General features: G+C 66.2%; 53 protein-coding genes (2 of these 53 running past the window's edge). 28 read left to right on the forward strand and 25 right to left on the reverse strand.

The genetic code is table 11. The features are described from left to right. Positions 1–131: the 3' portion of a hypothetical protein gene (locus tag ACXJ16_RS00050; RefSeq protein ID WP_454797663.1), read on the forward strand. The gene continues 106 nt to the left of window position 1, outside the view; 131 of the gene's 237 nt are visible here — the last part of the coding sequence; its start codon lies beyond the left edge, outside the window; the stop codon is at positions 129–131. A gap of 122 nt (positions 132–253) precedes the next feature. Here the strand turns inward: ACXJ16_RS00050 and ftsH are convergent, their stop codons facing one another. The 4 genes from ftsH to ACXJ16_RS00070 all read right to left on the reverse strand — a co-directional run bounded on the left by ftsH (position 254) and on the right by ACXJ16_RS00070 (position 7,530). Beyond that, positions 254–2,185 carry an ATP-dependent zinc metalloprotease FtsH gene (ftsH, locus tag ACXJ16_RS00055; protein WP_054439141.1) on the reverse strand — a complete coding sequence of 644 codons (1,932 nt, stop codon included), beginning with the start codon at positions 2,183–2,185 and terminating at the stop codon, positions 254–256. 157 nt (positions 2,186–2,342) lie between these two features. Continuing rightward, on the reverse strand, positions 2,343–3,416 hold the full coding sequence (locus ACXJ16_RS00060; RefSeq protein ID WP_054439142.1) for a sensor histidine kinase: 1,074 nt from the start codon (positions 3,414–3,416) through the stop codon (positions 2,343–2,345). 157 nt (positions 3,417–3,573) lie between these two features. Then, positions 3,574–5,652: a hydantoinase/oxoprolinase family protein gene (locus ACXJ16_RS00065; protein WP_324696646.1), complete on the reverse strand. Its 2,079-nt coding sequence runs from the start codon at positions 5,650–5,652 to the stop codon at positions 3,574–3,576. A gap of 57 nt (positions 5,653–5,709) precedes the next feature. Next, complete coding sequence (locus ACXJ16_RS00070) at positions 5,710–7,530, reverse strand: hydantoinase B/oxoprolinase family protein (protein WP_324696643.1); 1,821 nt, start codon at positions 7,528–7,530, stop codon at positions 5,710–5,712. A 149-nt stretch (positions 7,531–7,679) separates the two neighbouring features. Here ACXJ16_RS00070 and ACXJ16_RS00075 point away from each other — a divergent pair, with 149 nt between their 5' ends. Together ACXJ16_RS00075 and ACXJ16_RS00080 are read left to right on the forward strand one after the other, a co-directional pair. Further along, positions 7,680–8,852, forward strand: coding sequence for an aminotransferase (locus ACXJ16_RS00075; RefSeq protein WP_324696642.1), 1,173 nt, complete (start codon positions 7,680–7,682; stop codon positions 8,850–8,852). An 89-nt stretch (positions 8,853–8,941) separates the two neighbouring features. Then, entirely contained in the window at positions 8,942–10,450 is a 1,509-nt protein-coding gene (locus ACXJ16_RS00080; protein WP_324696640.1) for an NCS1 family nucleobase:cation symporter-1, read from the forward strand. Positions 10,451–10,481: 31 nt separating this feature from the next. Here ACXJ16_RS00080 and ACXJ16_RS00085 read toward each other — a convergent pair whose 3' ends face one another. Beyond that, positions 10,482–11,222 (reverse strand): SDR family NAD(P)-dependent oxidoreductase, encoded by a 741-nt coding sequence (locus tag ACXJ16_RS00085; protein ID WP_463920950.1) that lies wholly within the window; start codon positions 11,220–11,222, stop codon positions 10,482–10,484. Positions 11,223–11,253: 31 nt separating this feature from the next. Then, positions 11,254–12,765: a replicative DNA helicase gene (locus ACXJ16_RS00090; protein ID WP_054439148.1), complete on the reverse strand. Its 1,512-nt coding sequence runs from the start codon at positions 12,763–12,765 to the stop codon at positions 11,254–11,256. Between the two features lie 132 nt (positions 12,766–12,897). On the opposite strand from ACXJ16_RS00090, the gene ACXJ16_RS00095 reads away from it, so the two are divergent. From ACXJ16_RS00095 to ACXJ16_RS00110, 4 genes are all read left to right on the forward strand, one after another. Then, on the forward strand, positions 12,898–13,380 hold the full coding sequence (locus tag ACXJ16_RS00095) for a UPF0262 family protein (RefSeq protein ID WP_054439149.1): 483 nt from the start codon (positions 12,898–12,900) through the stop codon (positions 13,378–13,380). A 10-nt stretch (positions 13,381–13,390) separates the two neighbouring features. Further along, entirely contained in the window at positions 13,391–14,110 is a 720-nt protein-coding gene (locus ACXJ16_RS00100) for a glycoside hydrolase family 25 protein (RefSeq protein WP_463920951.1), read from the forward strand. Further along, entirely contained in the window at positions 14,107–14,574 is a 468-nt protein-coding gene (locus ACXJ16_RS00105; protein ID WP_132469253.1) for a cytidine deaminase, read from the forward strand. The genes ACXJ16_RS00100 and ACXJ16_RS00105 overlap by 4 nt, the downstream gene beginning before the upstream one ends. A gap of 181 nt (positions 14,575–14,755) precedes the next feature. Next, on the forward strand, positions 14,756–15,388 hold the full coding sequence (locus tag ACXJ16_RS00110; protein ID WP_324696636.1) for an RBBP9/YdeN family alpha/beta hydrolase: 633 nt from the start codon (positions 14,756–14,758) through the stop codon (positions 15,386–15,388). A gap of 73 nt (positions 15,389–15,461) precedes the next feature. Here ACXJ16_RS00110 and ACXJ16_RS00115 read toward each other — a convergent pair whose 3' ends face one another. From ACXJ16_RS00115 to ACXJ16_RS00125, 3 genes are all read right to left on the reverse strand, one after another. Then, complete coding sequence (locus ACXJ16_RS00115; RefSeq protein ID WP_132469254.1) at positions 15,462–16,619, reverse strand: M14 family metallopeptidase; 1,158 nt, start codon at positions 16,617–16,619, stop codon at positions 15,462–15,464. Continuing rightward, complete coding sequence (locus tag ACXJ16_RS00120) at positions 16,616–17,230, reverse strand: DUF4136 domain-containing protein (RefSeq protein WP_463920952.1); 615 nt, start codon at positions 17,228–17,230, stop codon at positions 16,616–16,618. Before ACXJ16_RS00120 ends, ACXJ16_RS00115 begins: the two co-directional genes overlap by 4 nt. Before the next feature lie 71 nt (positions 17,231–17,301). Then, positions 17,302–18,048, reverse strand: coding sequence for a DUF4136 domain-containing protein (locus tag ACXJ16_RS00125; RefSeq protein WP_054439161.1), 747 nt, complete (start codon positions 18,046–18,048; stop codon positions 17,302–17,304). Positions 18,049–18,281: 233 nt separating this feature from the next. Here ACXJ16_RS00125 and ykgO point away from each other — a divergent pair, with 233 nt between their 5' ends. The 6 genes from ykgO to ACXJ16_RS00155 all read left to right on the forward strand — a co-directional run bounded on the left by ykgO (position 18,282) and on the right by ACXJ16_RS00155 (position 23,476). After that, positions 18,282–18,407, forward strand: coding sequence for a type B 50S ribosomal protein L36 (gene ykgO, locus ACXJ16_RS00130; RefSeq protein WP_004210176.1), 126 nt, complete (start codon positions 18,282–18,284; stop codon positions 18,405–18,407). A 96-nt stretch (positions 18,408–18,503) separates the two neighbouring features. Next, positions 18,504–19,148 (forward strand): HAD-IA family hydrolase, encoded by a 645-nt coding sequence (locus ACXJ16_RS00135; protein ID WP_463920953.1) that lies wholly within the window; start codon positions 18,504–18,506, stop codon positions 19,146–19,148. Positions 19,149–19,365: 217 nt separating this feature from the next. After that, positions 19,366–20,802 (forward strand): circularly permuted type 2 ATP-grasp protein, encoded by a 1,437-nt coding sequence (locus tag ACXJ16_RS00140; protein WP_132469255.1) that lies wholly within the window; start codon positions 19,366–19,368, stop codon positions 20,800–20,802. 28 nt (positions 20,803–20,830) lie between these two features. After that, entirely contained in the window at positions 20,831–21,778 is a 948-nt protein-coding gene (locus ACXJ16_RS00145) for an alpha-E domain-containing protein (RefSeq protein WP_185996775.1), read from the forward strand. A gap of 14 nt (positions 21,779–21,792) precedes the next feature. Further along, positions 21,793–22,656, forward strand: a complete 864-nt coding sequence (locus ACXJ16_RS00150; protein WP_185996776.1) for a transglutaminase family protein — start codon at positions 21,793–21,795, stop codon at positions 22,654–22,656. Between the two features lie 58 nt (positions 22,657–22,714). Then, on the forward strand, positions 22,715–23,476 hold the full coding sequence (locus tag ACXJ16_RS00155) for a proteasome-type protease (RefSeq protein WP_054439171.1): 762 nt from the start codon (positions 22,715–22,717) through the stop codon (positions 23,474–23,476). 311 nt (positions 23,477–23,787) lie between these two features. On the opposite strand, the gene ACXJ16_RS00160 is transcribed toward ACXJ16_RS00155, so the two are convergent. From ACXJ16_RS00160 to ACXJ16_RS00180, 5 genes are read right to left on the reverse strand one after another with little or no spacing between them, the layout of a single operon-like run. Then, a complete protein-coding gene (locus tag ACXJ16_RS00160) occupies positions 23,788–25,179 on the reverse strand; it encodes a mannitol dehydrogenase family protein (RefSeq protein ID WP_463920954.1) in 1,392 nt (463 codons plus the stop codon). Beyond that, positions 25,176–26,591 carry a glucuronate isomerase gene (uxaC, locus tag ACXJ16_RS00165; protein ID WP_054439175.1) on the reverse strand — a complete coding sequence of 472 codons (1,416 nt, stop codon included), beginning with the start codon at positions 26,589–26,591 and terminating at the stop codon, positions 25,176–25,178. Before uxaC ends, ACXJ16_RS00160 begins: the two co-directional genes overlap by 4 nt. After that, on the reverse strand, positions 26,591–28,234 hold the full coding sequence (locus ACXJ16_RS00170; RefSeq protein ID WP_324696603.1) for a family 43 glycosylhydrolase: 1,644 nt from the start codon (positions 28,232–28,234) through the stop codon (positions 26,591–26,593). Before ACXJ16_RS00170 ends, uxaC begins: the two co-directional genes overlap by 1 nt. A gap of 12 nt (positions 28,235–28,246) precedes the next feature. After that, positions 28,247–29,260, reverse strand: a complete 1,014-nt coding sequence (locus ACXJ16_RS00175) for an alpha/beta hydrolase (RefSeq protein ID WP_463920955.1) — start codon at positions 29,258–29,260, stop codon at positions 28,247–28,249. 59 nt (positions 29,261–29,319) lie between these two features. Further along, positions 29,320–32,202: a TonB-dependent receptor gene (locus ACXJ16_RS00180; RefSeq protein ID WP_463920956.1), complete on the reverse strand. Its 2,883-nt coding sequence runs from the start codon at positions 32,200–32,202 to the stop codon at positions 29,320–29,322. 309 nt (positions 32,203–32,511) lie between these two features. Between ACXJ16_RS00180 and ACXJ16_RS00185 the strand changes: the two genes are divergently transcribed. Further along, the gene (locus tag ACXJ16_RS00185; protein ID WP_054439181.1) at positions 32,512–33,855 is read left to right on the forward strand and encodes a pectate lyase family protein; all 1,344 of its coding nucleotides are present in this window, start codon (positions 32,512–32,514) and stop codon (positions 33,853–33,855) included. Between the two features lie 17 nt (positions 33,856–33,872). Further along, a complete protein-coding gene (locus tag ACXJ16_RS00190; RefSeq protein ID WP_221937061.1) occupies positions 33,873–34,265 on the forward strand; it encodes a cupin domain-containing protein in 393 nt (130 codons plus the stop codon). A gap of 49 nt (positions 34,266–34,314) precedes the next feature. Here the strand turns inward: ACXJ16_RS00190 and ACXJ16_RS00195 are convergent, their stop codons facing one another. The 5 genes from ACXJ16_RS00195 to ACXJ16_RS00215 all read right to left on the reverse strand — a co-directional run bounded on the left by ACXJ16_RS00195 (position 34,315) and on the right by ACXJ16_RS00215 (position 39,906). Then, a complete protein-coding gene (locus tag ACXJ16_RS00195; protein ID WP_463920957.1) occupies positions 34,315–35,877 on the reverse strand; it encodes a carboxylesterase/lipase family protein in 1,563 nt (520 codons plus the stop codon). 68 nt (positions 35,878–35,945) lie between these two features. Further along, positions 35,946–36,956: a sugar kinase gene (locus ACXJ16_RS00200; protein ID WP_463920958.1), complete on the reverse strand. Its 1,011-nt coding sequence runs from the start codon at positions 36,954–36,956 to the stop codon at positions 35,946–35,948. Between the two features lie 14 nt (positions 36,957–36,970). Continuing rightward, positions 36,971–37,741 carry a 2-dehydro-3-deoxy-D-gluconate 5-dehydrogenase KduD gene (gene kduD, locus ACXJ16_RS00205; RefSeq protein WP_054439183.1) on the reverse strand — a complete coding sequence of 257 codons (771 nt, stop codon included), beginning with the start codon at positions 37,739–37,741 and terminating at the stop codon, positions 36,971–36,973. A 155-nt stretch (positions 37,742–37,896) separates the two neighbouring features. Then, positions 37,897–38,733: a 5-dehydro-4-deoxy-D-glucuronate isomerase gene (gene kduI, locus ACXJ16_RS00210; RefSeq protein WP_054439186.1), complete on the reverse strand. Its 837-nt coding sequence runs from the start codon at positions 38,731–38,733 to the stop codon at positions 37,897–37,899. 138 nt (positions 38,734–38,871) lie between these two features. Beyond that, positions 38,872–39,906, reverse strand: coding sequence for a LacI family DNA-binding transcriptional regulator (locus ACXJ16_RS00215; protein WP_463920959.1), 1,035 nt, complete (start codon positions 39,904–39,906; stop codon positions 38,872–38,874). Between the two features lie 138 nt (positions 39,907–40,044). Between ACXJ16_RS00215 and ACXJ16_RS00220 the strand changes: the two genes are divergently transcribed. The 3 genes from ACXJ16_RS00220 to ACXJ16_RS00230 all read left to right on the forward strand — a co-directional run bounded on the left by ACXJ16_RS00220 (position 40,045) and on the right by ACXJ16_RS00230 (position 43,810). Then, on the forward strand, positions 40,045–41,547 hold the full coding sequence (locus ACXJ16_RS00220; protein WP_463920960.1) for a UxaA family hydrolase: 1,503 nt from the start codon (positions 40,045–40,047) through the stop codon (positions 41,545–41,547). 92 nt (positions 41,548–41,639) lie between these two features. Next, a complete protein-coding gene (locus tag ACXJ16_RS00225) occupies positions 41,640–42,458 on the forward strand; it encodes a 2-keto-4-pentenoate hydratase (protein ID WP_463920961.1) in 819 nt (272 codons plus the stop codon). 56 nt (positions 42,459–42,514) lie between these two features. Then, the gene (locus tag ACXJ16_RS00230; protein ID WP_054439196.1) at positions 42,515–43,810 is read left to right on the forward strand and encodes an MFS transporter; all 1,296 of its coding nucleotides are present in this window, start codon (positions 42,515–42,517) and stop codon (positions 43,808–43,810) included. 72 nt (positions 43,811–43,882) lie between these two features. Here the strand turns inward: ACXJ16_RS00230 and ACXJ16_RS00235 are convergent, their stop codons facing one another. From ACXJ16_RS00235 to ccmA, 5 genes are all read right to left on the reverse strand, one after another. Beyond that, the gene (locus ACXJ16_RS00235; protein ID WP_054439199.1) at positions 43,883–44,329 is read right to left on the reverse strand and encodes a hypothetical protein; all 447 of its coding nucleotides are present in this window, start codon (positions 44,327–44,329) and stop codon (positions 43,883–43,885) included. A 435-nt stretch (positions 44,330–44,764) separates the two neighbouring features. Then, complete coding sequence (locus ACXJ16_RS00240; RefSeq protein WP_463920962.1) at positions 44,765–45,388, reverse strand: carboxymuconolactone decarboxylase family protein; 624 nt, start codon at positions 45,386–45,388, stop codon at positions 44,765–44,767. Between the two features lie 50 nt (positions 45,389–45,438). Next, the gene (locus ACXJ16_RS00245; protein ID WP_463920963.1) at positions 45,439–46,605 is read right to left on the reverse strand and encodes a sulfotransferase family protein; all 1,167 of its coding nucleotides are present in this window, start codon (positions 46,603–46,605) and stop codon (positions 45,439–45,441) included. A gap of 114 nt (positions 46,606–46,719) precedes the next feature. Further along, the gene (locus tag ACXJ16_RS00250) at positions 46,720–47,379 is read right to left on the reverse strand and encodes a heme exporter protein CcmB (RefSeq protein ID WP_054439205.1); all 660 of its coding nucleotides are present in this window, start codon (positions 47,377–47,379) and stop codon (positions 46,720–46,722) included. Further along, positions 47,376–47,984, reverse strand: coding sequence for a heme ABC exporter ATP-binding protein CcmA (gene ccmA, locus ACXJ16_RS00255; protein WP_463920964.1), 609 nt, complete (start codon positions 47,982–47,984; stop codon positions 47,376–47,378). The genes ACXJ16_RS00250 and ccmA overlap by 4 nt, the downstream gene beginning before the upstream one ends. 89 nt (positions 47,985–48,073) lie before the next feature. Here ccmA and ACXJ16_RS00260 point away from each other — a divergent pair, with 89 nt between their 5' ends. Then, positions 48,074–48,373, forward strand: a complete 300-nt coding sequence (locus tag ACXJ16_RS00260) for a 4a-hydroxytetrahydrobiopterin dehydratase (protein WP_454797642.1) — start codon at positions 48,074–48,076, stop codon at positions 48,371–48,373. A gap of 22 nt (positions 48,374–48,395) precedes the next feature. Beyond that, a complete protein-coding gene (locus tag ACXJ16_RS00265) occupies positions 48,396–49,502 on the forward strand; it encodes an acyltransferase family protein (protein ID WP_463920965.1) in 1,107 nt (368 codons plus the stop codon). A 9-nt stretch (positions 49,503–49,511) separates the two neighbouring features. On the opposite strand, the gene ACXJ16_RS00270 is transcribed toward ACXJ16_RS00265, so the two are convergent. Further along, positions 49,512–50,129, reverse strand: a complete 618-nt coding sequence (locus ACXJ16_RS00270) for a DNA-3-methyladenine glycosylase family protein (protein WP_054439210.1) — start codon at positions 50,127–50,129, stop codon at positions 49,512–49,514. A gap of 106 nt (positions 50,130–50,235) precedes the next feature. Between ACXJ16_RS00270 and ACXJ16_RS00275 the strand changes: the two genes are divergently transcribed. From ACXJ16_RS00275 to ACXJ16_RS00310, 8 genes are all read left to right on the forward strand, one after another. After that, positions 50,236–50,553 carry a 2Fe-2S iron-sulfur cluster-binding protein gene (locus tag ACXJ16_RS00275; RefSeq protein ID WP_054439213.1) on the forward strand — a complete coding sequence of 106 codons (318 nt, stop codon included), beginning with the start codon at positions 50,236–50,238 and terminating at the stop codon, positions 50,551–50,553. A 187-nt stretch (positions 50,554–50,740) separates the two neighbouring features. Continuing rightward, complete coding sequence (locus ACXJ16_RS00280) at positions 50,741–51,751, forward strand: cysteine synthase A (protein ID WP_463920966.1); 1,011 nt, start codon at positions 50,741–50,743, stop codon at positions 51,749–51,751. A gap of 40 nt (positions 51,752–51,791) precedes the next feature. Continuing rightward, a complete protein-coding gene (locus ACXJ16_RS00285; protein WP_324696574.1) occupies positions 51,792–52,127 on the forward strand; it encodes a hypothetical protein in 336 nt (111 codons plus the stop codon). Continuing rightward, entirely contained in the window at positions 52,084–52,926 is an 843-nt protein-coding gene (locus ACXJ16_RS00290) for a Gldg family protein (protein ID WP_463920967.1), read from the forward strand. The genes ACXJ16_RS00285 and ACXJ16_RS00290 overlap by 44 nt, the downstream gene beginning before the upstream one ends. A 326-nt stretch (positions 52,927–53,252) precedes the next feature. Next, positions 53,253–53,750: a division/cell wall cluster transcriptional repressor MraZ gene (locus tag ACXJ16_RS00295; protein ID WP_324696570.1), complete on the forward strand. Its 498-nt coding sequence runs from the start codon at positions 53,253–53,255 to the stop codon at positions 53,748–53,750. After that, complete coding sequence (gene rsmH, locus ACXJ16_RS00300; RefSeq protein ID WP_132469263.1) at positions 53,747–54,766, forward strand: 16S rRNA (cytosine(1402)-N(4))-methyltransferase RsmH; 1,020 nt, start codon at positions 53,747–53,749, stop codon at positions 54,764–54,766. Before ACXJ16_RS00295 ends, rsmH begins: the two co-directional genes overlap by 4 nt. Next, positions 54,763–55,329, forward strand: a complete 567-nt coding sequence (locus ACXJ16_RS00305) for a hypothetical protein (RefSeq protein ID WP_324696567.1) — start codon at positions 54,763–54,765, stop codon at positions 55,327–55,329. Before rsmH ends, ACXJ16_RS00305 begins: the two co-directional genes overlap by 4 nt. Beyond that, positions 55,326–55,807, forward strand: the 5' end (the start) of a protein-coding gene (locus tag ACXJ16_RS00310; protein ID WP_185996795.1) for a peptidoglycan D,D-transpeptidase FtsI family protein. The gene runs 1,294 nt beyond the window's last position; 482 of the gene's 1,776 nt are visible here — the first part of the coding sequence; its start codon is at positions 55,326–55,328; its stop codon lies off the right edge, out of view. Before ACXJ16_RS00305 ends, ACXJ16_RS00310 begins: the two co-directional genes overlap by 4 nt.

Consider the following 55,807-nt stretch of genomic DNA (forward strand, 5'->3'; position numbering starts at 1 on the left):
TAGGGATCGATCTGCCGGAAATCCGCAAATGTCGTGCGATGGGCGTGCAGCGGCTCGACCTTGCGATCCTTGTCAGCTTGTCCAGAGATGCCGTCGATTTTCGCGAAGGTGGTTCTTCGTACGCCGATTGAACCTCGTGGAGCGCCGGCGCTCTCACATCGGATGGCCGGAAACGCAAAAGGGGCGCAAGACCTTGAATCCTGCGCCCCCTCCTGCATTCTCCCTCGGGAGAACTTTCTAGCCTTCGAAGCCGTCAGGCACCTTGCGGCGTGGCGCTGCCGGGGAGGCGGCGGCCGGCCTTGGGGATCGAGGAACCGGTCAGCGGGCGCGGAGCACCGGGGCCTCGCGGTTCGCTGGGGCGGTCGAGCTTGCCGGTTTCAAGGAGCTGGTTGATCTCTTCGCCCGAGAGAGTCTCGTATTCCAGCAGGGCTTGCGCCAGCGCTTCAAGCTGTTCGCTGTACTCGTTGAGGAGCTGCGTTGCGCGGGCGTGGGCATTGTCGACCAGGCCGCGGATCTCGCTGTCGATCACCTTGTTGGTCTCATCCGAGGCCATGGTGCGGTGCGAACCGCCCATGCCGAGGTAGCCTTCCTGGCTTTCCTCGTATTGGAGCGGGCCCAGCTTGTCGGACATGCCCCACTTGGTGACCATGTTGCGGGCCAGGCTCGTGGCGTACTGGATGTCCGACGAGGCGCCCGAGGAGACCTTGTCGTAGCCGAAGATCAGTTCCTCGGCGACACGGCCGCCCATCGCGACCGAGAGGTTCGCGAGCATCTTGTCACGGTGATACGAGTAGCTGTCCCGTTCCGGCAGACGCATCACCATGCCCAGCGCACGGCCGCGCGGGATGATGGTGGCCTTGTGGATCGGGTCCGAGGCGGCCTCGTGCAGCGAGACGATGGCATGGCCGGCCTCGTGGTAGGCGGTCATCTTCTTCTCGTCGTCGGTCATGACCATGGAGCGGCGTTCCGCGCCCATCATGACCTTGTCCTTGGCGTCCTCGAACTCCTGCATGGCGACGAGACGCTTGTTGCGGCGCGCGGCGAGCAGGGCGGCCTCGTTCACGAGGTTGGCGAGGTCGGCGCCGGAGAAGCCCGGCGTGCCGCGTGCGATCACGCGGGGGTTCACGTCAGGCGCCAGCGGCACCTTCTTCATATGCACGGCGAGGATCTTCTCGCGGCCTTCGATATCCGGCACGGGCACCACGACCTGACGGTCGAAGCGGCCCGGGCGCAGCAGCGCGGGGTCGAGCACATCGGGGCGGTTGGTGGCCGCGATGATGATGATGCCTTCGTTCGCCTCGAAGCCGTCCATCTCCACGAGGAGCTGGTTCAGCGTCTGCTCGCGCTCGTCGTTCGAATTGCCGAGGCCATGGCCGCGATGGCGGCCGACCGCGTCGATTTCGTCGATGAAGACGATGCAGGGGGCGTTCTTCTTCGCCTGCTCGAACATGTCACGCACGCGGCTTGCGCCGACGCCCACGAACATTTCGACAAAGTCGGAGCCCGAGATCGTGAAGAAAGGCACGCCTGCCTCACCGGCGATGGCGCGGGCGAGCAGGGTCTTGCCGGTACCCGGCGAGCCGACCAACAGCGCGCCCTTCGGAATCTGGCCGCCGAGCTTGGAGAAGCGGGTGGGATCGCGAAGGAATTCGACGATCTCTTCCAGTTCCTCACGCGCTTCGTCGATACCCGCGACATCGTCGAAAGTGACGCGGCCCGAGCGTTCGGTCAGCATCTTGGCCTTCGATTTGCCGAAGCCCATCGCGCCCGAACCGCCGCCCTTCTGGACCTGCCGCAGCGCGAAGAACGCGATGCCGACGATCAGCAGGAAGGGGAGGGTCTGCGCGAGGATGTAGACCAGCAGGCTGCCTTCCTCGGGCGTCTTGCCGGCATACTGCACGCCGCTCTGCTGAAGCAGCGGGGTCAGCGTGGTATCGCCGGGGACGGGCACGGTGCGGAAGACATCGCCGTTCTTCATCTTCCCGTCGATGCTGTCCGTGCCGACTTCGACGCTCTGGACGCTGCCTTCGGCAACTTTGGCGCGGAAATCGGAATAGGCGATCACGGGCCCGCTTTCGCTGCGGGTGTTGAACATGGAAACCACCACGAGGAGCGCGAGGAAGATGCAGCCCCATACGAGAAGGCTCTTGACCCAGGGATTGCCGCTAGGCTGATCGTCGTTCATCTTGGGAGAAACCGTCCTTTCGCCCGCCAATGTAGGGTGGGGCGCCTGAATCGCAAGTTAGCAGAGCCAGTCAGTGTAATCGTTTCGCCCTGCGGTGTCGTTCGAAAACGCGCTGGGGGTATGTGCGAGGCGCGGACAGCGACGGCTGACGCCGGGATCAGTCCTGCCGAACGATGCGGCAAGGCGGCAGGTGAAGGGTCATGCGGGCGCCGCGCCGTCCCGTTTCAGGGGGCACATTTTCCAGTGTCATGCGGGCATCGAGCTGGCGCGAGAGGACGCGGGAGATGCGCAGTCCTATCGATTCTGCAAGGTCGGGCTCGAAGCCGTCGGCAAGGCCGGCGCCGTCGTCCTCGACGACCAGCGCGATTCCCTCGTCCCGGCGGATGACCTGGACGTGGATCGTGCCGGTGTCCCGCGCGGCCAATCCATGTTCCAGGGCATTGGCCATGGCTTCGGACAGGATCAGCGCCACGGGGACGGCGGCGTCGGGCCGAAGGACGATGCCGGGCTCCACCACGACCTTGCAGGCGATGTCGTCCCGCCCGCTCGAATCCATGACCTGCCCCGACAGTTCGTGGACGAAGCGGTCCAGCGGCACCAGTTCTCCGTCCGACTTGTAGAGCTGGCGCTGGATGCGGCCGATCACCTGCAATCGCCCGGCGGCATTGGCGATGGCACGGCGGGCGGTCGGTTCGGCGAGGCCGCGCATCTGCAGCGAAAGGACGGCGCCGATCATCTGGAGATTGTTGCCGACGCGGTGCTGGAGCTCCTGAAACAGCAGCTCGGTGCGCTCCGCCAGGACACCGCGTTCCTCGGCGAGCAGGCGGACGTTCTCGCGTGCGACATGGAGGCGGGAGTTGGCGCTTTGCATGAGGTGGACGAGGGCAATGTCGACAGTGACCACGCCCAGGTAGAACGCCAGGGACACCAGCGTCTTGCTGTCGAACGCGAACCCGAAACGCGGCGGTATGAACAGGTACCACGCGAAGAACCCGCAAATCACGGCAGCCACCACGCCGGGACGGGGCCCGAACAGGAACGAGGAGAGGATAACGGCCGGGAAGAATGTCAGGTAGGGATAGCCCGGTGGGAAAGCGCCATCGAGTTCCCAGCGTATCCATGCGGCGAGCAGGCACAGCGCGACAGTGACGCCGTAACGCATTCCGGGGCGTTCGGGGATCAGCGGCAACCGTTCGATGAAGTCGGTCTGGAAGCGGGATAGGCGGTTCACGTCGGGCAAGTCTCTCGCTGCGCCAGGAGCGGCGAAGATCCGTCCGGGCTGCAGGGTCAGGGTCTGGCGGCAAGACCTTCCTGTCGCAAGCGGAAGTGTCGAGAAAGAGACGCCTGATCCGCGCGCAAGTTCCCCGGCAGGTGGCGCCGCCCCCGCCTCAGGCCTCCTTTATGAGCTGATAGTCCCCCGCCGCGTCCACCCGGGCCGTCCATCCCGGGTAGATGACGATCGTGGTGAAAGTCTCCTCCACGATTGCGGGGGCGGGCACTTCCATGCCGGGTGCGAGGTCCGGGCCGCGATAGACCGGGACTTCGGCAAAACCCTGCCCGAGATTGGCGCGGCGGCGGCGATGCGGCTGCGGAACCGCGCCGCTGGGCGTGAAGCCGCCGCCCGCTGCTGGAGAAGGGGTCTCGACATGAGCCGCGAGGCGCACGCCCGAGATTTCGGGCACCTCATGCTCGCGGATATGGCCGTATTCTGCCATGTGGCGGGCATTGAACAGTTCGGTGGCACGGGCGGCAAAGGTCTCGTCGATGAAGCCGAGATCGCCGAGTGCGGTCTCGGCGGCAAAGTCGAACGAGAGCGAGAAGTTCTGGCCGGGATAACGCATGTTGAGCCGGTAGTCGGCGCGGATATCCTCGGCGCGGAACTGCGCGGCGGTGAAGAAGCGGGCGGCGCGGTCCGACAGTTCGGTCCAGAGCGTGCGGATGCGCGCCACATCCAGTGCCGAGGCGGAAGCGATGTAGGAGCGTTCCTCGTCGATGGTCGGGTTGGCGACCAGAGTGCCCAGCGCCGAGAACGTGGGCGAGGCCTTGGGCACCAGCACGCGGGTGATGCCGAGGTCCTCGGCCTGGATCGCCGCGAAGGCGGGGCCGTTGCCGCCATAGGCCAGCATGACGAGATCCTTGGGATCGATACCCTTGCCCGCCGTGGTGCGGCGCACGCCCTGGCTCATATGGGCATTGACCACGCGCCAGCAGTCGAAAGCGGCGCGTGCCGGGTCATCATGGCCGAGTTCGTGGGCGATCCGGCGGAAGGCTTCCTCCACGCCGTCGCGGGTGAGGCGGAAGCTGCCGCCGGCGAAGCCTTCCTCGGTGGAGAGAATGCCCAGCATGACGAGGGCATCGGTCACGGTCGGTTCGGTTCCGCCGCGTCCGTAGCAGATCGGGCCGGGCTGCGACCCCGCCGAGCGTGGGCCGACTTCCAGCGCGCCCTTGTTGACGTGGCAGATCGAGCCGCCCCCTGCGCCCAGCGTTTCCACTTTCACCATTGGCACGCCGACGAGATAGCGGTGGTGCATGTTCCAGCCGGCCTCGGCCGGGGCTTCGCCGTTCAGCACCAGCGCCATGTCGTAGCTGGTGCCGCCCATGTCTACGCAGAGCAGGTCCGGGCAGCCCTTGGCCCGGCCCGCATGGGCGGAACCCACCACGCCGCCGGCCGGGCCGGAAGCGAGCACCCGGATCGGCGCGCCGTCGATATAGTCCTTGGTCATCACTCCGCCGGAAGCCTGCATGACCATCAGCTGGTTCCGGTATCCACCCTCGCCAAGCCGCTGCACCAGTTTCTCGAGATAGCCGGTAACGCGGGGGCCGACATAGGCGTTGACCACCGTGGTCGATGTGCGGTCGTACTCGGGCGCGCGGGGCAGCACTTCGTGGCTGGCGGAAACGTAGGCGTTCTGGATTTCCTGCCGCACGATCTCCTTGGCGCGGCGCTCATGCTCCGGGTTGACGAAGGAGAACAGGAACGAGATCGCCACCGCTTCCACGTTCTGCAGCCGCAGCTTGCGGCAGGCTTCGCGCAGCGCCGCTTCGTCCAGTTCCTTGTGGACCGATCCGTCGTGCAGCACGCGTTCGGGCACCGTCAGGCGGCGGCGGCGCGGGGTGATCTGCTGCGGGGCTTCGAGGCGGACGTCCCAGATATCCTCCTTGTAGCCGCGGCGATATTCGATCTCGTCGCGGAAACCCTCGGTGGTGATGAGGCCGGTGAGGGCGCCGTTCATCTCGATCAGGGTGTTGTCGGCCACGGTGGTGCCGTGGACGATCGCCTCGCAGCAGCCGAGGAATTCGGCCAGCGGCAGCCCTTCCTTTTCGGCCAGCTTGCCGAGGCCTTCCATCACGCCCAGCGAGCGGTCCTCCGGGGTGGAGAGGTTCTTGTGGAGCACCACCTCGCTGCCCTTCAGGAGCGCGAAGTCGGTGAAGGTGCCGCCGATGTCGATGCCGACCCTGTAATCCATGAAACGTCCTCTCCGATCCCCTCCCCTTCAGGGAAGGGGGGAGAGCCTGCTTTTTCGTTATTCCGCTGCTTCGGCCATGCTCGCCATTTCGGCTCTGAGCGCCTCGGTCGCGGCGTGGTCCACTGCCAGCGAGTAGTCGTCGAGGCTGCCGGTCAGCACCACGCCGTACTTCGCCCGCGCCGCCTCCGGGCTGACGTACTCGTCGAGCACATCCTCCTTCACGGCCTCCGGATCGCGCTGGAGCGGCCTGCCGAACCCCGCGCCGCCGCCGTGCTGGTAGGCGATCACCGCGCCTTCCGGCAGCAGGTCCTGCGCGGTGTGGAGAATGGCCCGCTCATTGGGGGAGCCGACCTCGAACCGGTTGGTATAGGGGATCGCATCGTCCCCGCCGCGAAGCCCGCGCAAGGGGTGGTCGGCCGAGACCATCCACGCCATCGCCGAAGTCGGCCGCAGCACCTGCTTGACGTTGAGCGAGCCCGGACAGCCGCGCCACTGTCCGGCGCCGCCGCCGTCGGTGGTCATCTCGCGGCTGATGTTGAGGATCGGGAAGCGGCTTTCCGCATCTTCCGCCTCGGACAGGATCAGGCTGCCCAGCGCGGAGGGGCAGGAGCCCCAGCCATCCAGCCCCTCCACCGCCGAAACGTCCATCGATCGGCAATCGACGCCCTGGTCCATCCACATCATGCCGTTCTCGTCGAAGCCGACGACCATGTTGGGCATACCGATCTTGTAGAGCTGCGGCTGTGACCGTTCGGGCGCCACATTGGACAGTGCGATGCAGACCGCCTCGGTAATCTCGCAGGCCGGGTGGAACGATCCCAGCGCGGCGGGCCTGTTCGGCGGCGGCTGGGCGATGCAGCCTTCGGGGATCAGGATATCGACCGCGTTGAAGAAGCCTTCGTTCTTCACGATCGTCGGGTCCATCGCCGCGACCACCTGACACATCACGTAGCTGCGCGAATTGGCGAACGTGTTCCACACGCCGACAAGGTTCTGCCGGTCGTCCGTCCCCGCCAGATCGACGGTGAGCTGATCCCCGGCGATGGTGCAGGCGACCTGGACCTTGATATCCTTGGTTCCCGCGGTGTCGTGGTCAATCCAGACGGTCGCCTCGTGGCACCCATCGGGCCATTTCGCCACTTCCTCGCGGACGCGGCGTGTCGTGTGCTCGATCGAGTGGTTGATCGCCGCCTTGATCGTCTCCCCGCCCCATTTGCCGAGCAGGTCGTCCAGCATCCGCACCGCGTGCTGCACGCCGCCGATCATCGCCGCAATGTCTCCCGCGAACGTGGCGAAGCGGTTGTTGCGCACCACCATGTCGAACACGTCGCGGCGCAATTCGCCCCGGTGGACCAGCTTGAGGCAGGGGTAGATCACCCCCTCGGTGAAGACGTCGGTGGCATCGAGCGAGAAGCCGCCCGGGTCCTTGCCGCCGGTGTCGCCCTGGTGGGCCTGCAGGGTCTGGATGCAGATCAGTTCGCCATTGTCGTCATAGACCGGGCCGTAAATGCAGTAATCCGGCAGGTGGCCGCCGCCGTGATCGGGATCGTTGCCCAGGAAGACGTCGCCGGGCCCCCAGTCGTAACGGTCCTGGTTCATCAGCCCCCAGCGCGTTTCCATCTGGTTGACGAACGTCAGGTGCGGGGTGCCCACCGCGCCCATGGCAAGGCGGCCGTGGGCATCGACGATGGCGGCATTGCGCTCGTTCGACTGGTTGATGATCGGGCTGGAGGCGGCGCGGCCAAGATAGGTCGCAGCCTCGAAGCAGACCGTTTCGAAGGCGCCGCGAACGATGTCGGCCGTTACCGGGTCGATCCGGGCCGCCGTCGGCAGCGGTTCGCGCCGCGCGGCGAGCTTGCGGTTCAGCTCGTAGGACACGTCTCTTGCTCTCCCTTGTGGCCGATCCGGGGTAGAAGCGCGGGGGCGGCGCTTCTCGACAGCGTGTGCGTATCGCCGTGCAATTTGCGAAAACGCGCGTTATCCGGCGCTCTCACCATGCCCAGACGCGCTATCGGAGCAGCCCCGAGATGAAGTCCCGCATCCACCCGGTCTATGCCGAAATGGAACGCACGGTGTTTGACCGCATGTCGGCGCTGGCGCGTGAGCATGGCGCGATCAACCTGGGGCAGGGCTTTCCCGACGGGCCGCCGCCGCCCGCGCTGATCGAGGCGGCGGCGCGCGCGCTGCAGGAGAAATCGAGCCAGTATCCGCCGGGCGCGGGGCTTGCCGAACTGCGTGAGGCGATCTGCGCCTACTATGCCCGGCGGCAGGGGCTGGCGCTCGCGCCCGAACAGGTGACGGTGACTTCCGGCGCCACCGAGGCTCTGGCCGCTGCCGTTTCCGCGCTGGTGCAGCCGGGCGACGAGGTGATCCTGTTCCAGCCCGCCTACGATGCCTATGCGCCCACGGTGCGCCGGGCAGGGGGCGTGCCGGTGTCTGTCCCGCTTTCCCCGCCGCACTTTCGCTACACCGCCGAAGCGCTGGCCGCCGCGATCACGCCTGCGACGCGCCTGCTGATGTTCAACGATCCGCTCAATCCGGCAGGAACGGTCGCCAGCCACGCCGAACTGGAGACGATCGCCCGCGCCTGCGTGGAGCACGACCTTGTCGCCGTGTGCGACGAAGTCTGGGAGGATGTCCGCTTCGACGGCGTGGCCCATCGCTCGCTCGCGGCGGTTCCCGGGATGGCGGAGCGCACGGTGAAGATCGGATCGGCGGGCAAGATCTTCGGTCTCACCGGGTGGAAGATCGGCTGGATGATCGCGCAGGGCGAACTGGCTACGGCGCTTCAGCGCGCGCACCAGTTCCTGACTTATGCCACCGCGGTCCCGCTGCAATGGGCCGTGGCCGAAGGGCTGGCATTGCCGGATGCCGTGCTGGCGGACCAGCGCGCCGAATGGAATGCCGCGCGCGAACGGCTGAGGACCGGCCTTGCGGCGGCGGGCTTCGTGGTGCTGCCCAACGCGGCGACGTGGTTCCTCAACGTCGATCTCAGCGCTTCCGGCATTTCGTTGTGCGACAGCGAATTCAGCGAACGTGCCGTGGCCGAGGCCGGGGTGGCCACGGTGCCGGTCTCGGCGCTCTACCAGGGCGAAGCGGCACCCCGCCACCTCGTCCGTTTCTGCTTCACCAAGCCCGCCGAAGTGCTGGACGAAGCCGTGTTCCGCCTCGCGCGGTTCAGGGAGCGCCTGCTGGGCTGATCGCCAGTCGGTGAGCCGGAATTCGCGCGCTTGACACTTTGCTGCACTGCGGCATCGTAGTCCCCCTCAGGCATCGGGGGATCGCGCGGATGAGTCACGGTAATGGCGACACGCTCTGGAACGCGGACCTCGCGCCCACGGACGAGGCGCAGCGCAGCTGGCGCTGGTGGCACTTCGCGGCGCTGTGGGTGGGCATGGTCGTTGCCGTGCCGACCTGGATGCTGGCCTCCGGCCTGATCGAACAGGGCATGTCGGCGCTTCAGGCAACCGTTACCGTTATCCTGGGCAATATCGTGATCCTTGTGCCGATGCTGCTGATCGGCCATTCCGGCACCCGCTACGGCGTACCTTTCGCGGTGCTCGTGCGCGCTTCCTTCGGCACGGTCGGCGCGCGGCTGCCTGCGCTGGCCCGCGCGCTGGTGGCCTGCGGCTGGTACGGCATCCAGACCTGGATCGGCGGCGAGGCGCTGCTGACGCTGCTCGGTATCTTCCTCGGTCTGGACTTGCGCGGCGCACCGCTGCCGTTCTTCGGGATCGGGATTGGCCAGTTGCTTGCATTCCTGGTGTTCTGGGGCGTGCAGCTGCTCTTCGTGCGCAAGGGCCTGCTGACCATCCGGCGGCTGGAAACCTGGACCGCGCCGCTCAAGCTGCTGGCCTGCATCGGCCTTGTCTGGTGGGCGGTGGACGCTGCGGGCGGCATCGGGCCGATCTTCTCGGCGCCTTCCGCCTTCGGGCCGGGCGGCGCGAAGGAAGGCCAGTTCTGGGCAGTCTGGCTTCCTGCCTTCACCGCCATGGTCGGTTTCTGGGGAACCCTGGCGCTCAACATCCCCGACTTCACGCGTTTCGCCCATAGCCAGCGGGACCAGATGATCGGCCAGACACTGGGCCTGCCGCCGACCATGGGCCTGATCGCGCTCATCAGCGTCATCACCACTTCGGCAACCGTGGTGATCTACGGCCATGCGATCTGGGACCCGGTGGTGCTCGCGGGAACCCTGTCCGGCCCGTTCGTGCTGCTGGGCCTGGTGGTGATCGCGGTGGACACGGTTTCCTGCAACATTGCCGCCAACCTCGTATGCGCGGCGTTCGACTTCGCATCGCTCAAGCCGTCAAGGATCAGCTACCGGACAGGCGCGCTCATCACGGCGTGCATCGGGCTGTTCATGATGCCGTGGAAGCTGATGGCCAGCACCGAGGGCTACATCTTCACCTGGCTCACCGGTTACGGTGCGCTGCTCGGGCCGATCACCGGCATCCTCATCGCCGACTACTGGCTGGTGCGCGACACGCGATTGGACGTTGCGGCGCTCTACGACGAAAACGGCGTCTATTCCTATGGGAACGGGTGGAATCCGCGCGCTCTCATCGCCCTTGTGCTGGGTATCGCGCCGAATGTGCCGGGCTTCCTCAAGGTTGCCGCGCCGGAGACCTTCGGCGGTGTGGGGGCGTTCTGGTCGGGAATCTACACTTACGCCTGGTTCGTCGGGGTGGCGGTGGCGCTGGCGAGCTACGCACTGATGATGCGGGGCAGGGCCGCCGGGGGCGAGGTCGTGGCCGGGGTCGAGGCCGGTGTGGAAGCCGGGCAGGTGGCGGCCTGAAGCGCGCGGGTGAACGCGCGCGGGCGGTGTTTCAGGCGTTCAGTCCGCCGTTCACGCTGATGACCTGTCCGGTGATCTTCGCCGCACCGTCCGAACAGAGGAACAGGGCGAGCGGGGCGACGTCGTCCGCTGTCGGCAGCCCCAAACCGGCCTTGCGCGCCGCGCGGGCCATGCGTTCCGAACCCATGCGGATCGCGCTTTCGCTGCCCTCCACGAAGCTGGTGGAGAGCGCATGGGCGCGGATGCCGTCGCGCGCGGCTTCTATTGCGAAATTGCGGATGAATCCGATGGTGCCGGCCCGCGCCGCGCCGATCAGGCTCTGGCGCGCGGCGGCGTAGATCCCGGCGTCGGAGACGAGGGCGAGGAACGTGCCGCCCTGCGTGGCGAGAAATCCATAGCTGGCCAGCGCGAGCCGCTCCACCCAGCCGACCGAGACATTGAGGAAATCCCCGAAGGTTTCGGGCGCGGTCTCCGGCAGGAGCCCGGTGATGCCGAGAGGGCCGGTCGAAACGCAGTCGATCACCGCGTCGATCCGGCCATATTGCTCGCCCACTTCGGCGATCAGGGTTTCGGCCGCATCCTCTTCCCATACGTCGGCGATGAAGCCATCGATGGAACCGAGGTAGGACAGCCCGGTCACGAGCGCCTCGACCTTTTCGGGCGTGCGGCCGTGGAGAGCGACCTTCCAGCCATGAGCCAGCGCCTGGCGGGCGATGGCGCTGCCGATCGATCCGCTGCCCCCGGCGAGAAGCAGGACTTTCCGGTCGCTCATTTTGTCCTTATCGGCATTCCTCTCGGGAAGATCAGTCGCTTTCGAAGGCCGCGCGCATGTCGTCGTCGGCAAGGTCGGAGAACTTCGTGATCCGTGCCTCGAAGCGCAGGCGCACCTTGCCGGTGGCGCCGTGACGCTGCTTGGCGATAATCAATTCGGAAAGGCCGGTGATCCGTTCCATATGCTCGCGCCATTCGTTCCACTTGGCGTGAACGTCGGGCGGATCGTTGTCGCCGGGCTCGCGCGGCTCGACGCCCTTGGCGTAGTAATCCTCGCGGAACACGAACCAGACCATGTCCGCGTCCTGCTCGATCGAGCCCGATTCGCGAAGGTCGGAAAGCATCGGGCGCTTGTCCTCGCGCGATTCCACCGCACGGGAAAGCTGCGAGAGGGCGATCACCGGAACGTGCAGTTCCTTGGCGAGCGTCTTGAGGCCGCGCGAGATTTCCGAGATTTCGTTCACGCGGTTGTCGTTGGCGCGGCCGGAGCCCTGCAGCAGCTGCAGATAGTCGATGATGACGAGGCCGATGTTGTGGCGGCGCTTCAGGCGGCGGGCACGGGTGCGCAGGCCGGCGATGGTGAGGCCCGGCGTATCGTCGATATAGAGCGGCAGTTCGGCCAGCCGCTGCGAGGCGAAGGAGAGCTGCTGGAAGTCCTCGCGGCTGATCTTGCCCATGCGCAGCGCTTCGGAGCTGATGCCCGACTGCTCGGCAAGGATACGCGTGGCCAGCTGATCCGCGCTCATTTCGAGGCTGAAGAACGCCGTTGCCGCGCCCACCGACTTTTCTACCGGGATACCGTCCGCCAGGTCGCGCTGGAGCCGGTCGGAGGCATTGAACGCGATGTTGGTGACGAGCGAGGTCTTGCCCATGCCGGGACGGCCGGCAAGGATGATAAGGTCGGAATCGTGCAGGCCGCCGATCTTGCCGTTGACCGAATTGAGGCCCGTGGTCTTGCCGGAGATGTGACCGCCGGAATTGAAGGCCTTCTCGATCGCGCCGATCGCGGTGCGGGTGGCGGCGGCGAAGCTCTTCGCCTCGTTCGCGGTCGCGGCGCCTTCGGCCACCTTGTAGAGCGCGGCTTCGGCCCGCTCCACCTGCTCCATCGGCTCCACCGATTCGGAAGTATCCATCGCCTCGGCGACGAGGTTGCGGCCCACCGAGATCAGTTCGCGCAGCAGGGCGAGATCGTAGATCTGGTCCGCCAGTTCGCGCGGGGCGAGCAGGCCCTGTCCGTCGGCCGTCAGGCGCGCGAGGTAGGATACGCCGCCCAGCGCCTTCAGCGCTTCATCCGATTCGAAATAGGGGCGCAGCGTCACCGGCGTGACCACCGCCTTGCGATCGAGCAACTGGAGGATACGCTCGTAGATTCGCGCGTGCACGGGCTCGAAGAAGTGGATCGGGGTGAGCTGCGTCTGCAGTTCCTCGATCACCCGGTTGTCGATCAGCACGGCGCCAAGGAACGCGGCCTCGGCCTCGACGTTGGCGGGGAGGGTACGGGCTTCGGCCTCGGGGGCGAGCGCAATGGCGGCAGGTTGTGACATGAGGGGGCCGACAATGCCTCATCTCGCCCCCCGCCAGCAAGCGAACAGGTGAGCGATATTATTCCACAGGGTGTGAATGGTGAGCGTTGGGCTTGCGACCCCATGCTGCAAGCGCGTAAAGGGCGAGGGATCATGTCCGATCCGTGTATCTCCCATATCGAACTCGACGAGGCGACCATTCTGTGGCGCAACGCCGATATCGAACAGGAACGGCGCATCGCCATCTTCGATCTGATCGAAGACAACGTATTCAAGCCCCTGCGCGCCTATGAAGCCGGTCACGTAGGGCCTTATCGCCTGCGGCTTTCGGTGCGCGACGGGCGCCTCTCGCTCGACATCGCGGACGAGGCCGGCGGCGCGCTGGAAACCATGGTGCTGGGCCTTGCCCGCTTCCGCCGCCCCGTGCGGGAGTACTTCGCGGTCTGCGAAAGCTACTATCAGGCGATTCGCAAGGCTTCGGCCCAGGAGATCGAGACCATCGACATGGCCCGGCGCGGTATTCACAATGCCGCCGCCGAACTTCTGCTCGAACGCCTCGAAGGCAAGGTCGAGACGGACCACCCCACCGCACGCAGGCTTTTCACGCTGATCTGCGTCCTGCATATTCGCGGCTGAGGGGGCTCGCATGGCAAGGAAAGGCTCGGCCGCAAAGGCGCGCGCGCGCATCGTATGGCGAATCGCCGCGGTACTGCTGCTTCTGGCGATGCTGGCGGGCGGCTGGGGCTGGTGGCACGTTCGCCACTGGACACCGGATCGCGGCCTCTATCCGATGCAGGGGGTCGAGATCGGTGCCTCCGACGGCGAGGTGAACTGGAAGTCGCTCAAGGCGATCGGCGTGAACTTCGCCTATATCGACGCGAGCGCCAGTGTCAGCGCCTTTGCCCGCGACCCGCGTTTCGTCGCCAATTTCGTGGCGGCCAAGGCGGCCGGGCTGCAGGTGGGAGCGGTCCACCGCTACGATCCGTGCCAGCCCGCCGAAATGCAGTCCGCCAACTTCGTGACCACGGTTCCGCGCGATGCGCAATTGCTGCCGCCGGTGATCGATCTCGATATCGTGGCGGACGGTTGCCCTGCCAACGTTTCCGACGCCAAGGTCGAGAGCGAACTGATGACCTTCATCAACCAGATCGAGACCCATGCGGGAAAGCCGGTGATCCTCAAGGTCAGCAAGCAGTTCGAATCGCGCTACCGGATCGCGGCCAAGCTCGATCGCAACCTCTGGCTGTCGCGCGATCGCTTCCTGCCGGATTACGGCGGCCGTCCGTGGTCGCTGTGGACTGCGAACCGCTCGCTTTCGAACGATATTGCGCAAGGCGGGCTCCGCTGGGTAGTGGTGCAGCCATGACCACCGCATCTTCCCCGTCTTTCGCCGCCGAACAGCGCGACGCCCTGCTTGTGGCCGCGCGCGAGGCCGCCGGCCGCGCCTATGCGCCTTATTCGAAGTTCCACGTCGGCGCCGCGCTGCTCATGGCGGATGGCTCGGTCGTCACCGGCGCCAATGTCGAGAACGCCAGCTACGGGCTCTCGCTCTGCGCCGAGACGGTGGCGGTTTCCGCCATTCTCTCCTCGGGCGAGTTCCTTCGCAACGGGGGCAAGCTGGAAGCGGTTGCGGTGACGGGCGGCGCGCCCGGCGCGGCAGGGCAGGGTGACACCGTCACCCCCTGCGGCCGCTGCCGCCAGGTCCTGAACGAGATCGCGCAGATCGGCGGCACCGATCCGCTGGTCTGGTGCGACGGGCCGGACGGCGTGCTGGAAATGCGCTTGTCGGAATTGCTGCCGCACGCCTTCGGACCGGCTAACCTCCTGTAAGACAAGCCCGATCGAACAGGCATCCCGCGCCGCGTCACTTGGTCCGTTTCGGAGTGACGTGGAAGGGCATCGTTTCGTCGGAATCTTATTGTCAACCAAATCGGTTGAGTTATGGTGCGCAGACAGTCGGGACGTAGACAGAGTCGACCGGCGGTATCCCCAACAGCGTTGGAGCACCACCATGACAAACTATCGCTATCCCAGTGAGCAGGACCATGTGCCCCTCATTCTCCTCGTGCCCGGCGCTCCCCTTGCCGAAGGGCACTGGATGAACCGCTGGGCCCGGTGGAGCGAACATTGCCGCGTGCTGGAGCTTGGCCTCTGGGACGAACCGCACCGCAATACCTGGGTCAACAAGCTCAACCTCGCCGTCCGCCGTGCCGACCGCCCGGTCGTGATCGTGACCGACGATATCGCCGCGCTGGCGCTCGCCTGGTGGGTGGAGTTCGAAAGCGTGGGCAAGGAAAACCCGGTGCTCGGCGCGATCGTCGTCAATCCGCCGAACATGGACCTTCCCGGGGCCGACCGCCGCTTGTCCCGCTTCGGCGCCTGTCCGCGCCAGCCGCTGCCGTTCACGTCCTTCATGGTCGGCGATCTCGACGCGCCCATGGCGCAGCAACGCTCGATGATCCGCCTCGCCAAGGACTGGGATTCCTTCCCGGTCTGCGACGATACACGCGGTGACTGGGCGTCCGGCTGGATGATTCTGCAGAGCGTGCTGGGCGAAGTTCCCGCCGCTTCGTTCTCGCCGGGATGGAGCTACGACGAGAATCTGGCGGTGAAGCAGGCCTTGCGACAGTGGGCGGGCATCTGAATATCCGGCGGTGAACAGATAGCGCAAAAACAGGAGGCAGGGGCCGCGGCCCCTGCCGTCCGCTCATGCCGCCTTACTTCCCTTCGCGCTCGACGAACCACTCCAGCAGCGCGCCCATGCAATCCTTGCCGAGCTGTGCCGAGCGTTCCGGGCTCCAGCCCTGGCGCGGGTCGGCGGCTTCGTCGTGGTCCTTGAAAGGCATTTCCAGTGTCATCGACACCGCGCCGAAGCGTTCGGCAAGCTGGTTGGTCGACATCGTGAGGTTGCCCTTGCCCGGCTGGGCGAGCGAGTAGCCGAGCTTCGTCTGGAAGTCCGGCGTGCGGCGTTCGAGGATCGAGGCGTACCGGTCGTAGCCTTCCTTCTGCTCGGGCTTGAGCGAGGGAATGCCTTCGAATCCGGCAAGGAACACCGCGGGAATGGCCTCGTCGCCGTGGATGTCCATGGCGAAGTCCACGCCGGTTTCGTCCATGGCGGCCAGCACGGCCAGCACTTCGGGCGACTTTTCGGGGCTGGGCGTGGCCCACTCGCGGTTGAGGTTCACGCCGGCCGCATTGGTGCGCAGGTGGCCGCGCGCCGAGCCGTCCGGGTTCATGTTGGGCACGACGTGGAAGCGGCAGCGCTTGCGCAGTTCGCGGCCCACCGAATCGGCGGGGTCCGCCAGCACTTCGAGCGCGCCTTCCATCCACCATTCCGCCATCGATTCGCCGGGATGCTGGCGGGCATAGAGCCAGACCTGCGAGAGACCTTCGCCCATCGAGAGGCAATCGAGCGGACGGCCGTCGAGCGTGGTGCCGAGCAGGCGGTATTCGACATCCTCAAGCCCGGCGAGCGAGGAGACGAGGTCGTGGTGGCGCTCCATCGAATAGGGCGCGAAATAGGCGAACCACGCCAGTTCGCCTTCGGGCGTGTGGCGGATGGTCAGGGTGCCGCCATCCTCGCTGGCGCTCCACGAAGTGTCGGTACGGCCCCAGAACTGGCGATCTTCCGAGGCGCAGGCGCGGTAGCCGGGCCAGCCCATCGGGTAGGCGGAGCCGTTGAGGCCGGTGATCTTGAGAGTCAGTTCCTCTCCGGCGATGCTCTGGCCGGGCGCGCCGCTGACGCGGAAATGGAACCACTGGAAGAAGTCCGATTCGTGATCGCGCCGGATCTTCAGGCGGGCCGTGGTGCCCTGGGTGGAGAGGACTTCGATGTTGCCGGAATCGAAAGCGGAGGAGATCTGGATGCTGGTCATTTCACCAGGATAGTTTCGCCCGACTTGCCCGGAAACCCCTTGAACAGCGCTTCGGCCATTTTTGCGGCGCCCAGCGAGGTCTGGGCGACGGGCGCCTTGGAGCCGACGGTGAAGGCGGCGCGGCCTTCCCAGATGGTGCGGCCGTCGGGGCGGTCCTTGATCATGACCTGCATCCGCGTCTCGACCTGCTCCTGCGGCTTGCCGGCAAGGTTGATGCCGAGGCCGAGCCCCAGGCCCGATCCGTAAGAGCCGGTGCTGCCGCCCACGCCCACGGAAACCGGGCTGCGCTCGCGGCCCGGCTGGTAGCTGCGCCGTTCGACGGAGAGCACGGCGACTTGCGGATTGGCGACGGCCTCGCCCGGCAATGCCTGCCGATAGCCGACTTTTGCGAGTTCCTGCGCGACGGCGGCGGCATAAGTGCGGAATTCGAGGCTGGAGGCGTCCTGCGGGTTGGCGGGATCGACGCGAATCACGCCGCTGCCGAGGCCGGGTGCGTCGGCGGCGCTGAAGCGGGTCACTTCGACCGGGCCGACCTGCGCGGCGCACCCGCCAAGCGTCAGTGCCGCGGCGAGGAAGCAGGCTGCGGTCAGGGTGCGGTTGGTGCGGATCATGCAAGGCTCTCCCGGGGGCAAGTGTCTATACGATAACCCTTATCGCACGCCGGAGCCATGAATAAGGTCGGTCAGTCTGCCGGGCTGTCGACGAGGTCCGCCTTGGGAAAACCATCGAAGAGGGCGGACGCCAGCTTTCCGGCGATTCGGTAGTCGGGCCACTTGTCGTCACCTTCGCGGGTGGCGATCGTGGCATAGCCTTCCCAGAGCACCTTGCCGCTCGCCTTGTCGACGATGCGCGTGTCCAGGCGGGTGCCGATCAACGCCGAACGCGGCTTGGTGAGGTCCACGTTGACGGCAAGGCCATAAGCCGAACCGCGGTTGCTGACGCCCATCGCGGCGGTGCCGCTGACGGGGCTGCGCTTTTCCTCGGCCGGGGTCAGCACCTGGCGGCTGATCTTGAGTTCGGCGACCTGGCCACCGCTTTCGTCCTTGTGCTGGGTATCGTATCCGGCACCCACCAGCGCCTCCACGATGGCGGCCTCGTAAGCGGCGCGCTCGGGGCCCGGGACCCATTGGCCTTCGCCCGAATCGGATTCGACGGCGACGATTCCCTTGCCCAATTCGGCGGCTTCGGGGCCGGGCGCGACGAATCGGCTGACTTCGACGCGGCCTTCGCGCGAATCCTGCGTGCGATTGCGCGACGAGATCGGCGCACCGATGGGACCGCCCATCAGCGGATCGCCCCAACCATCTCCCCAGCCGGGGCCATATCCGCCCCACGGCGAACCCCAGCCCGGACGGGCCTGAAGTGCGGGTGCGGCGAGCAGGGCTGCGGCCATGCCGGTGGCGAGAATCGCGGCTTTGAACGTCTGCATGGTGTTCCGGGTCCGAAGAATCGATTGGCTAAGAATCAGTTGGGTCGCACCCGAACCTGAGTTATGAGCCCTCGCGATTGCCCGTAGATGAACGGGAAAAGCGCGGGTCAGGCCATGAGAAATGGGCTCTTGCGCTTGACTTTGCAAGCCGTCACCCGTAACGGCGCCACTTCAATTTTCGGGCGGCCAGTCATTATTGGAACAACCGCCGGACCACGCAGACGAGACATGACATGAAGATTCGCAACAGCCTGAAGTCGCTCAAGGGTCGTCACCGGGACAACCGCGTGATCCGCCGTCGCGGCCGTACCTACGTCATCAACAAGACCAACCGTCGCTTCAAGGCCCGCCAGGGCTGATTCGGCTGCCTGTCCCTGCCATGCGGCGGGGACCATAAGGCGGACGGGCGACTACGTCGGTGACATGAGGCCCCCGCCATTCGCGGGGGTCTTGTCATGTCTGCAGTCCACGTAAACGATCCTGCCCAAGGCGCCGCCGTTGCGGCGGTCGTCTTCGATGTCGGGCGCGTCCTCGTCGAGTGGGACATGCGCCTGCTCTTCGCCAAGCTGATTCGCGAGCCCGAACGGCTCGACTGGTTCTGCGCGAACGTCGTCACCGAAGAGTGGCACTTCCAGCATGATGCCGGCCGCGACCTCGCCGAGATGGTTGCCGAACGGAAGGCCGAGTATCCCGGCCACGATGCCCTGATCGACGCTTACGCCACGCGTTTCCTCGAAACGATTCCCGGCAACGTGCCCGGCAGTCACGAGATCGTGCGCGAACTGGCGTCCGGCGGGATGCCGCTTTTCGCCATCACCAACTTCGCCAGCCCGTTCTGGCGGGAATACCGCGCGTCGGAGCCCCTGTTCGACCTGTTCGGCGACATCGTCGTCTCGGGCGACGAGAAGCTGGCGAAGCCCGATGCGCGCATCTTCGATCTCGCCGCGCGGCGTTTCGGCCATGCGCCCGGCGCGATGCTGTTCATCGACGACAATGCCGCCAACATCGCCGCCGCCCGCGATCTCGGCTGGCAGGTGCATCACTTCCAGAACGCGGCTGCCTTGCGCGCGGATCTCGGCGCGCGGGGGCTGCTGGCCTGAGCTGTGAAGGGCGGGGCGCTCGAACGGATCGATTAGCCAACCCGCTTAGCACCTGCCGCACAGCCCAAAGCTGCGGCCATTTCCCGGAGCGCTGGGTATTCGACCAATTCGGTCCGATTTCCGCCAATTCGCGCAGTAATTTTTCTTTCGCACTTGCAGCGTAACCGCTTGGCAAGTCCGTTTCCATGTTGCATCACATGGACAAACGGGAGTCACAATGACGGCTACGGGCGGAACCAATTACGACGAAATGCTCAACGAGGACGGGTCGGTCAGGCCTGCCTATGCAGACTTCAGGAATTGGTACGACTCGCAGGACAAGACCTGGCTGAAACGCCAGGATGCCGAGGCCGAACGCTTCTTCCGCCGCATCGGAATTACCTTCAACGTCTATGGCGACGATGCCGCCGAAGAGCGGCTTATCCCGTTCGACATGATCCCGCGCATCATCACCGCGCGCGAATGGCGCAAGCTGACGCGGGGGATCGAGCAGCGGGTGAGGGCGCTCAATGCCTTCCTCCAGGATCTCTATCACCGGCAGGAGATCATCCGGTCCGGCCGCCTGCCGATCTCGGCCCTGCGCGACAACGAGGCCTTCCTCACGCAGATGATCGGGATGACGCCGCCGGGCGGGGTCTATACCCATATCGTCGGCATCGATCTCGTCCGCACCGGGCCTGACGAATTCATGGTGCTGGAGGACAACGCCCGCACGCCGTCCGGTGTCTCGTACATGCTCGAGAACCGCGAAACGATGATGGCGATGTTCCCGGAACTGTTCACCAGGATTCCGGTGCGCCCCGTGTCGGACTATCCGCGCCGGCTTGCCCGTTCCCTGCGCGCCTGCGCGCCGCCCGCCTTCAAGGGATCGGGCCGGCCGACGGTCGCGGTGCTGACGCCGGGCATCTATAACTCGGCCTATTTCGAACATGCCTTCCTTGCCGACCAGATGGGCGCGGAACTGGTGGAGGGCAGCGACCTGCGCGTGGTGGACGGGCGCGTCGCCATGCGCACGACCACGGGCTACAAGGCGATCGACGTCATCTATCGCCGGGTGGACGACGATTACCTGGACCCGCTCAGCTTCAATCCCGATTCGGTGCTGGGCGTGGCGGGGATCATGGATGTCTACCGCGCGGGCGGCATCACTATCGCCAATGCGCCGGGCACCGGCATCGCCGACGACAAGGCGATCTACAGCTACATGCCCGAGATCGTGGAGTTCTATACCGGAGAGAAGCCGATCCTCTCCAACGTGCCGACCTGGCGCTGCTCGGAGCCGGATGCGCTGGCCTATGTGCTCGACAATCTCGCAGAACTGGTCGTGAAGGAAGTCCACGGTTCGGGCGGCTACGGCATGCTGATCGGGCCGACCTCCTCGAAGAAGGAACTCGCCGATTTCGAGGCCAAGCTGCGGGCGCGGCCGGACAATTACATCGCCCAGCCCACGCTCTCGCTTTCCACGGTGCCGATCTTCACCAAGGAGGGGCTGGCGCCGCGCCATGTGGACCTTCGCCCGTTCGTGCTGGTCTCGCCCGACGGCATCGACATCACGCCCGGCGGGTTGACCCGCGTGGCGCTCAAGAAAGGATCTCTGGTGGTCAATTCCTCGCAGGGCGGCGGCACCAAGGACTCTTGGGTGCTGGACGAATGAAGGGCCCTGAACGAGCGAGGGCGCGCTGATGCTGGGACGGGCCGCCAACGGCGTATACTGGATGAGCCGCTACCTCGAACGCGCGGAAAATACCGCGCGGCTGATCGACGTCGGCTTTCACCTCGCTCTCACCCGCGGGAACAAGCACTCGCAGGACGAGGAGTGGAAGTCGGTCCTGACCACCACCGGCCTGATCGAGGACTACCGGGCGAAGCACTCGGACATCACCGGGACGCAGGTGTTCAACTACATGCTGCGCGACAAGGACAATCCCGGTTCGGTGCTCGCCATGCTGGAGAATGCGCGCACCAATGCCCGCATGGTGCGCAACAGCCTGACAAACGCCGTGTGGGAAACCACCAACGAAGGCTGGATGCACTTGCGCGACCTGCTTTCGCGGCCCGTCCGAGAAACCAGCCTGGGCGAGGTGCTCACCACGATCCGGCGCACCGGAACGCTGGTGCGCGGCGCGCTCGAAGGCACGATGCTGCGCAACGAGGTGTTCAACTTCGCGCGCATCGGCACCTTCATCGAGCGGGCGGACAGCACCGCGCGCATCCTCGACGTGAAGTATTACGTGCTGCTGCCCTCGGCGGCGTGGGTCGGTTCCAGTCTCGACAATGTGCAGTGGGATACGCTGCTGCGCTCGGTGGCGGGCAACCGCGCCTATTCGTGGCTCAATGCCGGCGCAATGGACCCGCGGGGGATCGCGCGCTTCCTGATCCTAGACGGCCAGTTCCCGCGCTCTCTGTTGTTCTGCTACGAAAAGATCCGCAGCAACATGGCGGGGCTCGCCAAGGAATACGGGCACGAGACTTCCGCCCATGCGTTGGTCCGGCAGGCCGGAGACGCCCTGCACCAGACCACGATCGAGAATATCTTCGAAGTGGGCCTGCACGAATTCCTGCAGGACTTCATCGGCAAGACCACGCGCATCGGGGGCGCCATCGCCGCCGATTACCGGTTCATCGAATAGAAGGACAGCCACCCGTGCTTCTGACCGTTACGCATACCACTCGCTATGCCTTTGCCGGGCCGGTCACTCACGGGCTGCAGCGCCTGCGTCTCAAACCCAAGACCACGCATGGGCAGGAAGTGCTCGACTGGCAGATGGAGATCGAAGGCGCCCGGCCCGAGGCGCAGTATGACGACCATCACCAGAACCATACCGCGCTCGTCTCGATCGAGCCGGGCACGCCCGAGGTCATCGTAACCTGCAAGGGCACGGTGCGCACGATCGACAACAGCGGCATCACCGGCGCGCACAGCGGCCATACCCCGCTCTGGTGCTTCCTGCGGCCGACCGTGCTGACCCGCGCGGGAAGCCGGGTGCGCTCGCTGCTGGCTTCCGTCGATGCGGATCGCGCCGATACGCTGGGCTTCCTCCACGCCCTGTCGAGCGCGGTGGCCGAGGAGATCGAGTATCTCCCCGGTTCCACCGATGCGGAGACGACGGCGGAACAGGCGCTCGCCGCCGGAAAGGGCGTCTGCCAGGATCATGCGCACGTCTTCATCAGCGCCGGTCGCCTGCTCGATATCCCGATGCGCTACGTCGGCGGCTATCTGCGCATGAACGACCGGGTGGAGCAGGAAGCCGGGCACGGCTGGGCCGAGGCGTATATTCCGGGGCTCGGCTGGGTCGGATTCGACGTTTCCAACGCGATCTGCCCGGACGAACGGTATATCCGCGTAACCAGCGGTTGCGACTATGCAGAGGCCGCTCCGATTACTGGTATCGCGATGGGAGCGGGGGAAACGCGGCTCGACGTGCATTTGTCGGTGGCCGAGAACCTGCTAGGACAGCAGCAACAGCAGTCCGCAAGCGGCGGGCAACAACAGAGACAGGGCGGCTGAACGGCCGCACCCCCGCATCGGTCGCGCGGGGCGAAGGATTTCAGGGGTTAGAACTTCCATGACCTATTGCGTGGGCATGATGTTGGATCGCGGGCTCGTATTGATGAGCGACACCCGCACCAACTCCGGCGTCGACAATATCTCGACCTTCCGGAAGATGTACCACTGGGAGCTCCCCGGCGAGCGCGTGATCTCGGTGATGACGGCGGGCAACCTCGCCACGACCCAGGCGGTGATCAGCCAGTTGGAGGAACGCAACAAGGCCCCGGCGGAACGGCACAATTCGCTGCTCGAAGCGCCGACCATGTTCCAGGTGGCCACTATCGTCGGCAATCTCCTGCAGGACATCATTTCCGAACGCGCCGCCGATAACGGCCAGAGCGCGGCTTCCGGCACTTTCAGCGCCTCGATGATCGTCGCCGGCCAGATCAAGGGCATGGAACCGCGTCTGTTCCTGATCTACCCCGAAGGCAATTTTATCGAAGCCAGCTTCGATACGCCCTTCTTCCAGATCGGCGAGACCAAATACGGCAGGCCGATCCTGATCCGGGGCTACGAGCGTTCGATGACATTCGAGGCGGCGGTGAAGCTGCTCTGCGTATCGTTCGATTCGACGCTGAAAGCCAATCTCTCGGTGGGCCTCCCGCTCGACCTGCTGGTGCTGGAGCAGGACCGCTTCACGCCGCTGCACGAGCGGCGCATCGACGCGGGCGATCCCTATTTCCAGTCGGTTTCCACCGGCTGGGGAGAGGCTTTGCGGCAGGCCTTCGATTCGCTGCCGGATTACCGGATGGAAACGAAGCTCGACACGTCGGTCTGAAGGAAGGGGCCCCGTCCCCGCCGCCTAGGTCGTAAACTCATAAACGTCACCATCGAGGCGCCCAAATGGCGAACAGCTCGGGCCGAAGGTGCCGCCGGGCGGGCTGGTTGCCCGTCCAAGGCAGCTTCGGTTCGAGATGGAAGGCATTGGGGCGTCCCTTCGGGATTCACCTTGCGGTGAACTACGTTTGACCAAAATGGCCCATCGCTGCGTCGGGAGGTCTTGAAATATCGGTATATTCCATCGCCTTCCCTCCTGGCGCTGAGCCATTTTGCCTCAAACCTCGATGGCGCCGTTTATGAGTTTACGACCTAGACTCTCTGCCCCAGATGCTCGGCCAGACTTTCGAAGTCGCCGGCCGAAGCACGCCAGGTGGCCGCGAACAGCCCGTGTTCGCCGAACAGGGCGCGCGGCATTCCGCCGGGGCCTTCCTCGCGCCAGAGATCGGCAAGACGGACGGCCATCGGGTCATCGACCGGGCCCCAGTTCACGGCGTTGTCGCCGCGAACGTGGCGCATCCATGCCGCCAGCGCCGAGAGGATCGCAGGGCAATGCCTGCCCTCGGCCTGGTTGGCGGCAAGCGTTTCCAGCCAGCGCTGCGGGATCTTCTGGCTGCCGTCCATCGCGATCTGGATGAGCCGATGCTGGAGCGCCGGATTGGCGAAGCGTGCCAGGAGGGCTTCGGCATAGGCGTCCAGATCCTGTCCCGGCGCCGCTGCAATGGTGGGCTGCGCCTCGATGCGCATCAGGCGTTCGATTAGCGGGCGGATCGCCGGATCGGCGACCGCTTCGTGAACGAAAGCATGGCCGTGCTCCAGCCCGAGGTAGGCCAGCGCCGAGTGCGCGCCGTTGAGCATCCGCAGCTTGGCCGCCTCGTAAGGGGCGACATCGCCGACGAGCTGCGCGCCCACGGCTTCCCACGCGGGGCGGGGACCGGCGAACTTGTCCTCGATCACCCACTGGCTGAACGGTTCGGTCATCACCGCGCCCTGATCCTCCAGCCCGGTGGCCGCGGCGACCGTCTTGCGGTCGGCAGCGGTGGTGGCGGGGACGATGCGATCGACCATGGAGCAGGGGAAGGCGCAATGCGCGGCGACCCATGCGCCGAGTTCGGGGTCGTGGCGCGCGAGGTATTCGGCCATGAGCCGCTCAAGCTGGCGGCCGTTATCGGCAAGATTGTCGCACGAGAGCAGGGTCAGGCCGGGAAGGTCCGCGTTGCGGCGGCGGCGCAGGCCTTGTTCGAGGAAGGCATAGACGCTGCCGTGGTGCGCGAGGAAGGGTTCGAGCGAGCCGTCCGCCGCGCGGCAGTAGCCCTTCTCGGTGATGGTGAAAGTGACGATCCGCGTTTCCGGCGCGGCAAGAGCAGCGATGACGGCTTCCGGTTCCTCGCTGGCGACAAGGACGCGGCCGACCGATCCGATCACCCCTGTCTCGTTGCCCGCGGCCGAGCATTCGGTGAGGGTATAGAGGCCGTCCTGCGGGTTCATCTGGCGCGCCACATTGGCGGATCGCAGCGATACGCCGGTGATCGCCCAGTCCCGGTCCCCGGCCGCCATCGCCCGGTCCGTATACCAGGCCTGGTGGGCGCGGTGGAAGGCGCCGATGCCGAAGTGGACGATGCCCGCCGCCTGCGCGCCCCGCTCGTAACGGGGGCGCGCGATGTCGGCGGGAAGCTGCGGCAGGCTCGCAGTGGAAAGTCTCACAAACGATAGGCCTTCTTCACGAGATTGTAGGTAAGGTCCTGCGCCAGTTCGGCCGCTTCCCAGTCCTCGATGCGGTGCTCGACGACGAGTTCCGCAAGGAACCCGCAATCGATCCGGCGAGCAACGTCATGGCGCGCGGGGATCGACAGGAAGGCCCGTGTATCGTCGTTGAAGCCGACCGTATTGTAGAAGCCTGCGGTTTCGGTGGTCATGCGGCGGAACCGGCGCATGCCTTCGGGGCTGTCGTGGAACCACCATGCCGGGCCGAGCTTGAGGCAGGGATAATGCCCGGCGAGCGGCGCCAGTTCGCGGGCATAAGTGCTTTCGTCCAGCGTGAAGAGAATGATCGAGAGGCCGGGCTCGTTGCCGAACCTGTCGAGCAGGGGCTTGAGATTGGCCACATATTCGGTGCGCGAGGGGATGTCGGCGCCCTTATCACGGCCGAAGCGTTCGAAGACGCGGGCATTGTGGTTGCGGAAGGCGCCGGGGTGGATCTGCATGACGAGGCCGTCGTCGAGGCTCATCGCCGCCATTTCGGTGAGCATCTGGGCGCGGAACAGTTCGGCGTCCTCGGCGGTGAAGTCCGCGCTGGTGACTTTGGCGAACAGGGCTTCGGCCTCGGCGCGCGGGAGATCGGCGGTTTTCGGGGTCGGGTGCCCGTGATCGGTCGAGGTAGCGCCCATTTCCGCGAAGAAGCGGCGGCGCTGGCGATGCGCGGCAAGGTATCCGTTCCAGGTGAGGCAGTCCTCCCCGGTGAGTTCGGAAAACCGGCGCAGGTTTTCGCGGAAACCCTCGAACTCGGGATCGACCACCGGATCGGGGCGATAGGCGGTGACGACCTTGCCCTTCCAGCCCCCGGCACGCGCATTGTCCGCCCGGATCGCGGCATGGTGTTCCAGCGTGTCGAGCGGGCTTTCGGTCGTGGCGATCACTTCGATGCCGTAACGGTCGAACAGGGCGCGGGGGCGGAAGCTGTCGCTCGCCAGCATCTCGGTGATGGTGTCGAAATAGAGATCGCTGGTTTCGGCCGAGAGCTGCACACCCATTCCGAACGCTTCGGCGAAGACCCAGTCAAGCCACATGCGGGAGGGCGTGCCCCGGAACAGGTGGAAGTTCTCCGCCAGCAGCCGCCAGGCCGCGCGCGGATCGACGCCGGGATTGCGCACGCCGAGCGATTCCATCGGGATGCCCTGCGAATAGAGCATGCGGAACACATAATGGTCCGGCACCAGCAGCAGTTCGGTGGCATTGCCGAATGTCTCGTTCGCGGCGAACCAGCGCGGGTCGGTATGGCCGTGCGGACTGACGATCGGCAGTTTCGCGACGCTTTGGTAAAGCTCGCGGGCGATTGTTCGCGTGGCGGGCTCGGCCGGGAGGAGCCGGTCGGGATGCAGGTCGAGGGGGCGGAGCATCAGTCTTCCAGTGCTGTGAATCGGAAATCGCGGAACTTTGCCTCGCCCGGACCGGCGGCATAGAGGCCCGGCCGCAGCATGAGGAAGCCGCCGCGAACATTGTGGTGATAGCCGGACACTTCCATGCCCCGGTCGAACCGCTTCCATGTCTTGCCGCCGTCTCCCGAGGTGTGGAACGAGACGATGTGGCGGCGATTGGTGAGGCGCATCTTCATGCGGCTTCCGTGCGGATTGGCGGGGCGGCCGCGCTCGTTGCCGTATTGGTGGGTGACGAAGCGGGTCTCGTCGAAGCCGAGCCCGGCATAGAGCTTGTCGTCATAGAACAGCACCAGGCCGGCGGTGCCGCCGGGCGCCAGTTCGATATCGCATTCGAACCGGTAGCTGGTATCGCCCGCGATCAGCAGCAGCGGTGAGCCGCTCGACGGGGCGAGGCCCTTGCCCGCGAAATGCAGCGCGCCGCCTTGCACGCGCAGGCGGCTGGATTCGTCGGGGGCGGGGCGGAAGAACGACCATTTCGAACCCAGCGCCAGCGGCTTCGAGAAATCGTCCGACAAGGCCATGCCGTGCGGCAGGGGGCTGGCGATCCTAGGCACCGGCAGCGGCTGGGAAAGGTCGCCGCCGGTCATGCGGAACCAGCCGTCTTCGGTCCATTCGATGGTATCGAGCAGGCACTGGCGGCCAAGCGTCCAGTAGCCGTTCTCGAACCCGTGGTAGAGCGTGTACCACTTGCGGTCCGGCCCCTCCACCAGGGAGGCATGCCCGCGCGACCACCAGGCCTCGGACTGGTCTTCGGTGCGGACCAGCGGATTGCCGGGATGCTGCTCCCACGGTCCGTGAATCGAACGGGCGCGGGCGGCGATCACCATGTGCCCGGTCGGCGGACCGGCCGTGCCGCCCACCGCCGTGAGCATGTAGAACCAGCCCCCGTGGCGGTGGATCTTGGGGCCTTCGGGCGAAAAGCCCTCGACATCCCAGTCCTCCGGGTAGTGCCACGGGTCGTAGACATGCTCCACCTTGCCCGCCAGCGAGAGGCCGTCGTCGGACAGCCGCACGCGGTCTCCGCCCGAAAGGAACAGCCAGCGCGAGCCGTCCTCGCCCACGGCGTGGCAGGGGTCGATATGATCGTGCAGGCCCAGCGGTTTCGGATCGCTCCACGGGCCGTCGATGTGATCGGCCCAGATCACGTATATCTCGTTGGGCTCCGCCTTGACCGGGATGTAGAGGAAGTAGCGGCCCTTGTGCTTTTCCAGGCTGACCGCCCAGACCGAGCCGATGTTGCGGGTGAGCGCGGGCTTCCTCGGCTGCCAGTTCACCAGATCGCGGCTGTGCCAGATGGTAAGACCGGGGTAGGAATCGAAGCTGGAGAAGGTGAGGTAATAATCCTCGCCATCCTTCAGGATGGCCGGGTCGGGCCGGTCTCCGGAGAGGACCGGATTGAGCATCGTTCCATTCCCGAGGTCGGCGATGCGCTGGCCGTCAAATCCGCGCCGCCAGTGGCGTGCGGGAGCCGGGGCGGGCGCTGGAGGAGCAATCCCCGCCCCGGTCTCCCCTGCGGCAGCCTCTCTCCCCGCGAGAGTGGGTGCCGCAAGGCCGATACCGCCCAGCAGAGCGGTCTTGAGTGCGTCGCGTCTGTCCATGGTCATCCTGTCTTCGGTCTAGGCAAGACCCACCGAGCGCGCCCAGGCGCGCCAGAGTTCGGGCCATGCCTCGACCGGCTTGCCGATCGTGCCGCGCAGGCCGAAGCCGTGGCCGCCCTGCGCGAAGAGGTGGGTTTCCACCGGAACGCCTTGCGCCTTGAGCGCGGCGCGCAGCCGCAGGCTGTTGTCCACCGGAACGGCGGGATCGTCCTCCGCGTGGAGCAGGAAGTGCGGCGGCGCGCCTTTGGGAACCGTGCGGTCCGGTGAGTGCGCGGCCTCCATTTCCGGCGTGGGAGAAGAGCCGAGCAGCAGCCTGCGCGAGCCCGCGTGAGCGACGGCGGGGTCCATCGAGACCACCGGATAGATCGGGGCTGCGCAGAAGGGGCGGGCGGAAAGCCTGTCCGCCGCGTCGACCGGCTTGTAGACCTGGGCGTCGTAGCGGGTGGAGAGGCTGGCGCAGACATGGCCGCCGGCCGAAAAGCCCATGGCGGCAACACGCTCCGGCTGCACGCCGTAATCCTTGGCGCGGTGGCGGATCAGGCGGATGGCGCGCTGGGCATCGGCCAGCGGCACGTCCTGCCGATCGGCCCAGCCCTCGCCCGGCAGGCGGTAGAACAGGACGAAGGCGGTGAAGCCGCGCGCGGCGAGCCAGCGGGCCATCTCGTAGCCCTCCTTGTCGATGACGACGAGGGCATAGCCGCCGCCCGGCGTGATGAGCACGGCCGCGCCATTGGGGCGGTCCGGCCGGAACACCACCATGCGCGGGCGGGTGGTCCCGGTAACGGAACGGTCGTTGACCTGCCCGTTGGTGGAGCGTTCGGTGACGGTTTCCAAAGGAGGAGTGGCGGGCATTCCCGGCGCGCCGCGGGGCCACAGGTCGATGGTCTCGCCGGGTTCGGGCAATCCCGCAGGCGGAGACCGGGTGCTGTCGAAAGGTGCTGCCGTCTGCGCTTGCGCGGTTCCAGCCGTCAGCCCCGGCAGGAGGCCCGAGGCAAGGGAAGCCGCCATGAACGATCGGCGGTCGATGGTCATGGCGGCTTCCTCTTCGTTGCTTTCAGTTCACTTCATTCGGCATTGCTGCCGGGCAAAGGTCAATACTTCAGGCGCGCGCCGAACAGGATGGTGCGGCCGAAGTGGTTGTTCTCGTAATTGCGCTGCGCGTAGATGTCGTTGGTGCGGTAGCGATATTCGTCGGTCAGGTTGTTGCCGTCGATCGACAGTTCCATCCATTCGGTCGCCTGATAGCGGATCGCCGCATCGACGCTGGTGTACGAACCGTAACCCTCGAAGATATTGCCGGTCGCGCTGGTGGCGTCGCTGAACGGGCCGCGATAGCTGACCGAGCCGCGGATGCTGAACTTGCCGTCGTCGTAATAGAGCGTGGCGTTCCAGGCCTTCTTCGACACGCCCAGCAGGGTGTTGTTGTAGATCGCCGAGACGCCGGAGAGGCCGCAGGCATTGGTCGTCGGGTTGCGGGTGCAGGCGGAAACGGCCGGACCGGTGATCTGGTAGTCCGCGCTGCTGTCGATGAAGGTGGCGTTGCCCTGGAAGCCGGTGTGGCTGAGGATGCCCGGCAGGAAGGTGAAGGGCAGTTGCAGCGCCAGTTCCACGCCCTTGAGCGTCGCGCCCTTGCCGTTGACCTGGGCGGAGACGATGTACTCCTGGTTCGGGTCGTAATTGATGTAGGCAGGCGTGCTCTGCCCCAGCACGTCGCGGCCAAGGCCGAGCTGCGGCAGCGTGGCGGTATAGGTGCCCGCAACCGGGAAACTCTCGATCTTCTTGATGAAGCCCGCCACAGAAACCAGCGCCTGCGGTGCGAAGTACCATTCAACCGAGGCGTCGAAATTGGTTGCCCGGTAGGGGTTGAGGAACGGATTGCCGAAGGTCACGCGGTAGTTGAACCCGTCGACCGAGCCGCCGGGGTTGAGGTTGCCCAGCGAGGGGCGCGTGATGACCTTGGCGATCGCGCCGCGCACGATCACGTCATGGCGCGGGTAGAACGCGATGTTCATTGCCGGCAGCCAGTCGTCGTAGCTGCGCCCAACGGTCGCGGCTACGCCTGCGGTGTAGCCGGTAGAGGTCTGCTTGGTATGAGCGTAGCGAACGCCGGCATTGCCCGCGAATTCGAGGCCGAGGATATCGCCCTTGACGTCGAACTGGAGGTATCCGCCCGAGGTTTCCTCGCGCACGCGGCGATTGTTCCCGAGATCCTCGACGGCCGTACGGGCATAGAGATTGGTGTAGTTCGCCGCCTTGTCGATGTCGGCCACGATCCACGAACTGGTGGTGCCGCCCGGCTGTCCGGCGTCACCGAGATTGATGAGGCGCGAGATGTCGGAGGTGACGGGCAGGCCGTAGACGCTGGACGAGCAGGTCACCTGGCCCAGGATCAGGTCCGGCTGGCCGTTGGTGGCGCAGGCGGCGGTGTCACGCTGGAACAGCTGCGTACGGAAGTCGTAACGACGCCAGACGCCGCCCGCCTTCACGGTGAAGCCGTCCGCCATGTCCCATTCGGTGCGCAGCTGGGCGGTCTTGAACTTGTTCTTCACGTAGGACGGACGGTCGCGGATTTCGGCGAGCTGGAAATTCGCCGGATTGGTCACGTCCAGACCGTAGTTCAGCACCGGCGACTTCATGTCGGAATAGTCGAAGTCGAAACCGTTCGCGTTGCGGTTGTCGTAGGCGAAAGTGGTTTCCACCGGGATGTCGGCGTTCGACTGCGAGAAACCGCCCAGCGCCGTGAAGCGGAAGGTGTCGGTCACGTCCTGGTCCCAGGTCGCGCCGAACTGGTAGAATTCGGTCTCCGACTTGCGCAGGTAGCTTTCGGTGCGGACCCAGGCATTGTCGTAAGTGCCTGCGATCATCGTGCCCTTGTCGTCGTAGACCGGGTCCACGAGGTTGAAGCGGCGTTCGTTCGAGCGGGCGAGGACTTCCAGCCACTGTTCCGAACGGTTTTCCTTGAACGAGGAATAGAGGCCGTCGATCGAGAGCTTGGTGCGGTCGGTCGGTTCGAACTGGATCGAGCCGGTCAGGCCGAGACGGCGGCGGTCATGCTCGACCTTGCCGTAGCGCGGGATGCGGGCGTGGAACGAGAGCGCTGCCGCGTCGCAGGCTTCGGAAGGACGGTAGCCGCCGCCGGAGTTCACCGGGTTGCCGCCGGTCGGGCCGACGTCCGAATAGAAGCAGGGCGTGCCGTTCACCGAGTTGAAGTAGGCCTGCGACCAGCGGACGGTGTTGTTGCCGGTTTCCAGCGTATCGGTGTGCGAATAGGCCGCCGAAAGGTTGACGCCGAAAGTGCCGGCATCGTTGCGCCAGGACAGCAGGCCGGCAAGGCGCGGGCCGACGTTCTTGGACAGGTCGTTGTAGGAACCCTGCATGTTGAGCACGGCGGAAAGACCGGCCTTGCCCGCCAGCGGATTGCCGGTGTTGAGATCGACCACGGCGCCCAGCGAGCCTTCGTCGAGGCTGGCTTCGGCGGTCTTGTGGACCACGAGGCTGCTGAACAGTTCCGAGGCGAAGACGTTGAAGTCGAACGCGCGGTCGCGGTTGGCGGAAGCGCCGTCGGAGCTGGTCGCGATCGTTTCGAGGCCGTTCACGCGGACGCGGGTGAACTGGGCGCCAAGGCCGCGCACGGTGATTGCCCGGCCTTCGCCGCCGTCACGCTGGATCGAGATGCCGGGGATGCGCTGGAGCGATTCGGCAAGGTTCTGGTCAGGGAACTTGGCCATGTCCTCGGCGACGACGGCATCGACGGCGCTGACGGATTCGCGCTTCACGTTGAGCGCGGCTTCGAGCGACTTGCGGAAACCGGTCACGATGATTTCCTGCGCGGCGGTGCCGTCTTCCGTCGCGGTCTGGCCTGCGGTATCCTGTGCGAAGGCTGCGTGCGGCAATGCCAGCGCACTGCCCGCGACGAGAGCTGCCTTCAGTAGCGAAATCCTCGAAACATGAACCTTGGAAATATTCAGGCGCATGATCACTCCCCCTGTAGCCGTTGTGGCCTTCATGGCCGTTTTGGCCAATTGATACCGGTGTCAGAGGTGTTCGCGCCTTTGGCGCTTCCCTTCTCCGGCACCTGCTCCCGGCGTCTTGCAACGCCATCCTCCACGCCTTGTCGGCGCACGTCTTCCGAACCGCGTATCGTCGTTTCATTGCGACCGTCAGTTCGTTCTTGCCGGTCTTGGTAACCGGTGTCATTAGTTATTGCCGCAGGGACAGCGCCCTGTCAAGAACCCCTGTGAGAAGCAGGTCAACGGGAGAGCACAGTGAAAGAAAAGAGGCAGATGAGCCGTCTTACCCTCACGGTTTCGGCCGCAATTCTGGCGATTTCGGCGGTCCCGCAGCTGGCCGGCGCGCAGGCCGCAGACCCGACCCGGGGCGGCGACGGCGGGCGAATCATTCGCGTCACGACCCTGGCCAAGGACGGCCCCGGATCGCTCAGGGAAGCGGTCGAGGCGAAGGGCAAGCGCACCGTGGTGTTCGAAGTGGGCGGGGTGATCGACCTTGAACGCTCGGTCATGGAAATCGACGAGCCCTACCTCACCATCGCCGGACAGACCGCGCCTTCGCCGGGCGTGACCATCGTTCGCGGCGGGATCGATCTCAAGGGGCACGACGTCAAGATCAGCCACCTTCGCGTGATGACCGGGGTGGACGGCCAGCCCAAGCTTTCCGGCTGGGAGGCGGACGCCTTCTCCACCGTTGCCGCGCATAACGTGGTGGTGGAGCATTGCAGCTTCTTCTGGGCGATCGACGAGAACATGTCGACTTCCGGGCCGCGCTTCAACGGCAACACCGTGAAGGAATGGCGCGCGGCGACCAGCCATGACGTGCTGTTCCGCGAAAACCTCGCAGCCGAAGGCCTGGCCGATGCCAGCCATCCCAAGGGCGAGCATTCCAAGGGCTCGCTGGTGCACGACAATGCCACCGGCATCGTCTTCTACCGCAACGTCTGGGCCCACAACATGGAGCGCTCGCCGCTGGTGAAGGGCGGCGCGCAGGTGCTCATGGTCAACAACATGATCTACGATCCCGGCCACCGCGCGGTGCACTACAACCTGATGAACCTCGAATGGGCGGGGCATCCCTATGTCACCGGCGAGATCACGGCCGTGGGCAACGTCATGCGTGCGGGCAACACCACTGCGCCGGGTCTGCCGTTCCTGACCCTGGGCGGCGACGGGGATCTTGCCTGGTTCAGCAAGGACAACATCAACGTGGATCGCTGGGGCAATCCCGCGCCGATGCTGGGCCGCTACGGCGTGACCAAGGCGAAAGTGATCGAATCGCCGCAGCCGCTCGCCAGCCTCGATGGCTACAAGGTGGTCCCGGCCGCCGATCTCGAGACCGGGCTGCTGGCCTCGGTCGGCGCCCGCCCGTGGGACCGTGCGCCTGACGATATCCGCGTGCTGTTCTTCGTCGCCGAAGGACGCGGCGAGGTGATCGACGACGAGAAGGTGGTTGGCGGCTATCCCCATCCGGCGCCGACTCGCGCCGCCTTCGTGGAGAAGGACTGGAACCTTGCGACGATGACGCCGAAATCGGGGATCTATCCGGGCCAGAAGGCAGGGGCGCAGGAAAAGCTCTCTGCCCGCGACAAGGAAATGCGCGAAGGGGCGGCGAAGTGATCGCGGCCCTGCTGCTGATGGCCGCATCCGCCACGGGCGCGCCGCCGATGGCCGTGATCGACGAGAAGGACACCGTGCGCGAGGAAGCCCCTCCGCACGGCGCCATCGGCATGAGCACGGCCTACCGCATCTCCGATGCCGCGCCCGCGCCGCGCACGATGGAATTCCGCCGCCGCGTGCTTCACAAGGGGGCGGCGATCGGCGAGCATCCCATCGCGCATGACGAGGTGTACTATGTGCTCTCGGGCGAGGGTGAGGTGGTTTCGGATGGAAAGCGCGCGGCGCTCCGGCCGGGGATGACGGCCTATCTCTACAACGGCGCGGTCGTCGGCATCTGGCAGAAGGGCGACGAGCCGCTTTCGCTGGTGATCGCCTATCCCAATCCGCCGGGTTCCGCCGGGAAGAAGTGAAAGGGTGCGCAGGGGAGTATCGCGCTCCCCTGCCGCACTTGCGGCGGCTTCAGGTTCCCGGCTGCACATAGGGCGCCGTGGCCCACAATTCCCGCTGCCAGCCGCGCGGGTCGTTCTCCACGCGGACATTGTCCCCGAACACCATGGTCTGGCGGGAGGGCAGGGCGTAGGCCGCCCAGTCCGCGATGCCCGGCCGTCCTGTCCTGGCGAGCCCGGCGAAGGCCCCCATCATCGCCTTGCTCAAGGCCTGCGCGCCTGCGTCCGTGCCTGAAAAGCTGCCCGGCGCATCGAGCGTGCCGAAGACGTAGGGAATGTCATCGGTATGCGCCGCGCCGCGCAGCGGATCGACTGGAGAGGGGCGTTCGAGCTGATAGACCCAGGTTTCCCGCGCACCTGCCTTCGCGCGTTCGTCGGCCTCGATGACTTGCCCCGGCCATGAGCGACCCGCCGTGGTGGCGGCGTAATAGACCTGTTCGACGCTCCAGCCCGGCTCATGGGCACGGTAGCGGTCCACCACCCATTGCGGGTCGAGATCGATCTTCACCTCGCGGCTCATCCGCTCGGCCAGGTTGCCCCAGTCCAGCCCCTTCAGCTTGCTGCCGCGCGGGTCGAGGAAGGCGCGGGTTTCATCGTGGGTATTGCCCAGGATCATCGGCACGCCGAGCGACTGCGGCGCGGCGTCCGGCCAGAACGGATGGCGCGGCAGGTTGGTCATGTCGAGCACCGGGCCGAAATAGACCGGGCCGCCCATGACCGGATCGGTGGCGGCAAGGCCCTCCACCAGGCGTTCCACGGGCATCGTCCGCAAACCCTCGACATCGCCGGGCGCCAGCTTCAGCGCCGCCATGAGCGCCTGCGTGCGGGCCCAGGCGTGCATCGGCCCGCTGGCCTGCACCTGCTGGCCGCTCATGGTGGCGGCGGTGTGGAACAGCCCTTGCGCGGCCGGCATGGCCATGAGCGTGGCGATCTTGGCGCCGCCGCCCGACTGGCCGAACACCATGATCCGTGCCGGGTCTCCGCCGAACTGCGCAATATGTTCGCGCACCCATTGCAGGGCGAGGATCAGGTCGAGCTGGCCGAGGTTGCCGCTGTCGGCATAGCGGGGGCCGAAAGGTCGCAGCCAGGCATGGCCCAGCGCGTTGAGCCGGTGATTGACGGTGACGACCACCACGTCGCCCCCGGCCGCCAGCTTGGCGCCGTGGGTAAGCGGATCGGTGACCGAGCCGGTCGTATAGGCGCCGCCGTGGAAGTAGACCATGACCGCGCGCTTCGCGGCAGGGTTCGCTTCGGGTGTCCAGACGTTGAGGAAAAGGCAGTCTTCGGACTGACGCTCGCTACCGGAGCCGCGTTGCGGGCAGATCGGCGCGAAATTCCGGGCTTCGACGCGCGGACCGGACCAGGGTTCGGCGACGGCGCGGGCAAAGCGCGGCGCGCGGCCGTAGCGGATGCCCTTGAAGGCGAGCACGCCCTGTTCGGCAAGGCCGAGGTAGCGCCCCGCCACCGGGCTGTCGGCACGCGCGGAGGGGCGGGCGAGAAGCGGCGCAGGGGCGATCGCGGCAAGCGTCGCGGCGGACTTTACGAGAGTGCGGCGCGTGATGTGTCTGGCCGTCATGGCAGTGCCTCTTCCCCCGGCGCCGTCCCGGATCATGTCCGGGGCGACGCAAACGCATCAGCTTCCGGTCACCGCCGCACGTCGCCCCCGGCGATCGAGAACGCTTCCAGTTCCGCCCGGCCGATCAGGCTCATGTCGCCGTGCAGCGAATGCTTGAGCACCGTATAGGCGAGGCCGGCATGGGCCATGGCCGAAAGGTCGCCGCCTTCCAGCCACTGGTGCAGCACGCCCGCCGCGAAGGCATCGCCGGTGCCGATGCGATCGACGATGCCGGTCACGTCGGCCTCGGCCGTCTGCGCCGCGCCGTCGCGGCCGTCCACGCGGGCGGCGATGCGGTGATGCCCGGCGTTGACGACATGGCGCGCCGTGGAGGCGATGATCTGGAGGCCCGGGAAGGCCGCGAAGGCGGCCTCGGCAGCCTCGCGGCGGCGGTCTTCACCGTCGCCCGAGAAGGTGCCGCCCAGCAGCAGCGAGATGTCGCGGTGATTGCCGATCATCACCGTGGCCGCGCTGACCAGTTCGGTGAGCACTTCGCGCGGGTTGCTGTCCCAGCTTTCCCACAGCAGCGCGCGGTAATTGCCATCGAAGCAGATCGGCACGCCGGCTTCCTGCGCGGCGCGCACCGCGGCCCTGGCGAGCGAGACGCCGCCCGGCCCGAGTGCGGGCGTGATGCCGGAAAGGTGCAGCAGCCGCGCGCCGTCCAGCGCGGCGGCAAAGTCGAAATCGTCCACCGAGGACTGCGCGAAGGCACTGCCGGCGCGGTCGTAAGTGATCGCGGAAGGACGCAGCCCGGCGCCGGTTTCGAGGAAGTAGAGCCCCATGCGGCCCGGCCCGGAGGTGACGCCGGAAAGGCCGATCCCCGCCGAGCCCAGCGCGGCGCGGGCCTTGTCGCCCAGCGGGTTGGCGGGCAGGCGCGAGACCAGGCGGACCTCGTGGCCGAGCGAGGCGAGCCCCGAGGCGACATTGGCTTCCGCCCCGCCCACCACCATGTCGAGCGAATCCGACTGGACCACGAGCCGTGCATCATGCGTGGCGAAACGGATGAGAACTTCGCCGAAGCAGGTAACGTGGCCAGTCATAGTCTTGGTAATCCTCAGCGCGCGAGCCAACCGCCGTCTACGGCGAGGACGTGGCCTGTAACATAATCCGCAGCCGGGGAAGCAAGAAACACGGCGGCGCCGGCGATGTCGCGGGGATCACCCCAGCGGCCGGTGGGAATGCGCTCCAGGATCTGGCGGTTGCGCGTCTCGTCGCCCTGAAGGGCTGCGGTGTTGTTGGTGGAAATGTAGCCCGGAGCGATGGCGTTGACCTGCACGCCCCTGGGCGCGAGTTCGTTGGCCATGGCCTTGGTCACGCCGCCCACGCCCGACTTCGCCGCCGCATAGCTCGGCACGCGGATGCCGCCCTGGAAGGTGAGCAGAGAGGCGATGTTGACGATCTTGCCCCGGCTACCACCAATGGCGCCCCGCTCCACCATGCCCTTCGCCGCTGCCTGGCTGAGGAAGAACAGGGTCTTGAGGTTGGTGTCCATCACCGCGTCCCAGTCCTCTTCGGAGAACTGCAGCAGGTCGTCGCGGCGGATGATCCCGGCGTTGTTGACGAGGATATCGATCTTGCCGAGCCCGGCCACCGCTTCGTCGATCACGCGGCCCACGGGCTCGATCGAGGAGAGGTCGGCCTTGATGTTCACGCACTTGCGGCCGGTCGCTTCGACCAGCGCAATGGTTTCCGCCGGTTCGCTGCGCCCGGCAAGGGCCACGTCGGCGCCGGCTTCGGCGAGTGCCACGGCAATGGCCTGTCCGATCCCGGTGTTGGCGCCGGTCACGAGCGCGGCCTTGCCTTCGAGGCTGAAGGAAATCGCCATAGTCTGTCCTGTCCCAATCTGATCGTGCCGGCGGGTGCGGTTTCGCACCGTTGGCTCCGCGTTCGGCATCGACTTCGTCGTTGCGGGCGTGGCTCCGTCGCTCCGCTCCTCGCCGATGACGAGGGGCGCGACGGAGCCGCGTCCGAACGGATACCCTACTGAAGCTGGCAGATATCCAGCACGTTCATGTCGGTATAGTCGAGGTTTTCCCCGCCCATGGCCCAGATGAACGCGTACTTCTTGGTGCCCGAACCCATGTGGATCGACCACGGCGGGCTGATGACGGCCTCTTCGTTGGCGATCACGATGTGGCGCATCTGGTCGGGCTCGCCCATGTAGTGGAAGATGCGGTCGTTCTCTTCGGGCAGTTCGAAGTAGAGGTAGATCTCGCTGCGGCGGTCATGAAGGTGCGGCGGCATCGTGTTCCACACCGAACCTTCTTCCAGCACGGTGAGGCCCAGCAGCAGCTGCGCGCTTTCGCAGACGCCGGGGATGACGAGCTGGTAGATCGTGCGCTGGTTCGAATTGGCCAGATCGCCGCGGGCCAGCGGGTTCGCTTCGGCCAGCGTGATCAGCTTGATCGGGCAGGCCTTATGCGCGGGGACCGAGGCGATGTAGAAGCGCGCGGTCTCACCCTCGAAGATCACCTCGTCCGAGCCCATCGGCACGTAGAGGCATTCCTTGTTGCCCACCTCGAAGCGCTGGCCGTCGACCGTGATCGCGCCGGGGCCGCCGATGTTGGTGATGCCGGCTTCGCGGCGCTCCAGGAAGGGCTTGCCTTCCGCGCTCTTGGGAACGGTCTGCGCGGGCAGCTTCAGCGGACCCTGCGAAGGCACCGCGCCGCCGATCACGAAGCGTTCGTTGTGCGAATAGTTGAGGTTGACCTTGCCGTCCTCGAACATGCCGCCGACGAGGTAGCGATCGCGCAGTTCCTCGTTGGAGACGCACTCCATCATGTCGGGATGGGTGGCGTGGTAGGTCTTGCAGAACACGGGGGCTCTCTCCCTTGTGGAATTCAGTTCCGTATGGTGGGACGCTATTGCGTTTCAGGTCAAGTCTTATCCGGCTTTGGTAACCGGTGTCAATGTCCTGCGGGGCGTGTTTGTCCCCATGTGCCTGAACGGCGGCGCTCAGCGGTCCGGGGAGGGCGGCGCCACCGAGGCGCGGCGCACGAGGTCCGAGAGGAACAGCGATGGCTGCGAAGCGGCGCTGGTCGGTTCGATCAGCTTGCGGGCGGCGGCGGTCGCCATCGGCACGATCGGCCAGCGCACCGTGGTCAGCGGCGGCCAGATATGCGCGGCGATGGCGGTATCGTCGAAGCCGATGATGGAAAGCTGCTCGGGCACCGAAATGCCCTTCGCCCGCGCCGCATGAAGCACGCCGGCGGCCATCTCGTCGTTGCTGGAGAAGATCGCCGTGGGGCGCGGCTCGGCGGACAGCAGGCGCTCCCCCGCGGCAAGGCCCGATTCGAAGCGGTAGTTGCCCCGCGCGGTGATGGCCGGGTCCGGTTCGAGGCCGGCGCCGGCAAGCCCGTCGGTAAAGCCCAGTTCGCGCTCGTGAGCGGAGCGGAAGCCTTCCGGCCCGGCGATGAAGCCGATGCGCTTGTGGCCAAGGCTCACCAGCCATGCCACCGCCTCGCGCACGGCATGACGGTCGTTCGAGGCGACCAGGTGCTTGTCGTCATCCAGACGGGCCGAACCCATGCGGACCAGCGTGCAGCCAAGCTCGCGGCAGACGGCGGCGAGGCCGTCGTTCTCGGAGATCGGCGGCAGCAGCAGCACGCCGTAGAGGCGCTGCTGCTCGATGAAGCGGCGGATGTCCTCCAGCATCGTGGGGGAATGGCGGTCCACCGGGCGGACCACCAGCGCGAACTCGGTGTCGCGGATCGCGTCCAGAATGCCTTCCTGCACGCCCAGCACCATCTGCGCGTTGGGGTTGTCGTGGATCAGGCCGATCAGGAAGTTGCGCCGCAGCGCCAGCGCGCGGGCCTGCGGGTTGGGCACATAGCCGATTTCGGCGATCACCGCTTCGACCTTCTCGCGCGTGGCCTGGTTCAGCAGGGGCGACTTGTTGATGACGCGGCTGACGGTCTTCTTCGACACGCCGGAGAGCCGGGCGACGTCGTTGATGGTGGGCTTGGCGTCGCGTTTGTGTTCTTCCGGCATCCTCGCCCCTTTTGACGGACCGCTTGCGGTTTCGCCGATCTGTTGTCAGCCGCTTGCCTTCTTGCTTGCGGAAAGGCAAGATGACACCGGTTTCCTTTTCTTGGAAGTCCTCAATTCCGCGCTAACTCCGGTCCTACGATGCCTTCAGAAATCCCCGCCTCGATTCGTATCCACCCCCGCGACACCGTGGCCGTCGCGCTGCGCCCGCTCGCCTCTGGCGAAGTGGTGGACGGCCTCGCGCTGCGCGAGGACGTGGGGCAGGGGCACAAGTTCGCCCTCGCCGATATCGCGGCAGGGGACACGGTGGTGAAGTACGGCCAGCCGATCGGCCGCGCCACGCAGGCGATCCCGGCGGGCGGCCATGTCCACACCCACAATGTGGAAACCGCGCTGGCCGGCGAGCTCGCCTACGCGCCCCACCCCGGCGAAGCGCAGGCCCATGGCCCGCGTGCGGGAACCGACCTGACATGGCAGGGCTATTTGCGCGCCGACGGCCGCGCGGCGACCCGCAACGAGATCTGGATACTGCCCACGGTCGGCTGCGTCGGCATGACCGCCGAACAGGTCGCCCGCGAGGCGCAGGGCCGCCATGCGGCGCTCATCGCGGCGGGCCGGATCGACGGCGTGCATGCCTTCGCGCACCCGCACGGCTGCTCGCAGCTTGGCGACGATCTCGACGGCACCCGCGCCCTGCTCGCCGGGCTTGCCGCCAGCCCCAATGCGGCGGGCGTGCTGCTGCTTGGGCTTGGCTGCGAATCCAACCAGCTCGATGCGCTGGTTGCGGCGGTGCCGGTATGGGCGCGGTCCAAGCTGCGGATGCTTTCCAGCCAGTCCGCCGGGAACGAGATCGAGGAAGCGGGCCGGCTGGTGGACGAACTGGTCGAGGAAGCGGCCCGCGCCCGCCGCGTCGAACTGCCGCTTTCGGCCCTGACCATTGGGCTCAAGTGCGGCGGTTCGGACGGCTTCTCGGGGCTCACCGCCAATCCGCTGCTGGGTCGGCTTTCGGAAACGATCTCGGACGCGGGCGGCAAGGCGATCCTCACCGAGATTCCCGAGATATTCGGCGCCGAACAGGCCCTCCTGGACCGTGCGACCTCGCGCGAGGTGTTCGAGGCGGCGGCCGGCCTCGTGAACCGTTTCAAGCGCTATTATCTCGACCAGGGCCTGCCGGTTTCGGAGAACCCCTCGCCGGGCAACCTTGCGGGCGGGATCACCACGCTGGAGGAGAAATCGCTGGGCGCGGTCCAGAAGGCGGGTTCCGCGCCGCTGTGCGACGTGATCGATTACGGCGGTCAGGCCAGCGTGCCGGGCGTCACCCTGCTGGAGGCGCCGGGCAACGATGCGGTGTCCTCCACCGCGCTCGCCGCTTCGGGGGCGACCCTGGTGCTGTTCACCACCGGACGCGGCACGCCGCTGGGCTTCCCGGTGCCGACGGTGAAGGTCTCCTCCAACCGCCGCCTGTCCGAGGCCAAGCCGCACTGGATCGATTTCGACGCCTCGATCGCGCTCGATCTCGGGCAGGATGCTGCCGATGCCGCTTTCCTCCAGCGGATCTGCGCGATCGCCAGCGGGGAGGCCACGGCCTCGGAGCGCGGCGGCCAGCGCGCCATCGCGGTCTGGAAGCGCGGCGTAACCCTCTGAACGGCTGAGGCAGCACCCGCGCGGCCAAGTATCGATTTGCTTATGACACCGGTTTCCTTTAACGACGAAATCAGAACAACGAAGGGTTTGGGATGAGTTCGACCGAACAGGCTCCCCACGAACAGGCACACGCGGTTGCGAGTGCATTCGTGGCGGCACGACGCGAGAAACGCGCATTGACGATCTACCCCGGAGAGGCGCCTACCGACCTGTCGGGCGCCTATGCCATCCAGGACCGCGCCATCGGCCTTGACGGCCGCACGGTGGCCGGCTGGAAGGTCGGCAGGATCAACGCCCCCGAAGACGCGCGCCTCGGCGCGAACCGGCTGTCCGGGCCGATCTTCGCGGACAGCGTGGTCACGGCAAGTTCGGGTGAAGCGCCCGAGATGCCCGTCTTCGCGCAGGGCTTTGCCGCTGCCGAGGCCGAATTCCTCCTGCATGTCGCGCCCGGCTGGAACGGCACGGTGCCGGCGGACGACGCGGAGACGCGCAAGGTTCTCGATGCCGTCCATATCGGCATCGAAGTGGCCAGCTCGCCTTATCCCGGCATCAATGCCGACGGCCCGCCGGTGACGATCTCCGATTTCGGCAACAACGCAGGCATGGTCGTCGGGCCGGCCCTCGAAGGCTGGGAAACCGCCACCTTCGAGACCATCGGCGTCCGCTTCGAGATCGACGGCGAAACCATCGCCGAGGCAACCACGGCAACGATGCTCGACGGCCCCCTCGGCGCGGTGCGCTTCCTGCTGGCGAACCTTTCGGCCCGCGGCATCGATTGCAGCGGCGGCACCTGGGTTTCGACGGGCGCGGTTACCGGGGTCCACCCGGTCGTGCCGGGGCAGGGCGTGACCGCGCACTTCGAAGGCCATGGCAGCGTGAGCTGCCGGATCGCGGCGGCGGTGCCCGCCTGACAGGACAGATCGATCGGCAGGCCCACAAGAACGCCGCCGAAAAGGGAGCAGGATCAATGGATGCAGGTATCGCTGGAACGGCCAAGGTAGACCGGACCGGCCTTCACCCCACCGCCGGCCGCTATCGCTGGACGATCGTCGCGCTGCTCTTCGCGGCCACGGCGATCAACTATATCGACCGCCAGATGATCGGCGTGCTCAAGCCGACGCTGGCGGGCGAATTCCACTGGAGCGAAAGCGACTTCGCGGAAATCGTCTTCTGGTTCCAGCTTGCCTACGCCATCGGCTACCTCTCGTTCGGCAAGGTGGTCGATGCACTGGGCGCGCGGCTGGGCTACACCATCGCCATCGTCATCTGGACGGTGAGCCACATGGCGCACGGCTTCGCTTCGGGGCTGACCTCGTTCGCCGCCGCCCGCTTCGGCCTGGGGATCGGCGAATCGGGCAACTTCCCGGCCGGTATCCGCGCCGTGACGGACTGGTTCCCGCAGAAGGAACGCGCCTTCGCCATCGGCCTGTTCAATGCCGGGGCCAATGTCGGCGCCATTCTCACGCCGCTGATCGTGCCGCTGCTGGTGCTCTGGTTCGACTGGCGCATGGCGTTCTTCGTCACCGGCATCTTCGGCGTGCTGTGGCTGGGCGCATGGTGGGCGATCTATCGCCATCCCGGCGAGCATGGCCGCGTCACCCCGGCCGAACTCGCCTGGATCCAGCAGGACCCCGCCGATCCGGTCGAGAAGATCGGCTGGGCGCGCCTGCTCACCGTGAAGGAGACCTGGGCCTATGCGCTCGGCAAGTTCCTGATCGACCCGATCTGGTGGTTCTTCCTGTTCTGGCTGCCCGGCTACCTGTTCGAGCGCTATGACCTCGATCTCAAGACCTTCGGCCTGCCGCTGGCGGGGATCTACCTGATTTCCGATCTCGGCAGCGTCGGCGGCGGCTGGCTGTCCTCGAAGCTCATCAAGGCGGGCCGCACGCCCAACTTCGCCCGCAAGATCACGATGCTGATCTGCGCGGTCTGTGTCCTGCCGATCTGGTTCGCGCAGAGCATCGACAGCGTGTGGTCCGCGGTGCTGGTGATCGGGCTGGCCACGGCGGCGCACCAGGCGTTCTCGGCCAACCTCTACACGCTGCCTTCCGACGTGTTCCCGCGCGGTGCGGTGGGCTCGGTGGTCGGCATCGGCGGCACCGTGGGCGCTTTCGGCGGCATGGGGATGGCGCTTTTCGCAGGCTACATCCTCGACGCCACGCACAGCTACGAAGTGCTCTTCGCGATCTGCGCCAGCGCCTATCTGGTGGCGCTGCTGGTGGTCCACCTGCTCAGCCCGAGACTGGCGCCTGCCCAGGTCTGACGGGGGCAGGCCCTGACAGGCCGGTCATCGCGAGAAGGAAGCGGGGGGCCTTGTGCCCCCCGTTTTGCATCTTCAGTCGCGGACGTTCTTCGCCTCGATCGTCTCGCCGGGGAAAATCCCGGCAATGGCCATCGCCGCGCCGAGCTTGGAGAGCGTTTCCAGCATGTCGCCCACGCTGTCCTCGGAAATCACCAGTTCCAGCGTGTCACGGGTTTGCTGGGCGCCCCGGTCACGCAGCGAGGTGATGAGTTCGAGGATCACAGCCTCGTGCTCGGAAACGTGGCTGCAGGCCATCGGGCAGAACGCGAAGGTTTCCAGCGCGTCGCGGTTGAACAGCAGCATCGCGCGGTGGAAGGGCTGGAGGCCGCCGATCATCCGCCACTTGGCGAAAGCGGGGGCCAGAGCCTGTGCCGGGCACTGGCGGCGGCCCAGCGTAGTGACCCAGGCGCGCATGGACCAGACGAGGAAGCGGCAGCCCTCGTCGAGCGAATTCAGGGGGCGATCGACGTACTGATACATGCCTGGTTCTCCATGGGCTTGTATTTGCGAATGATTATCATTAGCTATGTGTACGCAGCTTGTCTTGCCCGTCAAGCCTGCACCAAGGACCTAGGGCCGGCGCTTGTCATGGGGCGCCTGCCTGCCCTTCCTGTCGACTGGGCCGGGGCGATTTCACGCCATGCGCGAGAAACCGCCCCGGCCCATTTTTTACCCTGAAATCCATAGGTTTTCCCTCGGTTCTGCCGGGGATATACCGGCATTTTCCACAGGACTGTCCACGCGGCCGCCGCCGACGAGCCGTGCAGAAAAACGGGTGATATTCCACGCATGAAAAGGCCGCCGTCCGGGTCGGACGACGGCCTGCGAATCGGGGTGATTCGGGAGCGATTCGAATCGCCGAATCGGGAACCCGCAGGCGCCCGCCTTCGGCAAGGGCGCCTGCGAATCGCGCCTCTAGCGGTAGTCGAAACCGCCCTTGGGCTGAATTTTCAGGGAATTCTGCTGCATCGCCGTCATCAGATAGGCGCCGATCAGCATCGGAAGCTCCAGCATCTGCTTCTCATCCCAGGTCTTGGCCAGCACGTCCCAGGTCGAATCGCTGACGCAGTGGTCGGCCACGAGTTCCTCTACCGCGCGCAGCATGGCCGATTCGTGTTCGCTCCACCCCGGAGCGGCGGAACCGGCGATCACCCGGTCGATATCCTCGCCATCGATGCCGAAGGCCTTGCCGATATCCACATGTTCGCACCATTCGAACGGCGCGCGGGCCAGCAGGGCAAGGCGCAGGATCATCAGTTCGCGTTCGCGGCCGGGGATCGTGCCCTTTGCTGCCAGTTCGATGCCAAGGACCATCTGCCCCTTGAACATGCCGGGATGGCGCAGGGTGATGAGGCTGACATCGGGGAAGGGGCGGCTTTCGGGAATATGGAAGGCGGCGCGAATCGCGTCGACCTGCTCCTGCCCCTCGGGGCTCACCTCATCGAGCCGCAGCGGCGTGTAGCGCGGCCCGCCGAGGATCGTCTGCGCCTCGCGCGCGGCGGCGTCGAACTGCACCGGGCCGCTGATTACTTCGCTCATTGTTGTCACCTGTGGTTTGGCCCCTGGTCGGGCCCGTGGTTTGATATGCGTCATGCCGCCTCGTCGAACGGGGCCCAGCGCTCCATCCGCGCGAGATATTCGCCGAAGTGTTCGCGTATCGCGGCGGGTTCGAGCCCGAAAAGCGCCGGATCGGGCTTGGCCATGCGCTCGCCGTTCTCGTTCGAGGTCCACCACACGGCCATCGCCCGCGCGAACTCGGGGGAGACCGGCTCGCCCAGCCAGTCGTAAAGGCCGCGGACCTCGCCGATCGGATCGTGGAGCATCGCGCGGAAATGGATATCGTGGAACCGATGGTCCCCTCCGGCATCGCGAAAGGCGATCGCGCGCCGCATCGCCTCTGACCAGCACCGCAGGTTGAGCTCGCCGAGATAGCCATGGTCGAGCGTGTCGCTGAACTTGCCGATGATGTCGGCATAGACGGTGGCCACCGAGAGGATCACCTCGCTCGGATCGCGATGCGTCATGACGAAGCGGGCATCCGGATAGGCCGAAACCAGCGCATCCAGATAGAGCATGTGCGTAGGGGCCTTGAGCCGCCAGGGGCGGCTGGGCTGACGCCACTGGAGCAGTTTCAAGGTGCGTTTGTGGTAGGCGTAGGTGCCGTTCAGGTCGGCCTGCATCAGCCAGTCGGAATAGCGGGGAATCCGGGCAAATGCCTGGAAGATCTGGCTCTTGAAATCGAGCGCCATGAGGTCTTGGCACTCCATGGCGCCATCGATCCCGCTGGGGGTACGGGTGCCGCCCTTGAGGTTTTCGTCGGCGGTGCTGGCGGAGACGCCGCGGCGCGGATCGGGGCCTTCGACGGTGCCGGGCGGCGGGCAGGGGCGGCTGCTTTCCCAGACGCGCAGGTAGCGGATCGCCGGGTCGCTGGAGAGCAGGTAGGACAGCGCCGAGGAGCCGGTGCGCGGCAGGCTCACCCCGAACAGCGGTGCGCGGATTTCCTCGTCCTCGATCTCGGGATGGCGGCGATACCAGTCCTCGATTTCCAGTCGTTGCTTGAGGTGAAGGACGATCCGCTCGGCAAGAGCGCTGGCGCCCAAGGCATTCAGCTGCGCTTCGCGGTTTAAGGAATCGACAAGAATTTCGAGGCCTTCGCGAAATCCGTCGTCACCGAAATCGTCAAGGCCGGTTTCCGTTCGGGCCCGGTCGATCAGGTCCCTGTATCCTTGGATCCCCCCCTGAACCATGCGTTCCATCGGCTTCTCTCCCCAGCGCCCGGTTCTTGCCGGATCGGGGCGGCACTATGCGAGGGGTGAGAGCGCGGCGCCAACCGCCGTGGCGATGAAACCGGGCCGGGAAAACCGGCCGGTTCAGCCCCGCGCCGCCCGCACGGCCGCGCCGCCTGCGAAGGGGGCGATGGCGAGCAGGACGAGGCTGGCCGCCGCCGTGAGCGCGAGGCCGCTTTCTCCGCCCGTCCCGAGGCTTCCTGCGCCGAAGATCAGCACCGGAACGGCCATCGGGATGACCAGCAACCCGCCCAGCGCTGCACCGCCGCGCAGCCCTGCCGTCAGGGCTGCGACGGTGACGCCCAGCGCCGCAAGGCCGGGGGTTCCGGCCAGCAGGCCGATCTCGACGAGCAGCAGGGTATGCCGCTCCAGCCCCAGCAAGGCCCCGGCAGGCAGGGCGGCGAGCATGAGCGGGGGGCCGAAGCTCAGCCAGTGAGCGAGCACCCGCACCGCGATCACCAGTTCCTCCGAAATCCCGCGCAGGGCCCATTGGTCGAACAGGCCCATCTCGATGTCCGGCTCTACCAGCCGGTCAAGCGGCAGGATCGCGGCGAGCAGGGCCGCCACCCAGATCACCCCGCCCCCGGTCCGCGCCAGCAGCGGCGCGTCGGGGCCGACGGCGAAGGGATAGAGCATGGCGACCGAGAGAAAGAACAGCACCGGCAGCAGCGCCCCGCCGCCGCGTCCGCCCAGCAGCAGACGGGCAAGGTCGCGCCGCAGCAGGGACCAGAAACGCCCGGTCATGCAGCGTACTCCGCCAGCGCCAGACCGCGCATTCCCGGCAGCGCGAAAGGCTGGTGCGAGGCGATCACCGCAATTCCTCCGGCCGCGCAATGCTTGGCGGCGAGCGTTTCGGTGAGCGCCGCGGCATGGGTGTCCAGCCCGTTGAGCGGCTCGTCGAGCAGCCAGATCGCAGCTTTCTGTCCGAGCAGCCGGACCAGGGCGGCGCGCTTCTTCTGCCCGGTCGAGAGATAGCGCACCGGAACGTCGAGCAGCCCCGTGAGGCCGAGGCGGGTGAGATGATCGGCCTGCTCTTCGCCCGGCCGGTTGCCATCATCGGGGCTGGCGTCGATCCGCCGCCAGAATGCGAGCGCCGCGCCAAGGGTCTGGCCGGGATCCAGCGCCGGGCGTTCGTCCACCAGGCCGATCGAGCCGCTGGTTGCGACTCGCCCGGCATAAGCCGGCGCCAGACCCGCAACGATGCGCAGGAGGCTTGATTTGCCGATGCCGTTGCTGCCGGTCACCTGAAGCGCCTCGCCGTCCTCAAGCCGCAAGGAGACGCCGCGAAACAGCAGCCTGTCGCCGCGACGGCAGGCGAGATCGTCGATCGCGATGGAGGCCCCTTGCATGGGCTGACGCGATAGTGGAAAGGCCCTCCAGTGCCAAGTTGGTCAAGGCTCTTTTCAGGGCCGAGTTGCCGCCGATGGAGCCTTTCATCATGTCGATTGCCCGCCTCACCGATGCCGAACTGCGCGAAGCGCTGGCCGGATTGCCCGCCTGGCACTTGCGCGAGGACGGTCTTGCCATCGTGCGCAAGCTGAAATTCGCCGACTTCAACGAGGCTTTCGGCTTCATGACCCGCGTGGCGATCCAGGCAGACAAGGCCGATCACCACCCCGAGTGGTTCAATGTCTACAACCGCGTCGAGATCACGCTGACCACGCACGATGCCGCGGGCCTGAGCCGCCGCGACGTGGAACTGGCGCGCTTTATCGACGCTGCCGCCCCCGACGCCTGAACGGTCGGGGCGGATGTCGCCGGTGTCCGACGAACGCTTCCTGACGCGGCCGCTTTCGGTCGTGCTGGATTTCGTGCGTTTCGGCGCGGCACTGCTGGTCGCGGTGGGACATGCGGTGCAACTGGGGCTCTATCACGGCTGGTTCCCGTTCGGCGTGCGGATGCAGCATTACTGCGTGATCGTGTTCTTCGTGTTGTCCGGCCTCGTCATCAGTACTTCCGTGCTCGGCGGTCGCTCGAACCTGCCGCGCTACGCGGTGGCGCGAATCTCGCGCATCCTGCCGGTTGCGATCCCGTCGCTGATCTTCAGCACGCTTGCGGCATATCTGCTGGCCGGGCCGAGCCCGGTACGGATGGACAACAGCCCGGAAGACGCGCTGGCAGTGACCAGGCAGTTGCTGGCGCCGCTGACCTTCATCAGCGCCTGGCCCGGCGTGGCGGGGCCGGTCTGGAATCCGCCTTACTGGTCGCTCTGCTACGAGGTCTGGTATTATGCGATCTTCGCGCTGGCGGCGTTCCTGCGCGGCTGGTTGCGCGTGATTGCCGTGATCGTCGGCTGTGCGGCGGCTGGCGGGGCGATCCTGCTCCTGATGCCGGTCTGGCTCTTCGGTGTCGCGCTCACACACACGCCTCCCGCGCGGCGTCTCCCGCTGGCGGCGGCTCCGCTTCTTCTGGCCGCGGCGGTCTGGATGGCGCTGGCCTTGTTCGAGATAGACCGGGAGACGCTCAATCCGCTGCTGAAGGCGTGGTGGCCGGGGGACGCCGAATGGTCGCAGTGGGCGCTGTCGGACCTGTTCATGGGCGTGGTCATGACCACCGCGCTTGCCGGTGTGCGCCCGCTCGCGAACCGGCTGGCGAAACCGGTCATGCGGCTGGAGACGGCCGCGAAGACGCTCGCCGGTTTTTCATTCACCCTCTACCTGTTCCACTGGCCGCTGATTCAGCTTTTGCGGTCATGGGGCATCGAAGCCGGGCGCAGTTTTCCGGTGTTCGCCGCACTTGTCGGGCTGATCGTGCTCACTTGTGCGGCCATCTCGATCCTTACCGAGCGCCAGTCACCGAAGTTGCGGCGCTGGATGGAGGAGCGCTTTCCCCGTGCCTCTGCGCCGGTTGTTACCATCCCGGCCTAGGCGGCGTGCCTAGAGAGCCGGGTTGTTGTAGCAGTGCCAGGTGAAAATCGCCGCCGCGCCTCGGTGCGGGCGCCAGCTTTCGGCGATCTGGCGCGTCTGCTTTTCGCTGGGCCTTGCCTCGAGGGCGAGGATTTTGTGCAGCCCGGCCTGAACCGCAAGATCACCGGCAGGCCAGATGTCGGGCCGCCCTTCCGCGAACAGCAGGTAGATTTCGGCGGACCATCGTCCGATCCCCTTGATCCGCACCAGTTGGTCTATGGCCTCGTCGTCGTCTTCCGGCAGATTGTCGAAATCGAGCGTGCCCGCCACAACGAGTTCGCAAAGGCTGCGTGCATATCCCTGCTTCTGGCGTGAGAGCCCGCAGGCCCGCAAGGCGTCGAATTCGGCGGCGAGCAGGACTTCGGGCGCAATGCCTTCGCCCAGCAGCGCTTCCAGCCGGTTCCATACCGATGCCGCCGCCGCAACCGACACTTGCTGGCCGACGATGGTCCGCAGCAGGGTGGCATATCCGGTCGCGCGAATGCGGGGTTCGGGGTAGCCGGCTACATCCAGCGCACGGGCGATGGCAGGTTCCTTGGCAGCAATCGCATCCAGTCCCAGTTTCAGTGCGCCTGCGCTCAAGCCCATTATTCGATTACCTTGCAAAAGGGGGTTGCAGTCATTAGCAGCCGGCCGCAAAGGCCGAAACAAGCATGTTATGATACATGCAGTATCAGAAAGAGGATCGACGAGAATGCCGCAGATCATCGTCATCAATCAATCGGGCGAAGAATCCACCGTCGAGGCCCTCGAAGGCCGCACCCTGATGGAAACGATCCGCGACAGCGGCTTCGACGAGTTGCTGGCTCTCTGCGGTGGCTGCTGCTCCTGCGCAACCTGCCATGTCCACATCGACCCGGCCTTCGCGGACAAGCTGCCCGCGATGAGCGAGGACGAGAACGACCTGCTCGACAGTTCCGACCATCGCAACGAATTCTCGCGTCTTTCCTGCCAGGTTCCTGTCACCGCGGCGCTCGAAGGCTGCAAGGTCACGATCGCGCAGGAAGATTGATCCTTCGGACGGCCTGACGGTCAGGTGAAAAGACCGTCCGGCCGTCCTCGCGGCGCGGGCCGAGGTGGGGGCGGCTGCATCCCGCCGCAGGCCGGAGCCAGGATCCATTCGCGCAAGTCGGATGGCGCATTCAAAAAACTCTGCAAATCATTTGCGCCTTTCCGCCTGACTTCCTACCTGTGCCGCCATGACTGCACCCATCTCCCAGCGCTCCACTCTCGACCTCATCGGCAAAACCCCGCTCGTCCTGCTCAAGGGCCCCAGCGAAGCGGCTGGTTGCGAGATCTGGGGCAAGTGCGAATTCGCAAATCCCGGCGCATCGGTGAAGGACCGCGCGGCCCTCTGGATCGTGCGCGACGCTGAGGCGAAGGGGCTGCTCAAGCCCGGCGGCACCATCGTTGAGGGGACGGCCGGCAATACCGGCATCGGCATCGCGCTCGTCGCCAATGCGCTGGGCTACAAGACGATCATCGTCATGCCCGAGACCCAGTCGCGCGAGAAGATGGACACTCTGCGTGCGCTTGGCGCCGAACTCGTCCTCGTTCCTGCTGCGCCTTTCTCGAACCCCGGGCATTTCGTCCACACCTCGCGCCGCCTGGCAGAAGAGACTCCGGGCGCGATCTGGGCCAACCAGTTCGACAATATCGCCAACCGCAAGGCTCATATCGAAAGCACGGCACCGGAAATCTGGGAGCAGATGGAAGGCCGCATCGATGGCTTCACATGTGCGGCAGGGACGGGCGGCACGATTGCCGGGACGGGGCTGGGCCTCAAGGCGTTCGACGATGCGATCACCATCGCGCTCACCGATCCGCACGGCGCCGCGCTCTACAACTACTACGCGAACGGCGAACTCAAGGCGGAGGGTTCCTCCGTTGCCGAAGGTATCGGACAGGGACGCATTACCGCCAACCTCGAAGGCGCGCCGATCGATGCCCAGTTCCGCATCTCGGATGAGGAAGGGCTGGAATGGGTCCGCCGCCTGCTGTCGGAAGAAGGCCTGTGCCTGGGCCTCTCCTCGGGCATCAACGTGGCGGGCGCCGTGGCGCTCGGCCGCAAGCTGGTGGCCGAAGGCAAGGCCGATGCCCGGGTCGCCACAATTCTGTGCGACACCGGCTTCCGCTACCTTTCCTCGCTGTACAATCCGGAATGGTTGAAGGCGAAAAATCTGCCTGTCTTCCCATGGCTGGAATCCTGAGGTAAACGATCTGTCGATGGCAGGACACATTCCGCCTACGATGATCGAGCCGATCACGACGCCCCAGCACTTCGTGCCGCCCTCGGCGCGCGAACTGCGTTCGCAGGCGGTACATCGGTTACAAGTGGGGCTGTTCGGCCTCTGCGCCATGCTGCTCATCGTCGGCCTCGCCAATATCATCAACGACCGCACCCGCCTGATCGACACCGAAGACCCCATCCGGCAGGTCGTTGCAGCCGATGCCAAGCCCAAGAAGCAGGCGAGCGACCCGCTTGCCGATATCGGCGTGGTGCCAGCCTCCGACCCCAGTCCGACGCCCACCGGCGAGGTGAGTGATCCGGGCGCACCGCCCGCATCTCCGGCCGGCGGCCAATAATCTGCGCCCTGTACTGACGTTGCTGGCGGGCGCCTTGGCGCTCGCCTCCTGCGGCGATTCCCGCCCACCGCGCGCCGATCGCGAGGTGGGGCTCTACACCAGCCTGCCAATCCTCTGGGCCGAGAGCGACGACATCCGGGATCTGCTCGCCGCTGACCGGCCGCAGCATTGGGCTGGTCCGGTGCTGTCGGACGCGGGCAAGCTGGTGCCGCTGGACACGCTTGCCGATGCAAACGGCGTCCTTCCGCTGCAGCATGATGGGTTGCTGGTGCTGGCGCAGCCACGTCCATTCTCGCCGCAAGAGAACGTCGCGCTTGATCGCTGGGTGCGTGATGGGGGCAGGGTACTGCTGTTTGCCGACCCCATGCTGACGATGCCCTCCCGCCACGCCCTTGGCGATCCGCGCCGCCCGCAGGACATGGCGATGCTATCACCCATTCTCGCGCATTGGGGGCTTCGCATGGAGTTCGACGAGGGGCAACCCGCGGGCGAGCGGATGGCGGCAAGCTTCGTCGGCGAGTTTCCCGTTAACCTGGCGGGCCGCTTTCGGTCTTCGGGGAATTCCGGGGATCGGCTCCCGGAATCGGGAAAACACGGGAAGGACGGGAAACCCGGGGATGCGCGGGATGCCTGCCGGATCGAATCCGAAGGGCTGATTGCACGGTGCAAGATCGGGCATGGCCGGGTTTTTGCGGTTTCCGATGCCGCCTTGTTCGAAGAATCACCTGACGTCGGCAGGCAGGCCATTTGCCGGAGAGTGCTCGCCGCGATGATCCTCGGTGCCGAAAGTGGGGATTGACGGGGTTGGAGCGGGGATGAGGCCGATTGATCGCTGAACTAAGGGAAAGTCCCTGAAAATCAGCGATTTTTGTAGTTTCCCATGGTTTAACACTTATCTCCGTGAAGACGAACTGTGCTGAAAATCCGAAGAAATCCGCCGATTAAATCCCGTTGATCCCCACATTTCCCTTTAATCCCCAAAATTCCCGTTATAAAAGCATGGTCAATCGGAATGGCTGAGTCTCGCCGTGCCTTGCTTGCAGGGTCCGGGGCCCGATCGCGTGAGCGCGCGGTCGGAGGGTCTCCGTCATGCCCGAGAGGCAACCTTAGGGGCGACAGGGACACATGGCTGGGCAGCCATACATCTACAACGGACAGGGCTTTTCGCTGCTACGCGACAAGAACCGTTTCGTGCTGCCCAATGCGTTCCGCGGCACCGTGCGCGAATCGAGCGGCAAGGATCTGCTCTGCCTGACCACCCACGATCGCTGGCCCTGCCTTGTCGGCTTCGGGCTCTCGCGCATCCAGGATTTCGAACAGGAAATCCGCGAGCAGCAGGAGGTGGCTCTACGTGCCGGCAAGGATTTCGACGCGGAAAAGCGCGCCAGCGACATCTACGCCTCCTATGAAGTGCCGTTCGACGGCAGTGGCCGCTTCGTCCTGCCTGAGGACCTTGCCGCGCTCGCCAATGTGACCGACCAGCTCTATTTCCGCGGCAACGGCCGCTTCTTCACGGTGTGGAGCCCGGAAAACCTCAACAATATGGACGATGGCTGGAAGGCGGCACAGACCGCCTGCGGCAGCCTTGCGGCCAAGGAACTTCAGAAAGCTTCGAAGAAATGAGCGCCTCTCGCACCATACCCGAGGGCGTTCCCCACGTTCCTGTGCTCCTGGAGGAGGTCGTCGCCGCCCTGAACCCCCAGGGCGGCGACGTCATCGTCGACGGTACCCTGGGCGCGGGCGGTTATACGCGCCGGCTGCTCGATGCGGGCGCGACCGTCCATGCGTTTGACCGCGATCCCGACGCCATCGCCGCGATCGAGCAGAACCGTGCGAAATGGCCGGAGCTGGACACCGTTCCGCCGCGGCTCGTGCTGCATCCGCGCCGGTTCTCCGAAATGGCGGAGAGCCTGATCGAGGCGGGGATCACGCAAGTGGACGGCGTGGTCATGGATATCGGCGTGTCCTCGATGCAACTGGATCAGGCCGAGCGCGGCTTTGCCTTCAGCGCCGATGGGCCGCTCGACATGCGCATGAGCCAGGCCGGGCTCTCTGCCGCGGATTTCGTGAACGAGGCCGACGAGGCCGAGATCGCCGACGTGCTCTACCTTTACGGCGAGGAGCGCCAGTCGCGCCGCGTAGCCCGCGCGATCGTGGCCGCGCGTCCGATCGAGACCACGGGCGAACTCGCCCGCGTGGTCCGCAAGGCGGTGGGCTATAATGCCAATTACAAGGGAGCTTCCGCGCCGAAGGATCCGGCGACGCGCAGCTTCCAGGCAATCCGTATCCACGTGAACGGAGAGCTCGACGAACTCGATGCCGGGATGGAAGGGGCTGAAACGCTGCTGCGCGCCGGGGGGCGGCTGGCAATAGTGACCTTCCACAGTCTCGAGGACCGCAAGGTCAAGCGCTTCCTGAGGGATGCCGCCGGTCAGGCCAAGAGCACCTCGCGGCATCTGCCGCAAGTCGGCTCCGGCCCGCAGGCGACGTTCGCGCAAGTGGCGAAGGCCGTGCGGCCGGGGGAGGCGGAACTTGCCGCCAATCCCCGTTCCCGATCCGCAACCCTGCGCGCCGCGCTGCGCACCGATGCTCCCCCAAGAACGCCAGATGGCCGTAAAGACCACAGGAGTGCCTCATGAACCTCACTCGCGATCGCGTCCATTCGATTGGATGGATTTCCGTGTTGCTGGTCTGCGGCGCGCTGACGATCGGCCTGACCTTGCGCGTGAACGCGGTGAAGAGCCAGGTCCACGATACCGAGAAGCGGATCGTGTGGGTTCAGCAGGACATCAATTTCCTGGAGACCGAGTTCCAGACCCGCTCGAACCAGCAGGCGCTCAAGGAACTCAACGACCTGGAGTTCGGCTACAAGGCGCCCACGGCGGGCCAGTACATCGAAGGCGAGCGCCAGCTTGCCGCGCTCGGCATGCCGGTCGGCCCCGGTGCGCCGGCTCCGATCCGCTACGCCAATGCCGACACGGCGGGCGATCCGGCGCAGGGCCAGGGCGATGCTTCGAACGGCGGGTTGCTCGCGATGGTTTCGCCTGTGACGGGGGCGACCGCCGCCGCGCTTCCGGCAGCCGAGGCCAAGGGCGCCGGTGGCAAGAGCCGCGACCCGGAACGAGATCAGCTCGCGCGTGATGCTGCCGCGCTCGGCAGCCGCCTGGCGCGGATCGAGGTGGCGGAGGCTGCCCAGCAGTGAACGCCCCGGCCTTCCCGATCGGAGCGATCCCCACCACGGTCTCGACCGGCCGGCGCAAGCTGTTCAACGTCCGGCAGCAATCGCTGCTGGTCGCGAAGATGCGCACGCTCTGGATTCTGGGGGTTTTCACGCTCGTCGGGTTGCTGGCGCTTTTCCGTATCCTTTACCTTGGCGTAACCGGCCCGTCGGTGCGCGGTGGCGACCTGTCCGATCTGCTGGTTCCGCAGCGGGGCGAGATCGTCGACCGCAATGGCGTGCCGCTGGCCCGCGAGTTCCGGACTTATTCGCTGTGGTTCAACCCCAAGGCGATGAGCGCCGGTTCCGCGCTGGTCCACACGCCGGCCCAGGTCGCTGACGGCCTGATCCGCATCTTCCCCGATCTCGACCGGGCCGAGCTTATCGCCAAGCTTTCGTCGGACAAGCCTGGCTATCTGCGCAAGTCGATCCTTCCCGAGGACGCAAACAAGGTTCACGCGCT

Source organism: Novosphingobium sp. TK71, from assembly GCF_055361505.1.

What these genes read in the sequence shown, in the direction of transcription:
- ACXJ16_RS00080 (WP_324696640.1), top strand. Translation starts at nt 8,942, where the DNA reads ATGAGTCACGGTAATGGCGACACGCTCTGGAACGCGGACCTCGCGCCC.
- ACXJ16_RS00185 (WP_054439181.1), top strand. Translation starts at nt 32,512, where the DNA reads ATGAGCCGTCTTACCCTCACGGTTTCGGCCGCAATTCTGGCGATTTCG.
- ACXJ16_RS00220 (WP_463920960.1), top strand. Translation starts at nt 40,045, where the DNA reads ATGCCTTCAGAAATCCCCGCCTCGATTCGTATCCACCCCCGCGACACC.
- ACXJ16_RS00075 (WP_324696642.1), top strand. Translation starts at nt 7,680, where the DNA reads ATGAAGTCCCGCATCCACCCGGTCTATGCCGAAATGGAACGCACGGTG.
- uxaC (WP_054439175.1), bottom strand. Translation starts at nt 26,591, where the DNA reads ATGCTCCGCCCCCTCGACCTGCATCCCGACCGGCTCCTCCCGGCCGAG.
- ACXJ16_RS00240 (WP_463920962.1), bottom strand. Translation starts at nt 45,388, where the DNA reads ATGAGCGAAGTAATCAGCGGCCCGGTGCAGTTCGACGCCGCCGCGCGC.
- ACXJ16_RS00230 (WP_054439196.1), top strand. Translation starts at nt 42,515, where the DNA reads ATGGATGCAGGTATCGCTGGAACGGCCAAGGTAGACCGGACCGGCCTT.
- ACXJ16_RS00090 (WP_054439148.1), bottom strand. Translation starts at nt 12,765, where the DNA reads ATGTCACAACCTGCCGCCATTGCGCTCGCCCCCGAGGCCGAAGCCCGT.
- ACXJ16_RS00100 (WP_463920951.1), top strand. Translation starts at nt 13,391, where the DNA reads ATGGCAAGGAAAGGCTCGGCCGCAAAGGCGCGCGCGCGCATCGTATGG.
- ACXJ16_RS00140 (WP_132469255.1), top strand. Translation starts at nt 19,366, where the DNA reads ATGACGGCTACGGGCGGAACCAATTACGACGAAATGCTCAACGAGGAC.
- ACXJ16_RS00110 (WP_324696636.1), top strand. Translation starts at nt 14,756, where the DNA reads ATGACAAACTATCGCTATCCCAGTGAGCAGGACCATGTGCCCCTCATT.
- ACXJ16_RS00225 (WP_463920961.1), top strand. Translation starts at nt 41,640, where the DNA reads ATGAGTTCGACCGAACAGGCTCCCCACGAACAGGCACACGCGGTTGCG.
- ACXJ16_RS00200 (WP_463920958.1), bottom strand. Translation starts at nt 36,956, where the DNA reads ATGACTGGCCACGTTACCTGCTTCGGCGAAGTTCTCATCCGTTTCGCC.
- ACXJ16_RS00250 (WP_054439205.1), bottom strand. Translation starts at nt 47,379, where the DNA reads ATGACCGGGCGTTTCTGGTCCCTGCTGCGGCGCGACCTTGCCCGTCTG.
- ccmA (WP_463920964.1), bottom strand. Translation starts at nt 47,984, where the DNA reads ATGCAAGGGGCCTCCATCGCGATCGACGATCTCGCCTGCCGTCGCGGC.
- ACXJ16_RS00115 (WP_132469254.1), bottom strand. Translation starts at nt 16,619, where the DNA reads ATGACCAGCATCCAGATCTCCTCCGCTTTCGATTCCGGCAACATCGAA.
- rsmH (WP_132469263.1), top strand. Translation starts at nt 53,747, where the DNA reads ATGAGCGCCTCTCGCACCATACCCGAGGGCGTTCCCCACGTTCCTGTG.
- ACXJ16_RS00125 (WP_054439161.1), bottom strand. Translation starts at nt 18,048, where the DNA reads ATGCAGACGTTCAAAGCCGCGATTCTCGCCACCGGCATGGCCGCAGCC.
- ACXJ16_RS00270 (WP_054439210.1), bottom strand. Translation starts at nt 50,129, where the DNA reads ATGGGCTTGAGCGCAGGCGCACTGAAACTGGGACTGGATGCGATTGCT.
- ACXJ16_RS00085 (WP_463920950.1), bottom strand. Translation starts at nt 11,222, where the DNA reads ATGAGCGACCGGAAAGTCCTGCTTCTCGCCGGGGGCAGCGGATCGATC.
- ACXJ16_RS00260 (WP_454797642.1), top strand. Translation starts at nt 48,074, where the DNA reads ATGTCGATTGCCCGCCTCACCGATGCCGAACTGCGCGAAGCGCTGGCC.
- ACXJ16_RS00155 (WP_054439171.1), top strand. Translation starts at nt 22,715, where the DNA reads ATGACCTATTGCGTGGGCATGATGTTGGATCGCGGGCTCGTATTGATG.
- kduD (WP_054439183.1), bottom strand. Translation starts at nt 37,741, where the DNA reads ATGGCGATTTCCTTCAGCCTCGAAGGCAAGGCCGCGCTCGTGACCGGC.
- ACXJ16_RS00120 (WP_463920952.1), bottom strand. Translation starts at nt 17,230, where the DNA reads ATGATCCGCACCAACCGCACCCTGACCGCAGCCTGCTTCCTCGCCGCG.
- ACXJ16_RS00235 (WP_054439199.1), bottom strand. Translation starts at nt 44,329, where the DNA reads ATGTATCAGTACGTCGATCGCCCCCTGAATTCGCTCGACGAGGGCTGC.
- ACXJ16_RS00195 (WP_463920957.1), bottom strand. Translation starts at nt 35,877, where the DNA reads ATGACGGCCAGACACATCACGCGCCGCACTCTCGTAAAGTCCGCCGCG.
- ftsH (WP_054439141.1), bottom strand. Translation starts at nt 2,185, where the DNA reads ATGAACGACGATCAGCCTAGCGGCAATCCCTGGGTCAAGAGCCTTCTC.
- ACXJ16_RS00135 (WP_463920953.1), top strand. Translation starts at nt 18,504, where the DNA reads ATGTCTGCAGTCCACGTAAACGATCCTGCCCAAGGCGCCGCCGTTGCG.
- ACXJ16_RS00095 (WP_054439149.1), top strand. Translation starts at nt 12,898, where the DNA reads ATGTCCGATCCGTGTATCTCCCATATCGAACTCGACGAGGCGACCATT.
- ACXJ16_RS00245 (WP_463920963.1), bottom strand. Translation starts at nt 46,605, where the DNA reads ATGGAACGCATGGTTCAGGGGGGGATCCAAGGATACAGGGACCTGATC.
- ACXJ16_RS00145 (WP_185996775.1), top strand. Translation starts at nt 20,831, where the DNA reads ATGCTGGGACGGGCCGCCAACGGCGTATACTGGATGAGCCGCTACCTC.
- ACXJ16_RS00295 (WP_324696570.1), top strand. Translation starts at nt 53,253, where the DNA reads ATGGCTGGGCAGCCATACATCTACAACGGACAGGGCTTTTCGCTGCTA.
- ykgO (WP_004210176.1), top strand. Translation starts at nt 18,282, where the DNA reads ATGAAGATTCGCAACAGCCTGAAGTCGCTCAAGGGTCGTCACCGGGAC.
- ACXJ16_RS00215 (WP_463920959.1), bottom strand. Translation starts at nt 39,906, where the DNA reads ATGCCGGAAGAACACAAACGCGACGCCAAGCCCACCATCAACGACGTC.
- ACXJ16_RS00105 (WP_132469253.1), top strand. Translation starts at nt 14,107, where the DNA reads ATGACCACCGCATCTTCCCCGTCTTTCGCCGCCGAACAGCGCGACGCC.
- ACXJ16_RS00275 (WP_054439213.1), top strand. Translation starts at nt 50,236, where the DNA reads ATGCCGCAGATCATCGTCATCAATCAATCGGGCGAAGAATCCACCGTC.
- ACXJ16_RS00170 (WP_324696603.1), bottom strand. Translation starts at nt 28,234, where the DNA reads ATGACCATGGACAGACGCGACGCACTCAAGACCGCTCTGCTGGGCGGT.
- ACXJ16_RS00065 (WP_324696646.1), bottom strand. Translation starts at nt 5,652, where the DNA reads ATGGATTACAGGGTCGGCATCGACATCGGCGGCACCTTCACCGACTTC.
- ACXJ16_RS00280 (WP_463920966.1), top strand. Translation starts at nt 50,741, where the DNA reads ATGACTGCACCCATCTCCCAGCGCTCCACTCTCGACCTCATCGGCAAA.
- ACXJ16_RS00180 (WP_463920956.1), bottom strand. Translation starts at nt 32,202, where the DNA reads ATGCGCCTGAATATTTCCAAGGTTCATGTTTCGAGGATTTCGCTACTG.
- ACXJ16_RS00175 (WP_463920955.1), bottom strand. Translation starts at nt 29,260, where the DNA reads ATGACCATCGACCGCCGATCGTTCATGGCGGCTTCCCTTGCCTCGGGC.
- ACXJ16_RS00190 (WP_221937061.1), top strand. Translation starts at nt 33,873, where the DNA reads ATGGCCGCATCCGCCACGGGCGCGCCGCCGATGGCCGTGATCGACGAG.
- ACXJ16_RS00305 (WP_324696567.1), top strand. Translation starts at nt 54,763, where the DNA reads ATGAACCTCACTCGCGATCGCGTCCATTCGATTGGATGGATTTCCGTG.
- ACXJ16_RS00285 (WP_324696574.1), top strand. Translation starts at nt 51,792, where the DNA reads ATGATCGAGCCGATCACGACGCCCCAGCACTTCGTGCCGCCCTCGGCG.